Genomic DNA, 57,671 nt, shown 5'->3' with positions numbered 1-57,671 from the left:
TGACTACCTCCCACGTAGAAGCAGAATTCGAAAGCGTAGAAGTAGTCAACTTCCGCCCCGATTTTACGGGTTTTCGCCTTAGCAAGGTCAAGCATGGCTTCCTACTGGAATTATAATCCAATTCAATACCTAAATTCCTACCACCTACCACCTACCGCCTAATCTTCCTACCGCCTACCCTCCTAACCTTCCTACCCTCCTACCTAAGCAACTCCACCACCTCCGCCCGTTTCCGACTAGCCACCGGCACCTCGTCCCCATTCGACAGCCGCAAGTAACCACTATCGATCTTCTTAAACTCCACGACGTGGCGAAGATTAACCAGGTGCGACTGGTGAATCCGCACAAAGTGGTGCTCCGTCAGCATCCGCTCGAAGTGTTTGAGCGTCTTCGTCACGAAAACCGGCTTTTCCCCTTCGATAAAAAAGCGGGTGTTGTTACCGTCGGATTCACAACGGACGATGTTTTCGATCCGCGCCACCATGATGTTTTCGGAAGTGTGCAGGCTGATCCGGTCGGGTAGCTTATTCGGTTCGCGGATTGTCTTTTTCAGCAAGTCCAGGCTATCCGTATTGAGCTGCCCGGCGCGTTCTTTCGCCCGATCGACGGCGGCCTTGAGTTGTTCCCCATCCACCGGTTTAAGCAGATAATCGACGGCGGCGAAGCGAAAAGCCTTAATGGCGTATTCATCGGAAGCGGTGATGAACACCAGCTGAGCTTGCAAGTCGGGGACGATTTCCAGAATATCGAAACTTGTCCCGTCGCCCAGGTCGATATCGAGCAGTAGCAAATCCGGTTTTTCCGTACGCAACAGTTTGGCGGCGCTGACGACGCTGTCGGCGGTACCGATAATCTTCACTTCAGGGCAGTATGTCTTTAGGTCAACTTGGAGGGCGGCGAGGGCTTGAGGCATGTCTTCTACGAGAATGGCGGTCATATTGGTCTGTGGTCTGGTGGTCTGGTGGTCTTACTCTTTAAGATAATTAGTCATATCCAACAACGGCAACCGCAGCAGTAAACTATCGGCCGTCATATAAAGGTAGCCTTCGTCCGTATCGAGCGTGCAATTAGCCGTGCGCTGACCGGTGCGGATGATGCCTAATAAGGTCTCGTCCGGGTGAAAGACATAGACGCCGCCGGGGCCGGTTGCGAAAAGGTGGCCGGTGGAGTGCATGACCATCCCGTCGGGCGATCCTTTTTCGGTGGCGCGGCGGTCGGTGACGTCCATCAGGAGGCGGGCGGGGCCGATCGTTCCGTCGTCTAGTAGCGGGTATTTGTTCCAGAAGGAGGATTTGGCGTCGGAGTTGGAGACGATTAAGAACTTGTCATCCGGGGTTACTTCGATGCCGTTCGGGCGGGTGATGTCTTTGGTTAGTACGGTTATTTCGCCGTCGGTATCCAGGCGGTAGACGCCGTTGAAATCGAGTTCCTTCGCGGGGTCTTCGTCCTGTCCGTTCAGACCGTAGGGTGGGTCGGTGAAGTAGATGTTACCGGTGGCGTCCATGGCCAGGTCGTTGGGGCTGTTGAGGCGTTTTCCGTCGAGATCGGCGGCGAGGGTGGTGAAATTAGTATTGGGGCTACCGAGTGGGGTATTCAGTTTGGCTACGCGCCGGTCGCCGTGTTGGCAGAGGATCAGCTTACCGTCTTTGGGGTCGATCAGGAGGCCGTTGGAGCCGGGTTCGCGGGCTTTGGAGTATTCGCCGGTGAAGCCCGAAGGTCGGAGGTATTCGGTCGTCGTCGTGCCGCCCGCCCACTTGTAAATAACGTTTTCGGGGACGTCGGAGAAGAGCAGGTAGCCGCCGTCTTCGTGGACCCACACGGGGCCTTCGCTCCAGTTGAAGCCGCTCGCTAGCCAGTCCATTCGCTCGCCGGGGCGGATGATGGCGTCTAGCCGGTCATCGAATTTCTCGATGCTGCCGTAAGCTTCGTAGTCTTCAGCCTGGTTACGTTCAGCTTGGGCCGTAGTACTTTTCGCCGGTTCTTGGGCGCGGGCGTCCCGACTAAGTGCGGGACTAGCTGGCGCGTTGCAGGTGCAGAGTAAAAGGGCTAAGCAGAGAAAACTGAACAAAAAGCGTAATTGCATGAGACGGCGAGATTGTGAGATCCAAAGTACTGCAATTTCAGGAAGAGGGCGGCGGACTACAGTGAATAACTAGCTAAGAATAGCCTGGACGCTCGGGGGACCATTTCAAGCATTCCGCCGCGCTCCGTGCCTGAAATCGACGCCCCGAGATCCTGCACTTGTCGCAAGTATCCAAAATTAGAGCATCTCGGAATGGCCAGAGCAACCCAGGACGTAACCAATCGAAACAATAATGGTCAAATGGTTGCACCTTTAATAGTAATATAGCTATATTTGCATCAAATAAACGACCATGCTCCTTTCCCAACTAAAAACTTGGCTCTCCGACCGCGCCGAGTACAGTATCCAACTCCCCACCGGCGAAGCCGTCCCCACCCACTTTCACGTTACGGAAGTCGGCGAGACCAACAAATCCTTCATCGACTGCGGTGGCACGCCCCGCCGCGAGCGCAAGGCCAGCCTTCAACTCTGGAGCGCCAACGATTACGACCACCGCCTCCACCCGGATAAGCTGGTCAAGATCATAGACCTTGCCCAAACGCAACTAGGCATGGGTGACCTGGAGATCCAAGTAGAATACCAGGGTACGCACACCATCGAAATCTACGGCCTGAATACCGAAGGAAATACCCTCCACTTAATCGGCCAAGCCACCGACTGTCTCGCGCAAGATGCCTGCGGCGTCCCCGCCAAGAAAAAGCTCGTCTCCCTAAATAACCTCATCAGCGCACCTGCCTGCACCCCGGGCGGTGGCTGTTGCTAATACGTGACCGATGGGATTAACCAAAACAGAAGCTTACACCGCCGAGCAAAATCAGCTCGCCGACCTTCTCAAAGCCCTGGCTCATCCGGCCCGGATCGCCATCGTGCAGCAACTACTGCAAAAGCAATGCTGCGTCGGCAAGGAATTTAGCGCGGAGCTACCACTGTCGCAACCCACCATTTCCCGGCACCTACGGGAACTGAAAGATGCAGGCATTATCAGCGGCACCATCGAGGGGACGAGCGTCAGCTACTGCATCGCCGGTGAGCGGTGGCGGGAGGTGCAGGGGTTGGTGCATGAGTTATTTGAAGGGTATTGGAGAAGTACGGATTGTTGTCCCGGTGAATAGCAACGGTTTTCGTCGCTACGAGTATTCGGACAAAAAACCAGCTGGCTGCGCTGGCTGGTTTATTTATCCGACCACCTGCGCATGAATTTTGTCAATCCTCAAAGGAGACGATCGGGCCTCCAACAAGAGGCGTAGCTAAGAATAACTCGATCCGCGAGGCAGCGCACATTCAACTGGGCGATAATTTGAATTATACAATCACCAAATTTCCACTGGAACCACCACCTCTACCCGCGTCCCACCACCCTCCCGGTCTTCGATGGTTAACGTTCCGCCGCTAGCCCTTAATCTTTCCCCGGTTACCTCCACCGCGACGGATTTATGAGTGGCCGTCCGGTCATTTTTTCGCTCGGCGGCTACCCGGCGGCCGACGCCGTTGTCTTCCACCAAACACTGCATCCTGCGACCGCGCAAAACAAAACTTAGGTCGATCCGTCCACCACCTTCCTTGCCCGCCAAGCCGTGAAGGATCGCGTTTTCAACGAAGGGCTGTAAGAGCATCGGTGGTAAACTAACTTCTTCCGGATCAATGTTATCGGGAATATCGATGGTGTACTCGATGGGAAATTTCTGGCAGAAACGCTCCATCTCAATGTACTCCCGTAAGACCTGCACCTCTTCTTCCAGCGAGATCATCTCCTGCCGGCTATTGTTGAGAATACCCCGCATGAGGGTGGCAAATTTGGTGATCCGTTCGCGAGCCTCTACGTCGTGATTACCGTCGACGAGCCCACGAATGCTATTGAGGGCATTGAAGATAAAATGAGGATTCATCTGCAACTGCCGCGCTTTTTGCTCCAGTTCGAGTAGGCGGTTTTGTGTCTCCAATTCCTCACGTAAAGCGGCCTCTTTACGCTGAACCCGTCGGTACAGCACGTAAGAACCGCCAATGACCAGGCCACTAATCAACAAAGTAACCAGGCCTAAAAACCAAGCCGACCGGATTACCGGCGTCTCGATCTCAAAAGTGTACGTAGCCGGCTCGCCAAAAGTCTTTCCGTCGGTCGTAGCCGCCACCAGGAAAGTGTATCTGCCCGGCGACAGGCCCGCGTAGCGCACCGCCCGCTCGTCCGTTAGCGGCGACCAATCCATCTCTTCCCCCCGCAACCGAAAGCGGTAGCGTAGGCGATCGGGATAGGTCAGGTCGACGGCGGAAAACCGGAACTGAAAATGGTTTTTCGCGGCCGTGAAAGTTGGTACCTGGTTTTCCAGTTGGTAGTCTTCTGGCTGAACCGGATTATAGAATAGATTTATGCGCTCAAGAAACGTAGGCGGCGGCGCCAGGAAGCCATCCCCCCGGTCATCCTCGTAGCGTACCATTCCGTTCAGCGTGCCGAACCAGAGGCGGCCGAGGCTGTCCACCGTTACCGCATCGCGCGTTGTTTCGCCACCAAGGAAACCTTCGGCACGACCGTAGTTGCGGTAGTAATCCGGCCGGCCATCAGCATTGAGGAACACGCGGGTAAGGCCCCTTTCCGTGCCTAGCCAAATGGCGGAACCGTTGGGGTCATCGGCCAATTGAAAGATGTTAGTGCTGACTTTTCGGAAGCGGGCCGGGAGAGGGAAAAAGCGTATTTCTTTGAGTCGCAGATCGGTGTAGTACAGTCCGTAACCCTGCACGGCAACCCATAATTGCGTCCCGCGGCGCAGCAGCATGGTAGAAACTCGCCCCGGGGGCAAGCCGCTGGATTCTTCAAAAACACGGACTTCCTTCCCGGTCATCTTCCCTCCTCGGGCGGGTGACCACAGCTGGATCCGACCGTCCGTTCCGCCCAGGAGAAAACCATCTTGGCACGGAATAATCGAGGAGAGACTTTCGACTACGATGCCATCATCCATCCCGTAACTATTGACACTGAAGGAGTCTTGCTCGGGAAAGTATTCAACCTCGTTTAAGCCTTTTGAGTAGCTGGCTACCATGACTGAATTCATCCCGGTGGGAAGGACTTTCAGCACAAAGTCCGAGTTAAGCCCCGAGCGGCGGGTGAGGCTGCTGACGCGGTTGGAATCGAGCACCACTACGCCCCGTCCATCGGTAGCGAAGTAGAGCCGGCCCGCGCCGTCTTCGGTGATGCTGGGGATTTTCACGCCGCGCGTGGGGTCCTCGATCGGCGGTTGTTGAAACTGGCCAGCTTCCAAATATTGGATGCCTTTCGCCGAGGCACTAATCCAAAGTTTACCGTCGCGGGCAGCGTGGAGGGCGTAGACGCGGTTGCCGAGCAAGCCGTCGCCGGCATCGAAGTAACGTAGTCCGGTGGGGATCATACGGACGAGGCCGCCGCCGGAAGTACCGATCCATGCGCGGCCCTGTCGGTCTTTTAGGAGTGAAAGGACGTAGTTGTGGGGCAAATCGCCAGCTTCTTCGGTGTAGTTGGCGGTGGGTTCGCCTCTATTTAATAAGAGTAAGCCGCGGTCGCGGGTGCCTTTGATTGTTTGCCCGCCGTTTAGATCGAGTTCGGGACCGTCCTGTATGTATGGATTGGTTTCTTTTGTGACGATCCAACCCTGCTGGCCAAGTTGAAGGGTGAATACGTAGTTAGTCGTAGCGTAAGTTATTTGGGAGTGGTCGTCCGAAAATTGCAGCTCGCCCCACTGCACGGCACCCGCGTCCGCGTCAAAAAGACCATTCATGTTGCCAGTAAACTTCACGGCGGAGAACCCACTCGAATCCGCGTTCATCACCGCCAGCCCCCGCCGCGTCAGTGCATAGAGCTGGTTGTTATCTCCGACTAGCAAGCCGCGAACGAAATTGTCCGTTAACCCATCGGCCACGCCGTACGGCCGAAAATTCGCTCCGTCGAACCGGGCTACCCCGCCTCCGTTTGTCCCCACCCAGAGGTAGCCCCGCTCGTCTTCCGCCAGCGCGGTCACCTGTGATTGTGGCAAGCCGTCCTCCACCGACCAGGTTAGGAAACCGTAGGGCTGGGTGGCTGCGGTTAGGGGTAAGAGGAGAATTAGGAGGAGTAGGAATCGCACTTTGTAAAGGTAGTGTAGGCTGGTAGGCTGGTAGGCTGGTAGGCGGTAGGCGGTAGGCGGTAGGCGGTAGGCGAACGTAATATTATGGAGGATAAGCACTACCGCCTACCGCCTACATTCCTACTGCCTAATTTCCTACCGCCTAATTCCCTACAACTTCCTCCCCCCGACAACCCGGCCGTTCACTTTCTTCTCCCGCAATTCTTTTAACGGAATCATTAAACTAGCAAAGGCATTGGACGTACTTACGCGCCAGGTTTTTCCGGCGTAGGTGACGGAGCCCGAGCGGCGGTCCCAATCCTGGGCCAGCAGCACGTAGGTATTACCGGCATTCGGGTTAGGGCCGAAGACGAGGTAGTTGTCGTTGTTGCTTTCGAAGCTGACCGCTACGCGTTCCGTTTTGGGGCTGAAGACGAAGACGCCGGGGGTTTTTGCGGGGAAGACGACCTGTTCGACGTCCTTTCCGTTGATGACGCGGACTTGGCCGTTCGTGATCTGGGTATTTCCGTTGCGGAGTTCGCGGGTGAGAACGAGGTCTTCGGAGAGGTAGAATTGGATGCGCTCGAACTCGGCGCTCGTCCAGTTCTGCTCGCTGACGATGCGCTGGGTGAGGGGGCTCAGCTTTGGTCCGCAGCTGGTGAGGAAGAGTAAGCTGGCTAGAAAAGCTAAGTATTTCATCGGGGTTATTTTGGCTGAACGGTTGACGTAAGCGACTCGGGGTTGGTTTGTTTCGGGGAGCGCCGCTAACAATACTTTAATGACTTAACCGCGCCGGCCGGTGAAGAAGGAAGTCATTAGTGCGCCACATTCTTCGTGCAGCACGCCGAACTCCAGCTTGGTTTTTGGGTGCAGCAGCTCCCGGCCGAAGCGCATGAAGCCGCGTTTGTCGTCATTTGCCCCGTAGACGATCCGGCTTACCTGACCCCAGGCGAGCGCCCCGGCACACATCGGGCAGGGCTCGAGGGTGACGTAGAGGGTGCAATCGTGGAGGTATTTATCCCCCAGATAATTAGCGGCGGCGGTGAGGGCGATGATCTCGGCGTGGGCCGTGACGTCGTTGAGGCGCTCGGTCTGGTTGTGGCCCCGGGCGATGATGCGGTCGTTGGAGACAACCACGGCACCCACCGGAATCTCCCCGTCAGCGGCGGCGAGGTTCGCCTGGGCGATGGCCTGGCGCATGAAGAATTCGTCGTCGTAGAGCTTCAGCATGGTGTCGCTTATTGGTATTTTGGATAGTGATCGGTATTCCGAGCGTATCGCCCGGGGGCGAATGCCCCTCGACGGAAAAGGCTTGGATTCGTTCGGGTTAAGTACGAGCACTTGGTTTACATTTCGGTACTCATGCTGATCGGAATGGTTCAAAGGTAGTGATCAATCTAGTGAGGCGAAACGAGCTGATGAAGTCGGGATTACTGATTAGTGAGCGGCTCGGGTCACCGCTCGTTGTGCAGTTTGGGTGGAGTTTCTTAGCCATCAACTTTACCCCCGTCCCGGTAGCAATCGGGACGCCCGAATCAATGTTGAAGTAAGTGCCCCGATGAGCAATCCGTTCGTCAACTAAAGCGGCGTCAGGACGTTACATTTGTCCTCCAATTACGAAACTGAAATTTTCTCCCCCCATGGGCCAACGTCTAATTTACCTCGACAACAATTCTACAACCCCGACCGACCCCCGTGCGGTGGAAGCCATGCTTCCTTACTTCTACGAAAACCCGGGCAACGCCGCCAGCCGCAACCACCCAGCCGGCTGGGCCGCCGAGGGTGCCGTAGACCTGGCCCGTGAGCAAATTGCCGACCTCATCAACGCCGATACGCGGGAGATCATTTTCACTTCCGGTGCCACTGAAGGCGATAACCTCGCACTTAAGGGTGTTTTTGAGATGTACAAGCGAAAGGGCAACCACATCATTACGGCCAAGACAGAGCACAAAGCCGTCCTTGATGCTTGTAAAAAAATCGAGCAAATGGGCGGTGAGGTGACCTACCTCGACGTAAAAAACGATGGCTTGATCGACCTCGGTGAGCTCGAAGCGGCCATCACCGATAAGACCATCATGATCTCCATCATGTGGGCGAATAACGAAACCGGCGTCATCCAGCCGATGGAAGAGATCGGTCAGATTTGCGAGAAGCACGGTGTCTTGTTCATGTCCGACGCTACGCAGGCGGTCGGCAAGATTCCCGTCGACCCACGCAAAGTTGGTGTGCACCTGATGGCCTTTACGAGTCACAAGATGTACGGACCCAAAGGTGTCGGCGCGCTCTACGTGAGCCGTAAGAACCCACGGGTAAAAGTCACCAGCCAGATGGACGGTGGCGGCCACGAGCGCGGTATGCGCTCCGGTACGCTGAACGTACCCGGCATCGTCGGATTCGGTAAAGCCGCCGCGATCGCTAAGGACGAGATGCATCAGGATGCCGCACGCCTCAGCAAAATGCGTGACCGTCTGCAGAAAGGTCTCTGCGACATTCTCGAAGAATGTTACGTAAACGGCAACGAAGATCACCGGATGCCACACGTGACGAACATTAGCTTCAAGCACGTCGAAGGTGAAGGCCTGATGATGACTTTCAACCAGAACATCGCGCTTAGCTCCGGCTCCGCGTGTACCTCCGCTTCTCTGGAGCCCAGTTACGTTCTCGTAGCCCTCGGCCTCGGTGACGACCTCGCGCATTCAAGCCTTCGCTTTAGCCTCGGCCGTTTCACGACGGAAGAAGACATCGACGTGACCATCAAACAAGTATCAGAAGGTGTTACCCACATGCGTGAATTATCTCCGATCTGGGAGATGTACAAAGAAGGTGTCGATATCGACGCTATTGAGTGGAGTGCGCACTAAGGTGGTCTCGGGTCTGTAGTCTTTGGTCTATAGTACTGGGGACTACAGACTCCGAACTTTCTTAACTATTCCCGCAAAGCCGTTGTTATACATCAAGTTCTAAGAAGAACACTAAATTAAAATCTCCCTCCCATGGCATACTCAGAGAAGTTACTCGACCATTTTAAGAATCCCCGTAACGTCGGTACGATGGACAAGGCCGACAAGGGCGTCGGCACCGGACTCGTTGGCGCACCCGAGTGTGGTGACGTCATGCGTTTGCAGATTCACGTTGACCCCATTACGCAAAAGATCACGGACGCGAAGTTCAAGACTTTTGGTTGCGGCTCGGCGATTGCTTCTTCCAGCTTAGCCACCGAGTGGTTGAAGGGTAAGAGCGTTGACGAAGCTTTGGCGATCGACAACATGGCCATCGTGGAAGAACTTGCTTTGCCACCGGTAAAGATTCACTGTTCCGTCCTTGCTGAAGATGCAATTAAGGGTGCCATTAAGGATTACCAGACTAAGAATGGTATACCGGTAACTGTAGTAGAGCATACGCACTAGGCAAATTAGGCGGTAGTTTGTAGGCGGTAGGCTTGTATTATAGTGCTACCGCCTACCGCCTACCGCCTACCGCCTACCGAAAATTCAAAGGCAACCAAGTAGTTCAATCCCCCCAATAACCTTCCTCTAAACCTTCCCCATGCTATTCGTAGCCGACAGCGCCAAGCAGCGTTTGAAAAACATACGCGAAGTAAAAGGACTAACCGACGATTACTTTCTGCGCGCGACCATCCAGAGCGGTGGTTGTTCGGGATTGACTTATGAGTTGGACTTCGATAATGAACTCCAGCCCAGAGACCAGGTTTTTGAAGACAACGACGAGACGGTGGTTTGCGACCTGAAATCGTTTCTCTACCTGCACAACTCCACGCTAGAATTTGGCGGCGGGTTAGATGGAAAGGGATTTTCCTTTAATAATCCAAACGCCTCACGCGAGTGTGGTTGTGGAGAGAGCTTTGCGGTGTAATTGAAAAAAAATAAATTTTACCAACCCTTCTTCAGGCAACTGAGGGAGGGTTTTTTACGAGCGCATACCACGATAAACTGATTCATGTTTACTAAGGACATAATTCCTCATCCGATTGTAGGCAATACACTAAAGATCGATAACCAAAATGGATACCCCACAAATAAAATTCGAGCATTTCCTGGAGCAATTTCCCGAATTAGAATTACCCATTTCTTTCAATGAAGAGACGGTGCGGACGATCAGTAAAGAAACCTTACCACTTTCGCCCATGATGATCGAGCAGTTCATCGCACCCGTCGAACCGGGCAAGATCGACGAGTTGACGGAGTTCGTAGCCTGCATGCGGCTACCGGAAGCGGATGACTACGCCGGGGTTGTTTACTGGCGGGCGGACCTAGCGCAGTACCACTTTACGCTGGTCACCTTCAACCCTAAAACGGAAGAGATGATTGACCGGATGGTGATTGCCGGGACGAGCTATGACGGCGAGGAATTATTGCAGACGCACGCGATGATGAATGAGACGCTGTTGATCCATCAGGTGAGTGGACAGGGCGGTGGTGGTGATTTTGATTATCAGGCTTCTACTAGTACGGCGCGGCGGTTTCAGGTTGGGGGTGCTGGGAAGATTGTGGAGATGTAAATGCTAGTTCCAATATTCTCAAATTGCATTAGCAGCGACGAACGTTCACTTACAATTCTTTCTCCATGCAACACTTTCTTTACGGCCTGCTGTCTATTCTCCTTTTTGGAATTCCGGAACTAACTCCTATCCTGGGCGAATTAATTGATAAAAGTGCAGCGGGGGCGGCACAATTTGACAAGGAGATAGCGCCCTGCGTGGCAGTAATGAATAAACTTAGCGTGGAGAACTTCAAATACGAAGACCTTACGCTACCCGAAATGGCGACGTTAGATAAGTATGAGGACATGTTTTATAAGGGATACTGGTCTATCCTTCCTCCGGGGTGCAGCTGGTACTGTGGCGATGGGCCGAAATTCTTGTCTGCCAGTTCCCATCTAGTCGCATCCGGTAATATTGACTATCGAGCAACGAACGCCCACGACGATAGCTATGAGACCGCTTGGGTCGAAGGGGCGCCCGGCCCGGGCATCGGAGAAAAATTGAGCTATCATTTTACCGCCACCAGTCCGCGCGTCACCGAAGTAATCATCATCAACGGTTACGTAAAGTCAGCAGAGGCTTGGCAAGACAATTCTCGTGTCAAGCAACTCAAGCTCTACGTAGATAACCAGCCTTACGCCTTATTGAACTTGGAGGATTCTCGGCGGGAACAATCTTTCACGGTAGAGCCTATCGGCACCGGTGACCGCGAAGACTGGGCGGCTATGGAGAACCTACCTGACTGGACGCTGACTTTCGAAATCATGTCGGTCTACCCCGGAGAGAAGTACCCGGACGATACGGCGATTACGGAGCTGTACTTTGATGGGCTTGACGTTCACTAACGATGCCGTCATGTATCCTCTTGAACCCGGTTCGCCCTCCTCCGTAGCTCAAGATGAAGCACCCCTTTCCTGCCGTAACACTACCCTATTCCGCTCCACCCAACCATGATTGGGCTCAATCAACTCCATCCCCAAATACACCGCCGTGTGCCGAAAGGGGTCGTGAAAACCAGTAACGAGTTCAGTATTGAGCCCGACTGACACACTACCAAGAGACTTTCCCCGTAGCTGCCGCCCCAGATCTTTGTGCGTCATCAACAAATCACTGATTCGATCGAGGAACTGTTTGAGCTGGGCGGACATCGTGTACCAGTAAACCGGGGTAGCCAGTATAAGCTTGTCGTGGGTTAGAATTTTGCTACGGATGAGTTCGAGAAATTGATCGTCACCAGGATATTCCTGTGCGTAGCTAAAGGGATAGATTTTATAGTCTAGTAGGTCGATCCAATCGGCCTTTAGTTCTGCGGCGAGGTGGCGGACCACTTTGTTGGTGTCGCCGTCGGGCCGGGCGGAGGCTTGGATAATCAGCGTATTCATAGGTATTAGTTATCAAGGAGATGCCTGAATTTAGGGCTTCGCCTAGTAAAAGCTGCTTTTCCTTTTTTTACCCTGCACTCCCGATAGCTATCGGGACCGCGCCCTACCTTACCTTAACCGTACCAAAAGTAGAACCCATGCGTTTTTTCCCACTGTTTGTCCTTTACCTCTTTCTTACCGCTTGTGCAAATGAGGAGCCGGCAAGTACCCAGAATCTTCCGCCATTGGAGGATTTACTGAAAAATTATAACGAAGAGCGCCTCCAGCTTTACCCATTCGAAGCTACTTTTCAAGGCGACAACCGCTACAACGACCAGATGCCGAATGCGCTGTCGCAGGTGCACAGAAATACGTTGGACGCCTTCTACAACAAGACGGCCGACGCGCTGGCCAAGTACGATCGCGAGCAACTTTCCTCGACCGATAAAGTGAGTTATGACGTATTAAAATGGGAAACTGACATCAACTTGGAAGCCCTGACTTTCCGCGAAGAACTCCTCCCCCTCGACCAGTTTAGCGGCTTCCACCTCATGGCCGGCCAACTGGCCAGCGGGCAGAGCGCTCAGCCCTTCGTCACGGTAGAAGACTACGACAACTGGCTGAAGCGCACAGACGCCCTTCTCGAAATGCTGGATACTGCCATCGTCAACATGAAAATGGGCGTGGAAGAAGGTTACGTCCTCCCCGCTTCGCTTATCGCCAAGCTTCAACCACAGCTCGACGCGATGACGGCCGAACCGCTCCAGAACCACCTCTTTTACGGCCCCGCCCGCAATCTCCCCGACGACATCACCGGCACGGACCGCGACCGCATTCTTTCCGACTACGAAACCATGGTGGAAAAAGTGATGCGCAAATTCCAGGAAGTAGCGACTTACGTAGAAAACGAATACGCCGGAAGCGGCCGCACCAGTAGCGGTATTGACGCTATTCCGGACGGCGCTGCGTACTACGCGCACCTCATCAAGCTTTACACAACAACCGACATGGGCGCCGACGAGATCCACCAACTCGGCCTCAGCGAAGTAGCCCGCCTAAGCAGCGAAATGGAAAAAGTCAAAGCAGACGTCGGTTTCACCGGCGGTTTACAGGAGTTCTTCGACCACGTTCGCGCCCGCAAAGAACTCATGCCCTTCAACCAGCCAGAAGAAGTGATCGTCAACTTCGAAGCCATCCACGAACGGATGAAACCTCAACTGGAGTTGCTTTTTGATCAGACACCGAAGACCCCCTTCGAAGTCCGCCGCACCGAAGCCTTCCGCGAGGCCAGCGCGAGCGCGGAGTACAATCCCGGCAGTCAGGACGGTACCCGTCCCGGTGTCTTCTACGTCCCCATTCCGGACGTACGGACTTACAATATTTTCAGCGACGAAGATCTATTTCTGCACGAGGCCATCCCCGGCCACCATTATCAAATTAGCCTGACGCAGGAGAACGAAGATTTGCCGGATTTCCGCCGTAGCCTTTGGTATTCCGCTTACGGCGAGGGCTGGGCGTTGTACAGCGAGAGCCTCGGTAAGGAGCTCGGTTTGTACGAAGATCCCTACCAGTATTTCGGTATGCTGAGCGCGGAGATGCACCGGGCAATTCGGCTGGTCGTGGATACGGGCATTCACAGTAAAGGTTGGAGCCGGGAGGAGGCGATTCAATACAGCCTGGAAAATGAGGCGGAATCGGAGGCCAGCATCACGGCGGAGATCGAGCGGTATATGGCCATTCCGGCGCAGGCCTTGAGTTACAAGATTGGACAGTTGAAGATTTTGGAACTGCGGGCGATGGCGGAAAACAAACTAGGGGAGGAATTTGACATCAAGGCTTTCCACAATTTGGTGTTGAGCCCGGGGTGCGTGCCTTTGGCGGTTTTGGAGACTATGGTTGGGGATTGGGTGACGAGCGAAGCCAACTAATTGAGCGCGGTCGCGGGTGCCGACCGAAAGTTGCCAGGGGCCAACACTGTTAGCGCTATCCATTTATGCAGTTCAAAACGGCAATTCTCGCCTGAGCTGCACACGTCCAAAATCTACCCAGCCGTGGTGCTCATTCTCGTGATGCATTCCGAGGTCGTCGGCGGGGGTATTCCTGGTCGTAATTGAAGGAGTGAATGATGTAGCCCAACAAGTCCAACCAAAGCAAGACAGCAGCCACCCTTCCACTGGCACTACGGACAAATTAAGTGCAGCTACGGTCGCTCTAATTCCTACGACCCCTACGGTTTAGGTAGTTTTATTGGCCATCGGTGGTATACTGAAGAGTTACCTGCTCCTTCGAGTCAAGCAGCAAAACATTATCAAAGTCCTCCTTCGCTTTGGCAAACAGCAAGCCTTCGACGATCGCTTCGTGAGTTAATTCCGAGAAGTCATGGATAATCGCTTCGATTGACATGCCAGTACTAAGATAACCCAGTGGATCACCCACGGTAAATCGCGTATCGCCGATACGCGCTTTACCGAACCTGACATCTTCGTCAATTCGAATATGCTTGAACTCAATGGGCGCGCGGGTACGTCGAGATGTAGCTAGAGTTTGCCGCAATTTATCATTCATAACCCTAAAGTTATACCTTGGCAACCACCAACGTAACCGTCTCCTCCCCCGGCAACTCCAGCACCTCCCCTGCCACATCGCCGTCCAACACCAACGAATCAGCCAGCACTTCATCCGAGATGTATTCCCGGTAAGCCGTGGCCGCTTCCTCCACGCCGGCGGAGCCCTGTAACCGCACCCGGATCCGGTCCGTCACCTCGTAACCCTGCTCTTTACGCAAGTTCTGAATCCGATTAACCAGCTCCCGCGCCAAGCCTTCTTTCGCCAGCTCCGGCGTGATCGTCACGTCCAGCGCAACGGTCAACTCGCCATCGGTGGCGACTTTCCAGCCGGGGATGTCTTCGGTGGCGATCGTCACGTCTTCGAGGGTAATACCGATCTCCTCGGCACCGACCGTGAGCACGTAACCACCGGCCCGCTCCAACATCGCAATCTCGTCCGTTCCCATCTGATTGATGCGGGCGGCAACGTCTTTCATTTTCTTACCTACTTTCTTGCCGAGAACGCGGAAATTGGGCTTGATGCTTTTGCGCAGGAAATCCCCGTCGGTGAGCAGTTCGACTTCCTTGACGTTCGTCTCGTTCTTGATGATTTCGGCGACGGAGGTAATGCGACGTTGCACTTCTTCGTCCGTTGCCGGGACGAGGATCTTTTGCAGCGGCTGACGTACGCGAAGGTTATCCGCCTTCCGAAGGGATAAGGTTAGAGAACTCAGGCGCTGGGCGTAGTCCATCCGGACTTCCAGATCGGTATCGATCAATTTCTCATCGGCTTCCGGCAAAAGGCTCAGGTGGACGCTCTTCCCTTGCTCTTTTTTAATTTCCCCTGCACCCACGACCGCGCCCGCGCCCGTCAAATCACGATAAAGCTGCTCGGCGTAGAACGGGGCGACCGGCGACATCAACTGCGTAACCCGCACGAGACACTGGTGTAGCGTTTGGTAAGCCGCCCGCTTATCGGAGGACATCTCCCCCTTCCAGAACCGGCGGCGGCACTGACGGACGTACCAGTTAGATAATTCCGCATTCACGAATTGCTCGATCGCGCGGCAAGCCGGCGTGGCGTCGTAGGTGGCGTAGAAGTTAGTTACCTGCTTAGTCAGTGAGTTGAGACGACTGATGATCCAGCGGTCGATCTCGGCGAGGTCCTTTTTGGCGACGGACTTATCCGTGTTCGGATCGTAATTATCGACGTTCGCGTAGAGGGCAAAGAAGCCGTAGGTATTGTAGAGCGTGCCAAAGAAGGTCCGGCGGACTTCCTGAATCCCGTCCTCATTGAATTTCAGGTTGTCCCACGGGTTGGCGTTGCTAATCATGTACCAACGCGTCGCGTCCGCTCCGTACGTATCGATCGTGTCGAAGGGGTCGGCCGCGTTACCGAGCCGTTTGGACATCTTTTTGCCATCCTTATCCAGCACGAGTCCGTTGGAAACGACATTTTTGTAGGCCACCGAATCGAAGACCATCGTCCCGATTGCGTGTAGCGTATAAAACCAACCGCGCGTCTGGTCAACGCCTTCAGCGATGAAGTCGGCGGGGAAGGCGCGGTCGAACTTGTCCTCGTTTTCGAAGGGGTAATGCCACTGCGCGTAAGGCATGGCGCCGGAGTCGAACCAAACGTCAATCAGGTCCAGTTCACGAACTAGTTTTTTGCCATTTTGGAACAGCACCACTTCGTCGATGTAGGGGCGGTGCAGATCCTGCGGTACTTCCTGGCTCAGGCCTAGTTCCTTATTCGCCAAATCGATCCCGGCCTGAAGTTCGGCGATGGAGCCGATGCAAACTTCTTCCGTCCCGCATTCACTCCGCCAGATCGGCAGCGGCGTGCCCCAGTAGCGCGAGCGGCTCAAGTTCCAATCGTTCAGATTTTCCAGCCACTTGCCGAAGCGACCGCTACCGGTGCTTTCCGGCTGCCAGTTGATCGTTTCGTTGAGTTCCGACATCCGTTCCTTCACGGCGCTGGCCTTGATGAACCAACTGTCAAGTGGGTAGTAGAGTACGGGCTTGTCCGTCCGCCAGCAGTGGGGGTAGCTGTGGTTGTACTTATTGACGTTGAAGGCAAGACCGACCGTTTTTAGGTGGATGGCGATGTCGACGTTGACGTCCTTGTACTCCGGGTCGTTCTTGTAATCCTTCACGTAGCGGCCGGCGAACTGGCCGGCGTCGTCGGTAAATTTCCCTTGCTTATCCACGAGGGTTAGGGAGCCGATGCCGTTGGCTTTTCCGACGGCCATGTCGTCCTGGCCGAAGCTGGGGGCGGTGTGGACGATGCCGGTGCCGGCGTCGGTGGTGACGAAGTTGCCGGGGATGATGCGGAAGGCGTCGCCGTCCTCCGGTGTGGGGCCTTTTAAAACTTGCTCGTAGCGGATTCCAACCAGTTTTTCCCCGGAGAAAGGCTCGGAAATGGCTTCAATCGTCGGTTGGTTGTGGCCGCCGAACCAGTTGCCGACGAGTTCTTTGGCGAGGACTACGTCGTTCGGTTCGTTGGTGTACTGGTTTTTCGTGCGGACTTTTACGTATTCGATGTTTGGCCCGACGGTGAGGGCGGTGTTGCTGGGGAGCGTCCAGGGGGTGGTCGTCCAAGCGATGATGTGGACGGCGCTGCTGTCTTCACTTCCCATAGTCATTGCACCCGCGACCGCGCTCACTTCCGCTTCCTTTTTTTGCGAGGTCGCAGGTGCAACGGGGAGGGAGAAGAGCCAAGATGAGTTGGCATCCTTAACGCTATTAAACATCGCCACAACCGTGGTATCGCTCACTTCCTGATACGCACCCGGCATGTTCAATTCGTGAGAACTCAAGCCCGTGCCCGCCGCCGGGGAATAAGGCTGCACGGTGTAGCCTTTGTACATCAGGCCCTTATCGTAGATCTGCTTGAGCAGCCACCAGACGGTCTCCATGTACTCTTTTTCGTAAGTGACGTACGGGTTTTCGAGGTCGACCCAGTAGCCCATCTTTTGGGTGATGTCGTCCCAAATGCCCTTATAGCGCATCACGGTTTCCTTACACGCCTTGTTGTAATCATCGACGGAGATCTTGGTGCCAATGTCCTCTTTCGTAATCCCGAGTTCCGATTCCACCTTCAGCTCGATCGGCAGACCGTGCGTATCCCATCCCCCTTTCCGCTCGACGCGTTTGCCCTGCAGCGTCTGGAAGCGGCAAAAAATATCCTTGATCGTCCGCGCCATCACGTGGTGGATGCCGGGCATGCCATTGGCGGAAGGTGGTCCTTCGTAGAAAACAAAAGAGTCGTCCGCGCTCCGTTCGCTGATGCTGCGCTGGAAAACGTCGTTGGCCTTCCAGAACTCTAGGATTTCTTTGTCGACTTCGGGAAGGTTGAGGGACTTATACTCTTTGAACATGGATCTTGATTTTGGGGTCCTTTACGCAAGGACGTGCAAAAGTAGGCAAACAAAAAGCCCCGGCGGCGGGTCCGTCGGAGCTTTTGGCAGTTGAAAACATGCGGCAAACCTTACGGACGCGGGGCGTTCGAAATAGTTATGTCGCTAATAATACGTTGCGCGGTAGTTCGTACTTGCTGGTTGGTCATGTAGAAAAGCTAACGCATTCTGTCAAAAAGGGTTGGCCAGATCGTTACGCACGTAGTTTTCAGAGAAAAATTGCCTTAAACCACCACATTACGTGAAATAATTCAATCGATTGTTTGTTTGCCAATCAATTTATCCTATCTTAGGAACATAATACAGCCGGAGTAAATTCCGCTACGTGCAACTAAGAATAGTTTTCATTTGGTTTTTTTGGGGTTATTGGGAGGCAACGGTGTTGCCTCTTTTTTTGTGCCTTACCCAGCGATAATTTCTCCTTCGTGGGCAACTTCTACCTTGATGGAATTAGCGATAAAGCATTTCTTCCCCGCCTCGGCGTGGAGCGTTCTGGCACGATCGAGTTTGTCCACCTGCGCAATCGTGATGCGCGGACGTAACGTGACCGAGGTGAACTGCCCGCCTCCTTCGATACTATCCTTCATCGTTCCCTTGGCATCGTCCTCGTAATCTAGTACGGTAATACCGTTAACGGACGCCAAGTGGAGGTACCACAACATGTGGCAGGAACTTATCGAAGCGAGAAAGAGTTCCTCCGGGTTGATTCGGGAGTCATCTCCCAAAAACTTTGGGTCGGAGCTAGCGTCGATCTCTTCTTTTCCTTCCACACCAATGACGTGGTCACGCGAGTAGGCGCGGTAATCAAGGGTGCCGGAGCCAAGGTTACCCGTCCAGGCGACGTTGACTTTGTACTTGTGTGTTCCTGCCATTTGTTGAATCGGTTTAAATCGGTGATGCTCAAATACTCAGCGAAACTTTCGCAGCCGCCTGCGTTGTTGAAAGTAGTACGCAAACTTCCACCCCTAATATATGCAAAAAGGCACCGTCTCAAAATCTACCGGCAGTTGGTACAAGGTTCGCCTCGACGAACCTACGCCCGACGGCCTCACCGAATTACGGTGCCGCATGGCCGGCCGCTTCCGCCTGGAAGACAAGCAACTCACTAACCCCATCGCGGTCGGTGACCGTGTTTCCGTCGAAGTCGAAACGAACAGCGACACCGAAACCGGTGCCATCCGCGAGATTGAAGACCGCACGAATTATGTCGTCCGCCAGAGCCCCCGCAAGAAGCATGAGTTACATTTACTAGCTTCCAATATCGACCAAGCCGTCCTCATCGTCACCGTCATTTGGCCCGACGTGAAGCTGGGTTTCATCGATCGTTTCTTACTGATGACCGAGCCTTTCGGTATCCCCACTACAATTGTCTTCAACAAGGCGGATCTGTACGATGAGGATACTTTGGAGACTTATGAAGTAATCCGCCAGATTTATACGGACATTGGCTATCAGGTGATGCTTGTTTCGGCGCAGGAAGGAACTGGTTTGCAGGAATTTCAAGATCTTCTAAAGGACAAGCGCAGCCTGCTATCAGGTCAAAGTGGTGTCGGAAAATCCACCCTCGTCAACGCCATCGCCCCGGACCTAGACCTCACCACCGGCGAGCTTTCCGACTATACGGGTAAGGGCCAGCACACGACAACCTTCGCTGAGCTTTACCAGTTACCCTTCGGTGGTGAGCTGATTGACCCGCCAGGCATCAAAAACCTGTCTTTTAACTACCTCAAACCCATTGAGGTGGCCTACTACTTCCGGGAGATTTTTGCGCTCAGTCCTGAATGCCGCTTCGGCGGGACTTGCCTGCACCGTAGCGAGCCAGGTTGCGCCGTTATTGAATCTGTTCAAAGCGGTGATGACCGCGTCACCGACCTTCGCTACAACTCGTATTTGACATTACTGGAAGAGACGGAAGCTCAGAATTACTGGGAGCGCAAAAAGGTCTAAGCATCACTCTAACCTGGTCTAACCTTTACAATTCTTACCTCTTTAGCGCTTAAGCCAGCTGTCTCAATTTTTTGTCGCAGGACTTCCGCAGCAGCTTTTGCACTTGGCCGATCAGGATAAAAGGTACCCGTCCACACCGCCAGATTTCCGGTTTCCGGCCAGCTATTCAAGCATTCCGTCGGGACGGTACTCAGGTTAATAAATCCCTTCGCGACCAGCTCCCCTACCCTTTCAGCCGCCCGCCCACGATTGAGCAAACCATCCACAACGATGAAAGAGCGTTGCTCAACGGTAAAAGAAGCACAGTCCAGCGGCGTGCGCCCAATTGTCACTAATTCATCCTCTACCGGACTTTCGGGTAAACCATCGAACGCCCCTTCCATAAAGGGATCAGAAACGATTGGCGCCACGTTTTCATCGTAAACAGTGAGCGAAAGCACCCCCACAAAACCCAGCATTAGAAAGATGTTGAATAGCTGCCGTCGCTGCTTTTTTCGCTCCGGCGGCGTTGGTCCGTAGTCACTGCTTTTGTCGATTGCCTTCAAAATATCCTTCTCTTTGCCGTAGCGATCAAGGTAGTTATTAAAGGTGTGTTTCGGGGCGGGTTCCGCTTTAAGGCGAAGTCGGCCACTTCTCGTGACGACAATCAGGCCGATTCTGCTTTTCTTGCACTGCCGTAATAGCGCACGGTATTCCTCAGGCTTGACGAAGGTGTCTTCCCCAATGGCGATCCACTGTTCGTTCGCTGGGTAGCGCCCTAATTGATCGATGACGCTGATGGACTTTAGTCGGCTCAGTTCCAGCCACTTGATAACGGCCGTGATGATCGCTGACCCCAGCAGAAACAGCGTAATAAGTAATAGCGTATTTACGGCATTAAAATACCATTGATAACCCAGTGTTCCGGAAAGTAATGCCAGCGGTATTAAAGTCAGAATACGCCCGGTCCAGCGTAGTTTACCGGGGTCGTCCTTCAGTTTCAACTGGTGAATCGTCGTGCGGCTTTTCGCCTCCACCACCACTACGTAGGGTCGTTTACGCGCGCGCATAAAGGCCAGAAATACGTCCGCCCGCTTCAGCTTCGTATAGGCCTCCGTAGCCACGTAAGCGGGCGCGCGTTTGTAATACTGTTTATTCAACCGGGCGGCCACCGTGTCTTGCACGAACCGCTCGGTCATGGGTTTTTCTGGCATCGGCGCAAAACTAACAAATAATGTTTACTACTGGTTTTCGTATCGGCGTGTTCCTGGCCCCATACGTGTTCAACCAATAGCATTTTAATGCATATTCATAACAGTAATGCGCGGTCGCGGGCTGGCTATCAGCTAGTCCCGTACTCTGTCGGGATGCAATGAAACGGGTAGGAGAGCAAAATATGTTTGGCAACATTTTGTTTATTATCCCTTATTGAACTACATTTACCAGCGAAAGAACGTGCTGCCAACCAAGCAGCCCATGTTATGTACAACTTACGCTAGCGCCGTCGAAGGCGTTGATGCCCGAATGATCACCGTTGAAGTGAACGCGGGCGGACAAGTCCAGGAAAACAAACCCTGGTACCACGTCGTCGGTCTCCCCGATTCCGCTATCCGAGAGGGTTCCTTCCGGATTGACGCGGCCGTTAGAAACTCCGGCTTCACCAGCCTCCGAGTCAAAACAGTCATCAACCTTGCCCCGGCGGACATCCGTAAAGAAGGCGCGGCCTACGACCTCCCCATCGCAATTGCGTTACTGACGGCCACCAAGCAGATCGCCGTACCGAACATGGACGAATACATGATCATGGGCGAGCTCTCCCTCAGCGGCGATCTCCGCCCGATCAAAGGTGCGCTACCCATCGCCATCGAAGCCCGCGCCCGCGGTTACAAGGGCTTCATTCTCCCCGAGGAGAACGCCCGCGAAGCCGCCATCGTTAGCGATCTGCCCGTCTACGGCGTCCGTAACCTCAGCGAAGCCATTGGCTTCCTCACCGGCGAGAAAGCCATCGAACCAACGGAAGTCAATACCCGCGAAGAATTTTTTCGCGACCGGACGAGCCACGACGTTGACTTCAGTGACGTCAAAGGCCAGGAAAACATCAAACGGGCGATGACAATTGCTGCGGCAGGTGGCCACAACGTTATTCTGATTGGCCCGCCGGGTGCGGGTAAAACTATGCTTGCCCGCCGGTTGCCAACTATTCTTCCACCACTTGACTTGCGGGAAGCACTGGAAACCACTAAGATTCACTCCGTCGCCGGCATTCTACCTACGGGCAAGGCTTTGATAACGCAACGCCCCTTCCGCGCGCCACACCACACGATCAGCGACGTAGCCCTGGTTGGTGGCGGAAGCTATCCCTCCCCCGGTGAAATTTCTCTGAGCCACAACGGCGTTCTTTTCCTCGACGAATTACCAGAATTCAAGCGCAGCGCCCTCGAAGTTATGCGCCAACCAATGGAGGAGCGGCGCATCATCATCAGCCGCGCCAAGATTACCGTTGACTTTCCCGCCGGCTTCATGCTCATCGCCAGCATGAATCCCTGCCCGTGCGGTTATTTTAACCACCCGACGCGCGAGTGTACTTGCCCGCCCGGCACCGTAAAGCGCTACCTCAGCAAAATCAGCGGCCCGCTCCTGGACCGTATCGATCTACAAGTGGAAGTAACCCCCGTCCCCCTCGAAAAACTAGCCAGTCGCGAGCGAGACTCGGAAGACAGCGCCACCATCGCCGCACGCGTCCTCAGCGCCCGAAAAGTCCAGGCGGAACGGTACGGCGATCACGCAAATATTTATTGCAATGCTCAAATGCCAAGCCGGATGGTCCGTACGATTTGTACCATCGACGAAGCCGGGCAAAACCTGCTGAAGAACGCTATGGAACGGCTCCAATTAAGTGCCCGAGCGTACGACCGCATCCTGAAGGTATCCCGCACCATCGCCGATCTAGAGGGAGAAGACAACATCACGCCGCACCACTTGGCGGAAGCCATCAACTTCCGTGGCCTGGACCGGGAGAACTGGGGGGAGATGCGGTAAGTAATGACTTGGGTGATGGGCAGGCAGGTAGCGATCATTCAAATTATGGGTTCTGACTTAATATTTGAACACTCGCTACTCGCCAACACTAAAGCTTAAACCCTTCGATCCGGGAAGACAACACTTCTCGGTAACTCTTGCCAACGGGCAGGGAGGTAATCTTACCTTTTTCTTTGACTTCGATGGAATTACCATCCACCGCCTCGATCCGTTTCAGGTTAACTATGTAACTCCGGTGGACGCGCTGGAAACTGCTTTCCGGCAATCTGACTTCGAGCGACTTCATCGTCTGTAAAGTGATGACCCGATCATTTGGAAGGCGGATGATCACGTAGTCTTTAAGCCCTTCGATGTAGACAATGTCGTCCAGATTAACGCGGACGAGTTTTTTATCGGCCTTTACGAAGAAGAAACCCGGTCCGCCGTCTTCTACCTCGCCCGCATTAGCTTTCTGCGTCAGCTCTACTTGCTCGATGGCGCGATTACAGGCTTGCAAAAAGCGTTCGGTACTGATGGGCTTCACTAGGTAGTCGAGGGCGTTGAGTTCAAACCCGTCCAGCGCATAGTTTGGGTAGGCCGTGGTGAAAATGGTTACTGGTGGATCTTTCAACCCGCGCAGAAAGTCAGTGCCGGTCAGCTGGGGCATGTTGATGTCCAGAAACATTAAGTCTACGTCCTGAGCTTTCAGTACGTCGTTGGCTTCGAACGCATTATCGCACTTGGCGATCAGGTCAATCTGGGGGATTTTCTCCAGGTAAGTTTCGAGGATATCCTGGGCTAGTGGTTCGTCGTCGACGATGATGGCGTTGATCATGGGTGGAATGCTTTGAGTCCGGCGTGGGGCTGGAAGTTTAGGGGGTTCTTTGGGGGAAGCATCACGAGGGGTGACTGCAACGCCAAGTTGAGGGTAACGGTGTAAGTTGAAGGTGTTTCTGCCACGGATAGCTCGTAGGCACCGGGGTAAAGTAACTCCAGGCGTCTGCGAACATTGACTAGGCCAATGCCTCCGCTCGGTCTGTTTCCGTGGAGTTGGGACGGCATCACGCTACCCCTGCTGTTTTCCAGAACGAAGGTGACATCTTGGTCACGCACTTTAAGTAAAGCGTGTACAAAGCCACCCTTGATCACCGTATTCAAGCCGTGCTTAAAGCTATTTTCCAGGAACGGAATAAAGATCAGCGGGGCCAGCATCTGGTCACTCACGTTTCCCTCTACCGTGAGCTTAATATCGATGCCTTTCCGTTGGCGTAGCCGCTCTAGATCGAGGTAGTTTTGTAAATAGTTAACTTCTTTGCTCAAGGGTACTTTAGGCTCGTTACATTCGTACAGCATGTAGCGCATCATCTCGGAAAGCTTAATGACAATGTCTGGTGCTTTATCGTCCTTTTTTAGCGTGAGCGCGTAGAGGCTATTGAGTGTATTGAAAAGGAAGTGGGGATTAATCTGGCTTTTCAGAAAGCGAAGCTCCGACTGCATGGTCTCTTTCTGCTCCATATCTTTCTTCCGGTTCTGAACGATCCAGTCCACCATGATTTTACCGACGGTGCTGATGGCCGCCACCAAAAACATACTCAGAAAATAGGTATCTAGGTTCTCGAGGATATCTCTACGCATCCCGCCCGTTTTTGAGAACAGTACGTACTTTAGAATCAGCTTGAGCGGCGTCAGCAACATTGCCGCACTCGACAGTAACAGCAGGTAGGTCCAGAATTGCCCTTTCTTCAGGTACTTAGGAAAGAAGTACAGCAGGTTCACGTAAACGATCATCGCGTAAAACACCAGGTTGATCAACTGACTGCTCACGGATACTTGCAGCGGATACTCTCCCGTTCGCATTTCGGTAGCGACCGAATACAACAGAAAAGCTAACCAGCCTCCGGCGTGGTAGAAAGGACGCTGGGTGAGGGTTTGACCCAGGTTATCCAAAAACGTTCCGGCTTCCTCCGGTAAGTGTTTGTTCGACGATACGGACATTAGCCCAAAGTACGCACAGCGCGCTATATTGAAGGATGCTCTTTCGACGGATGAGGAATTTTCATGGACTAACCGGGTAAAATACGAGCTTCAGTAAATCGATACGGGTCTTTAGACAGTAACAATCAAACTAAATTTAGCAGTCGCAGACGAGATATCCATCGTAGAATGAACGGCAGTGGAGCAAGTTAGCTTAATCTAAGTATCATACCAATTCATCAGTAACTACCCATACAAACAACATTTAGGTATGTGGTGACTATGTGAATGATCCACCGACACAGTCCAATTCCTAGGAACTTATGATCGTACCGATCACAGTCAGCATCAATAACCGTCGTTCATTAAGCGGACTACTTCGGAGATAACGTGGTACGGGTTACCAGTCAGTGCCAAAGGATAATCCGGCTGCACACCGATACCGTCAATTGGGACTATATCCGCACGCGAAGTGACGGTGGACGTGTATATCAAACTATAGTTACCGCAAGGCCCCTCCAGCGACTGTAAGTTAGAGGCGTCAATCCCACCAGCGGTGGGTTCCCCAAATAGTTTGACTCTCCAACTCTCGCGCGCATCGAGGGCAAACTGTTCACCGGAGCTACCACAATTACGGTCGATCAACACGGCCACTCGTTCGGGATACCGTCTGGCGTGATCACTCGGAGTTACCCCACTGGTAGTGGGGTTCAGGACAACAAACCCATCGGGACTTTCCGCTAATTGTCCAATTACATTTTTAACGTAGTCGATAACATCCCGTGGGTACCGCTCGGGGTCGACATACTGCTCCAACACCGCTCGGTTGTCCTCGGTGTTTAAGAAGGAGACGTCATAATCGGTAGTGGCGGGTCGGGTCTTAATAATGTTCATCACACTTTCGTAAGTCCGATCGCTCCCACCCTGGTTACCGCGTAAATCAATCACTAAATTGTTGGTAGTCAAAAGTTTGTTGTTGGCCGCGACCAAACTATCGGTATGGTCCGACCACTCAGCAGCGAAGCTAGGAAACCGAATTACCACCGTTTTATCGTCGTATCGGTAAAGGATGGGGCGCTCACTCTCAGCAGCCATAATCTGTTGGTCGAGGGCAGGGTCGGACTTTTTATTGATGCTCGTGCTCTTCCAAATTACACCGCCCGCCAACAACCGAGTATCATCAAGGCGATGTGCGCGGCGGTCTTCACTAAGTTCGTGATTGCGTAGGCGAAAACTTGAATCGAAACCACCATCATCCGTAGCGGTCAGCTCAAATTTCACCTGGCCCTTTTGCCAGTAGACGCCATCAGCATGAAGAATATAGGCCACGTACCGGCCGGGGCTGTTACCGGTAGGCACCACGCGGACTAAGTAGTTAGCGAAGGCATAATCGCCGGCTATCCGCTGACCATCCGAATAGCTCTGCTCGGCCTCCGGTTGGTAAATTGGCGCCCCCGCATAGCTAGCGATAATTTCTTCGTTGGTCAGCGTTTTCTTTTTGCCACCGGGCTCTTCAAGATAGACCAAACGCGAGAACCCGATATGCTGCCGCCTGAAGAGGGTTAGGTAACCGAACACAAGCGGACCGCATTCCGCAAGATTATCCGTGGTGGCAGCGGTCGCGAGTAACTCGACGCGGGCGGCTGCGTGCGGATTCGCACCCGCTCTCGCCAATAAGCTCCGATACCCCGCATCGTTGGTTTCGAATGCATTCAGAGCCCATTCTACGGTTTGTGAACACGTACAGTCCTGGGCGGAAAGGATACTAAAAGAGAGTGTGGATACTGAAATAAAAAAGAGTAACCGATACCACATGAGAAAGCAAATTTTTTAGAGAATAACCCATCCCCACTGGATGACACCTAAATTTAATAGTTTAGTTACAGTTGGTGGCTCCAATCATTAACCTTCCTCATTATTAGCGACCTAACGATAGCCAATATATTTTTCAACCTCACGAAGGTGTAAGTGACTGCCGCTCCAACTTATTTCGGGTAACGACGCGCAATACCCTGCTACTCCACCGAAATCATGGCACCCGCGGAATTCGCCCCAAACTCCGGCGCGTACATGCACTGCACCCGCCCCAAACCGTTACTAAAGGTCCCGGAAAAAGTGGCGAATAGGTCGTACTCGATCGTGTATGTTCCTTTCGGAAGATTGTCGATGAAAAAGTTCGTCGCCAAATCACCGGGGGCGGCGTAGTAGCCGAGTCCATTGGTGAACCGGTAGCCCGAAAGTTGGTCAACGGGCTCGAAGGTGGCCGCACGCCGATCTTTCAAGTGTACGTAGTCCAGATCCCGGTCAGAACGCACAATGAGGCGGACGGTCACCCGGTCACCCGGGGCAAGTGGTTGGTCAGTCGTGATTGGGTCGAGTCGTATTCCGTCTTCCGTAGCGATACGGTGAAAGAGCTGCCTTTCGAGCGTTAACGGCCCGTCGTTGCTCGCTGCTACTTTTGAAGCCAGTTCCGTGTACTGCCAGTAAGTCCCACCCCAGACGATATTATTAGCGCTGTTCTTCACCTCCACGGTGGCCAAGCTCTGGTCGACCCGGTCGCCTGTAATACTAATACTGAAAGCGCCCGTAGCCGCTTCGGCCGAATTTTGCGCCTCGGCCAACCGATCATCCAGTCGCAGCGCCCGGTCGGCTCGTGGCCACGCTACGTTGATGGAGCGGCCATCGTTGGCGACCCAGTCGGTCCCGGTATTAAGCAGCGCATAAGCCGCCGCGGCCGTGCTTTTTGTCGTAGGCCACCGATTAGTCCGCTTGTTGGTTAGCAGCCAGAGCCGCATATCGTCGAGTTCCGCAGTCGTTCCACCGCCGAGTTGGAAAGCTTCCAGGATTCGGCAGTGCGTTTCGATGGGTAAGTTGTTCCACCGGAAACCCCGGCCGTACTTCCAGTACATCCCGAACTCGTCTTTCCGAATCGCTCGTTCCCGAAGCGATTCGATGATCGTCTTCGTGGTGGCCTTCCCCACAACGGCGTCACCGGCGGCACCCAGCGCGGCGATCAGTGCCTGCTCGTACAGACCGTATTCTGTCCAGGTTTTGAAGGTTTGGCTAAGGTAGAATTTACTAGCACGTTGCTCATCGGCTCCGACCACGGGGGCGGCACCGGCCAGGGCACGGGCGTAGAGGTAGTGAACGACGTGACCGGGAGGCTGATGTTTCCCCAACTCGTCCTCGTCACTAATTCGCTTCAGCAGCTTTTCGTAGTCCTCAACCAATTGCTGATCGAGGTACGCGGTGGCGGCGGAAATAATCTGCTCGACCTGGTCCGTTTGATCGGGGGTAACGGCTTTGAGTTGCTGCAGACGAGCCAGCGTTTCTACCACGTACTGGGTAACGTAGCGGTCTTCCGGGCCACCGGGGAACCAGCTGTAGTATCCTGCGTTGTTTTGCTGCTTAACCAACTTATTTAAAGAGGTGGTTTGCTCCGCTGCAAGCTTTTTCAGGTCGAAGAGACTAGCAATTCGGGCGCGTTGCTCCGCCTCAGACTGGGCGGCGCGGACCCAGGGTGTTTCGGTAAGCAGGGCATTTTTCAGGCTAGCGTTCCGTTCCAGTTCGCTATTCAGGGCGTTGCTATCCGCTTGCCACTTGCGAAAGACCGTCTCTAAAATGGGCTTCTGGCTTACCGTAGTAAAGGCAAGTTGGTTAGCAAAATAACGGTTAGCCACCTGCTCGGTGCAGTCAAACGGAGACTCCATCAAGTAGGGCAGTGACTTCAGGGCCAACCAGGCGGGGTTCGTCGTGGCTTCAAACGTGTAACCGACGTGTTGCAAGGTTTCACTATCGTAATTCGCCAGGAGTGGGATGGTAACTTTTTTATCGTCCTTCTTTTTTAGGTAAAACGCTTGACTCACCGTGATGAGGGTACGGTCCGATAGTACGGGAAACACATTTTCTTCCCCGTCGGAAAAGCTCCCCCCACGGGCGATGACGCGGTAGCCGAGTGGACCCCGGCTAGCAAAACCATCCGGAATGCTCAGTGGAAAACAGAAAGGTTTGCCGCTGTTCGCGCCAACGATTTGCTCTTCCGTACAAGCCCCCGCACCCGCGACCGCGCTCATATTTATCATCTCGTTAGTGATTGGGTCAAAGTACTCGATGCTTACCCTAACTTTCATGTCTTCCTCCGACAGATTATTCACGCGGGCGGTCAGTTCCAGTGCGTCGCCTTCCCGCAAAAACCGGGGGACGTTGGGCAAAACCATGAGTTCCTTTTGGGTCAGCACCTCCCGCTCGGCGTAGCCAAAATTAAGGTGCTTATCGTGCGTCAGTACCCGTAAACGCCACTTGGTGAGGGCTTCGGGGCTCGTGAAAGTGACGGTTAGATCTCCACCATCCGTAGTGGTAAGTTCCGGCAACCAGATAGCGGTTTCCCGGAGGTTTTTGCGGATGGAAACGGGTGCATCCTTTACGTCGTCCTGTGGAATACCGGGTGGAGGTGGCGGGGTGGCGGTCCGGGGCGGTTCCATTTCGATGGATTCTTCGGTGGCAACTCCACTGTCGTAATCTACCACTGCATCCGCGGACATCATGCTCCGCTTTTCCAGATTACCGGAGACCGACCGGAATATCCGGGACCGCCCGTCATCCCAGCTGAACGGACTAAGGTCGAGCTGCGGCAGGGTCTCCTCCTTAAGCAAGGCCAACTTTGGTTCCGGTGAATTCCCACCTCCCGACCGTACGTTATCCAGGTAAAGAGAAGCGAACTTACGGTAGGTAGTCACCTCCGGGTAAGGATTCAAATTCCAGGGGCGGGCGGGGGCGATTTGGTCGAGGCTGGCGTCGTACATCGAAGCCAGCGCGGCGGCCATGACGGGTGAGCCATCGGCGTTACGGATCGTCAGCGTCCATTTTTCCGGCTCACCGGGGCGCAGTTTATCCCGGAAAGTGGCGTAGTCGATGGCCAGTTCTTTGTTGTCCCAGCCAAAATCAAGGGTGTACCGCTCTTCGTGCAAGCGACCGTCGTGGACGAAAGCAAGGTCGAAAATAATGCCGCCACGATCTTCTTCCGTCGGGGTATAGGTGATTGTCGCGGTACGATCCGCCGTAGTCGTTGCGGTGACTACCCCCTTACGGCTCATAAAACTGTAAGTAATTCGCGGCAACGGAACGCTCGCGTAGAGCTGGATGGTAACGGGCTCACCCAGCCGCACCTCTTTAGTTTCCTGGGTGAGAGTATAAAGCGTACCCTCGGCAAGTTGCTCGTTTTGCAGGTCACTCACCTGAAAAACGACCGGCTCGCCCGGCGTGCCGTCGGCGTAGACCCAGTCGATTCGGTAGTAGCCCGCGGCGTATCCGGCGAGCGATAATTGAGTCTCCCCCTTGCCTTCGGCTAAGTTTAGTACCTGATTACTAACTACCTCGCGCTGTACGTCCCAGTCTTTCTTCTCACCGGATTCCCGTGCGGGCAAGTCCGGAAATAACTCGCCGTACGCCTGTGGGTCCAAAATCGGTCGGTCGGGAAAATCCCACAGTCGGTTACGCAAAGTAGCACCCGGATTAGTCACTTTCGAGATACCGTACTGAATGACGAGCGACTCATCGCTTCCGGCGGCTTTGATGGTTAGCGTATCACCTGCTTGGTAAGCTTCCTCGACGCTCAGGGAGACGGTTGGCTTTTCGCTCCGAAGTTGGGTCGTTGCTTTAGTAGTTTGCGTCTCGCCCGTGGCGTCCGCTACGTCGACTTCAATGGTATAGTTATAACTTTTGCGCTGGCCCGCTAGATTCGCGTCCGGTGTGAAGGCGACGGTAAATTCACCCCGCTCGTCCGTCATTACGGAACCCGAGCCGACCAATTCTTTGTCACTGCTTGCACCACCGCGGTACCACCAGAACCACCGCTGTTCTTCCACAAAAATCCGGTAATTCACGGCAGCATCGTTCACGGCGGGGCCGGCGAATAAGGTTGCCTTACCGGCGATTTCGGTTTCTTCACCACCAACCGCGAAATCAGGACCGGTTAGCTCGACTTCGAACTTGGGGCGTTTGTATTCTTCTACGCGGATGACCGCGCTACCGCCCTCCGTTTCGAGCCGGAACGTGCCCGTGAGCCCGCCTTCCGGTAAGGTAAATGAGAGGTGAAAGCGACCGAACTCGTCACTCTGCGCGGTTTGGCTTGCGACCTCCTGGTAGTTCGCGTCGCGCAGCGTCACGGATCGCTCCTGACCAGTCAGCAGCTTGGGCATCCGCCGACGGTCTTTAAGCATAGTGATACCGTAAAGACGCACGGTCTGGCCGGGGCGGTAGATGGCGCGGTCGGTGAATATTGGCGTAAAGGTCTCTTCCCGGCTACGGTCGCGGCGATCGTTCTGGTAGACGTATTCGCTGCGGGTGACGAGGATGTCATTTCCGTCCCGCAGCACTAGGTAGATTCGTTGTCGGTTTACGTCGGGCAAATCGAAGCGCCCCTGATCGTCCGTTACTACCGTGCGCGACAGGGCCCAAGGATTTCCCTTGCGGTTACCGCGTAGGTGGATGGACACTTCCACGCCCGGGCGCACGGCACCGGTGGTCAGGTCCTGCACTTCGTAGTAATCCCGTTCGCCGTCGTCAAATTTCACGAGTGCCATGCCACTGACCATTACCGGCGTCAGTGACATATTTTCTTGCTTGGAAAAATCCGCGTCCGAGCTGGTGATGAGCATGTACGCACCGGCGGGTTGGCGCGGCAGCCACGTTTCGGTGCGGTGTGGGGCGTAGTCGTCGTTCTCCGGCAACCAAAAAGATTTCTCCGCTACGACGTTGCCCGCCAGCAGAGCTTGGGTATCCCGCACTTCGTAATCACTCGTTGTGAGCATCGTTAGCTGGTCCTCCGCCAGTCGCACCAACTTGTAGTGAAGGCGGTCAATGTTTCGGTACTGGCTGGAGATCAGCAAGTTGTGATCGGCGCGGTTGGATTCTTCGACGGTGGTTACTTGCGATTGCCGGAGGATTTGAGCACGCAGGCGCGCTACGGCGTTGCGTATTTCCGGTGTGGTCTCCTTGGCGCTATCGAGGATTTTCAACGCCACTACCCTTGGCCGTTCGGTCGTTGTCGGTGGTTGGTTGAGGTAAACTCCGGCTTGCCTGACGAGCAGTACGTCACGGCCCCTGATGTCCGCGTAAGTCCGGTACATTCGTTCCAGTGCGGCTAGGTAGTCCTCCGTTTTTGCCCCGAGTTGTCGCACGTAATCTACCCGACGCACGTCCGCGCGCAGTAGCCCTTCCCCACCGTTTTTCAGGTGATAGCGCAGTTCTTGTTGGTGTAGTTTGAGGCGACGGACGGGGCCGGTTTCGCCCGCCAGATCAGCAAAATCCAGGCTAACGAAAGACGTAGCCGGGACGAGGTATTTTTGCGCGGTCGCGGGTGCGGCGTTGTTGACGATGAGCAGGGGATTGACGAGTAACTCACCAATCTCCTGGGTTAATAGGTCAAAAAGCGTGAGCCCCCGCGCGTCCTTTTCGGCGTCCGTGATGATTGCCGGGATGGCGGCGAGCTCGGTCCGTTGCTGCCCGGCCTTTTCGGCGGCGGCGTACAAGTAGTTATCGGCGGCGGTGGCCAGTTGGCGGAGGTTCCAGTCTTCCAGGGGAAGGTCCGGCGCCGGCGTCGTATCCGTCGTAACGGCCGTGGCGTTGCGCAGGCGGTAAGCGTTCTGCTGGGCGTAGGTATAGTACCCTTTACCGATCAGGTAATTTAGTACGGAACTCACTACCGGGCGGTTGCGATTCTGGTCCAGCTCCGCGATCAGTAATATTAACGTGGCTTCCGTTCCTTCCTCTTCCAGCGCGGACGTGTACGTAGCGCGGTAAGCCAGGGCTTTCAGCATATCATCTTGGTCACCTTCTTTCTCCGCCGTTGCGTAGAGTTCCGTGGCTTTCGTAAGCGCGCTTTGGTACTTGCCTTCCTTTGCGAACGCTTCAATTGCTTGGTAATCGGTCGAATAATTCTGGGCCATAAGCTGGATCGAAAGCAAGAGTGAGGTGAGAAGCAGGAGAAAAATACGCATAAAGCAGGGTTGTATCGGTAAGATAGGGGTGCCCGGGTGAGTAGCGAAGGGCTGGTTTCGAATCTTAGATGCGGATCGGTGAGAAAATGCACGCACCGAATACGTTAAGCTAACGTTAGCCTTTCCGCATACCCCAAAAAGAGCAAAGGTTCGGACCAGCCCGTTCGAGCTAATCCAAACCTTTGTTCTCTCGCTAAAAATCATTGCACCCGCGACCACGCCCACCGCAGGAAGGGATTTAACGCTTACCAAATTCTTCTTCCGCCACCCGGCGCACCTCGTCCGCTACCCGCCAGGCAACTTGCTCGTCCAGTGTCGGCGGAATAACGCCGTCGAGAGTAGGGTTACGGATGTGGTCGGCGATAGCGTGCGCGGCGGCGAGTTTCATGTTCGGCGTGATCCGCGGCGCGCGAGCGTCGAGGGCTCCCCGGAAGATGCCCGGAAAACCGAGTACGTTGTTGATTTGGTTGGGCAGGTCGCTACGCCCCGTGCCGACGATGGCCGCGCCACCCAGCTTGGCTTCGGCGGGCATGATTTCCGGAATGGGGTTGGCCATGGCGAAGATGATGCTGTCCCGCGCCATCGTGGCGATGTCATTTCGGTCAAGCAAATTCGATACGGAAACCCCGATGAAGACGTCAGCGTCCACGAGCGCGTCCTTGAGACTGCCCGCCAGGTCGTGAGGGTTCGTGAATTCAAGCACCTCCGTCTTCGCGTAGTTCAAATCTTTTCGCCCCCGTCCGATGATGCCCTTACTATCGCAAATGATGATCTGTTTGACTGGCGTAGCGTACGCCGAATCAGGGTTGTCAACCGCCTTGAGCAAACGCGCGATCGCAATGCCCGCCGCGCCCGCACCGTTGATGACGACCTTGAGATCCTCCATCTTTTTCCCAACCAACTTACAACTGTTCAGTAGCCCCGCGAGCGTGACGATGGCCGTCCCGTGTTGGTCGTCGTGAAAAACGGGGATGCCCAGATCCTGTAAACGTCGCTCAATCTCAAAGCTGCGGGGCGCGGAAATATCTTCTAGGTTCACCCCACCAAATACGGGCGCGATTAGGCGCACCGTCTCGACAATCTTGTCCGTATCCTGGGTGTCGAGACAGATCGGGAAGGCGTCGATGTTAGCGAAGCGCTTGAACAGCATCGCCTTACCCTCCATGACCGGAATGGACGCGGCGGCCCCGATGTCGCCCAGACCCAGCACGGCGGAGCCGTCGGTTACGATCGCTACCGTGTTGCTTTTGATGGTGTACTTGTATACGTCGTCCGGGTTCGCCGCAATCGCCAGGCAGGGTGCCGCAACGCCGGGGCTGTAGACGAGCGATAGGTCCTCTTTGCTCCGCACGTCCATTTTAGCGGAGACGCGGATTTTTCCCTTCAGGGTGCGGTGCAGGTTTAGGCTCTCTTCGAAATAGTCCATGGGGCAAAAGATTATTGGAGGTAAGTACCGGCTGTGCTTAAACTTAGTCGAAAGATCAGCCAGGTTGGTTGTGGCGCAATAATCTTCGCTGGTCCGCCGGAAGCGGCTAGCCGTGAGTGCAAGACTAACAAAAAATTAGGCGGGAATCGTCACCGTTCCTAACTCAGTGCGTTAAAAACTGGCGCTCACTCGCAAATAGCCACAAATGTTTGTCATTAAATACTATCATACATTTTGTTGTTATTTATTTTATCCCTACATTTGAATCGGACAATACTGATAAGCGAATTACCGAGTCCGCCCACGAAGCATGACCCATGCAGATGCGCGAAGACTTTATTCATTTTTTGTGGCGGCAAGCTCGCTTTGACCTGAGACAATTAAAGACGACCACCGGTGCACCCATTAGTGTTCAGCACTTTGGCGAGCACAATCACGATGCGGGGCCGGATTTTAGTAGTGGCCAGATCCGCATCGACGGCATGCAGTGGGCCGGCAACGTCGAGATGCACGTCAACGCCAGCGAGTGGTACGAGCACGGCCATGATACGGATTTGGCTTACGACAACGTCATCCTACACGTAGTTTACGAAGAAGACCGGCCGGTCTACCGGACCAACGGTCAACGCATTCCCTGCCTCGAACTACACGGCCGCATCCCCCCCGGCATTTACCAATCTTACTGGCGCCTTCTGCACAACGAGTACTGGATCCCCTGCGAGCACCAACTCCACCTGGTGGACGAGCCTACGAAGCGACAGTGGATCGACAACATTTTACACGAACGGCTGCGCGCTAAGAGTGAACGCATTCTTGAACGGTTGGCAGCTAACGGCCGCGACTGGGAAGAGACTTTCTATCAGTTTCTGGCCCGGGCACTCGGTGGCCGCGTCAATGCGGATGCGATGGAAATGTTAGCCCGTTCGTTACCCTTCCGGGTGCTGCTGAAACACAAGCACAGCCTCGTTCAGTTGGAAGCCTTGTTCTTTGGCCAGTCCGGTCTACTTCCGGAAAAATGCACTGGGGAAGAAGCTTACGTGACCTTGCTCCGCCGGGAATATGCGCTCCTGAAAGCCAAGCACGGTCTTCGCCCGATCCCCACAACGGCGTGGCGCTACCTACGGCTCAGACCCAATAATTTCCCGACGATCCGCATTGCGCAATTATCGACGATGGTCTACCGCACGGGTCAACTCTTCGGGAAATCACTGGCTGCGGCGGACGCCAAAGAACTGGCAAATATGTTCGAGATCGAACTGAGCAATTACTGGCGGACGCACTATCGCTTTGGCAAAGAGGGTCAGGCGGGTCGACGTAGGTTGGGTACGGACATGATCAATTCCATCCTGATCAATACCGTAGCGCCGGCCCTGGTTGCTTACAGTCGCCATCGCTCCGACGCGCGCTACTACGACCGGGCGACGGACCTTCTCCGTACGCTACCCGCCGAGAACAATAAAGTGATGCGTAAGTGGTCGCAACTGGGGCTGGCTCCAAATAATGCGGGTAACAGCCAGGCGCTTTTGGAGTTGAAAACTTCGTACTGTGCGAAAACCCGTTGTACGGACTGCGCCATCGGCTGTCAGTTACTTGCGGCGAGTTACGACAATCGGGGTACGGAGCCTTTGCTCAGCTTGAACGAGCAGGCGCAGGTTTATGAGGTTGTGGGGGTTTGACGGTCCTTAGGTAGCTTCTACGTAATGGCGGTTGGCGCCCCGACTTAGCCGAGGTGGGTGCAAAGAGAACTTGGTACGGGAGGAGAACTACACCGTGTTGCCTGACGGTGGAAGCGAACTTTCGTAGTCACTAATCAACTCATTAGCTCTTCCGTTCCCAACGGCTAAACCGGTAAGCAATTTCATTCTTACCGTGAGGCCGGTGCCCTTCGCTCCACACTTCTTCCCACTGAGCGGGGTCTAGCTTGGGAAAAAACGCGTCACCATCCGCTATCTCCGCATCCACGACGGTCAGGTAAACGGTAGAGACAGCGTCGAGACTTTGCCGGTACAGCTCCCCCCCACCGATGATGAAACTCTTAGTTGATTCCAGGACGGAGGAATGGTCAAGGGCCTCCCGCAGCCCGTGCGTGATGACCACTCCCGTTGCCGTAAAAAAGGCGTCACGGGTCAGCACGATATTGGTCCGCTTCGGTAGGGGGCGGCCGATGCTCTGGAAGGTTTTGCGCCCCATGATTACCGGGTGGCCGAGGGTAACGGACTTGAAGAACTTCAGGTCGGCGGGTAAGTACCAAGGGATGTCGCCATCTTTTCCAATCGTTCCTTTACGATCCGTCGCTACGATGGCAATGAGTTGGCGGGCTTGGTGTGGTTGGCTCATGGGTGCGAAGGTAAGCGTGTGATGCTTTTCGGACGGTTTTCGAAGATCATTTGTCAAGTTTTCAGTACGATTCATTTCTACTTCCTACCACTCGATAGAGTCGCTGAATTGCCCGCCCGGTAGCAACCTTCGGGAATGGCAACGCGTATATTTACCACAAATTATTTTACCGTTTGCCCGCCGCCTCAACTAATTCCTCCACCTTCGATCTCACCTCCGCCGGCACCGTTTACGCGGACGTGATCGTGCCCCTGGCGGTCAGCCAAACTTATACTTTTTCGGTACCGGAAGAAATGGTTGGCGGCCTCCAACGTGGCTTACGGGTGGAGGTCCAGTTCGGCAAGAATAAGCACTACACCGGCATCATCGACCGGCTACACGGCACCCGCCCCGACTACGGTACAAAAGCCATCCTGAGCGTCATCGACACGGAGCCCTCCGTTACGGACAAACAAATCGATCTCTGGAAGTGGATGGCGGACTACTACGTCTGCAACGTTGGCGAGGTAATGACGGCCGGCTTACCCGCCCATTTAAAACTGACGAGCGAAACACTGGTCACGCTCGGCCCGCTCTTCAGCGCGGACTCTACGCAGCTAGATGATGAAGAGTACATGATCGTAGAAGCCTTGACCATCCAGCGAGAGTTAACGCTGAAAGACATTCAGGGTATTCTCCAGAAAAAGACCGTGCTGCCCATCATCCGGCGCTTGATTGATCGGAGGATTGTCTATCTGCAGGAAGAGCTCGTGGAGAAATACAAACCGAAGGCGGTAAAATGCGTCCGCTTCACCGCTGCGTTTACGGAGGAAGATAGCTGGAACGATGCGTTCGAAAAAGTAGCTAGATCGGAAAAACAAACTACCGTACTACTGGAGTTTATCCAGGTCTTTCGCACGCTTCCTTTCGTGAGAACAAGTGACCTGACGAAACGCACGGAAGCTACGGGAGCTAACGTACGGGCCATCGAGAAAAAGGGGATTTTTGAAATCTACGAACGCGAGATCAGTAGAATTTCCGAAGCGGAAGAACTGACGGACGAAGACCGGCAGCTTAGTACGCAGCAGGTGACCGCACTGGAAGAGATCGACGCTGCTTTCCGGGACAAAAAGCCCGTTTTACTACACGGCGTGACGGGAAGCGGTAAGACCAGGGTTTACCTGGAATTGATGGAGGCGACCTTGGCCAAGCAAGAACAGGTTCTGTACTTGCTCCCGGAAATCGCCCTGACGAGCCAGATCGTCAAACGGCTCCAGCAAAAGCTCGGCGACCAGGTAGTCGTCTACCACAGTCGCCTGGACAGTATGGAACGGGTGGAGATTTGGAAAGCCGTCCTGCGGGGCGAGAAATCCGTCATTGGTGCGCGGTCCGCCATTTTTCTTCCCTTTAAGAAACTGGGTCTGGTGATCGTTGACGAGGAGCACGACCCCAGTTACAAGCAGCAAGCCCCCAACCCACGCTACAACGGGCGCGACGTGGCCGTTTATCTCGCGCATACCTACGGTGCCCCCGCTATTCTCGGAACAGCGACGCCCAGTTTGGAGAGCTGGGAAAATACCGTGCGCAACAAATACCGCCTCGTACGGATGCCGGAACGCTTCGGTGGCATCCACCTTCCCCAGATCGGCGTGACCAACGCGCGGGAGGCCAACGAGAAAGGCCACATCCACCCGTTTTTCACTCCGACCCTCATTAACGAAATCAAAGCAACCCTGGGACGTAAAGAGCAGGTGATTCTGTTCCAGAACCGTCGTGGTTTCGCACCTACCTACTTTTGCGCAACCTGCGATCTGACCGTACAGTGCGTTAACTGCGATGTCAGCCTTACTTACCACAAATTTAGAGAACAGCTACGCTGCCACTGTTGCGGCTACTCCAGAACGCCACCGGAAACTTGCCCCGCCTGCGGTAGTCTGGAAATGAAACTCAGTGGAACGGGGACGGAAAAGATCGAGGACGAACTCAAGATTATCTTGCCGGAGGCTAAAGTTGCCCGAATGGACCTCGATACCACCCGGGGTAAAAACGCACTAACCAAACTCATCAGTCAGTTTGAGGCCGGTGATATTGATATCCTGGTCGGTACGCAAATGGTGACGAAGGGGTTGGATTTCGAGCGCGTCGGTCTCGTTGGGGTAATTAACGCAGACCAAATACTTCACTACCCTGATTTTCGGTCCGACGAAAGGGCCTACCACCTCATGACGCAAGTATCCGGCCGGGCTGGCCGGCGGCATCGGCAGGGTAAGGTGATCATCCAGGCAACGGACCAGCAGCACGTTATTCTGCGCAACGTAGTGGATCAGAACTGGAACCAGTTTATTGAGCGGGAACAGACGAACCGCCGAGAGACATCTTTTCCACCTTACGTTAAAATGATTCACCTCCAGCTACGCCACCCCCGGCGGTCGACGGCTTTGGAGGCCGCTAAGCTCCTTCACCTCTGGTTAGCCCCCGTACTTGGTGAGACCATCACTGCTCCCTTCGAACCCAGCGTGGCCCGCTTGCGGAATTACTACCTACAAGATATGGTCGTCCGAATCAACCCAAGCCCGCGCGAAGTAAAGCGCGTGAAGGGAATATTACGGAAGGCGGTGGCGCAGTTGAACGTGACGCCGAAGCTGACTGGGGTGCGGGTGGTGCTGGATGTGGACCCTTATTGATGGATTAAGTTTCCCATCTTGACCCACCAATATCTTCTCCACGAGCGGTGGTCAACTGAATATCTAGTGCGCTATACAGGCGCTTGCCGATAAATTGCGTGAGTGCTAGGTAGTCGCCGTCGTCCGCAGCCATTAATGAACGGTAATACTCATCTCTATTACTTACGGGTATGACGGCCAATGGGTAACCGGCACGCATCAAGATAAAGTTCATCAAAATTCTACCGATGCGACCATTGCCATCGTCAAATGGATGAATGGCCACAAACTCATGATGGAATATGGTCGCAAGGATTAGTGGGTGAACCTTACCCTCGTCAGCAGCTAAATGGTACCAATCCAATAGCTCTGCCATTAACCCGGGCACGGCGGAAGGTTCGGCGTAATAGTGCTTATCACCGTCAGCGGTAACGACATGGTTCGGCTCACGTTTGTAAACGCCTACGTGGATAGTCCGAAATACCCGCTGCCCGTCCGGCCTACGGGCGTTCTGTTGGTAATTTTCCTTAAGCATTATTTTATGCAACTCACGGATATCAGCCTGGGTAATCCGGCGGTCTCCTTTTATCATTGCAAGCATCAATTCTACGGCATCGCGGTGACCTAGTATGTCAAGGTGATCTTTTAGAGGTTTCCCCTTCGCGGTAATTCCATGAAGTAGTAATGCTTCCGTTTCTCCGTACGTCAAATGGTTTCCCTCAATGGCATTGGAATTGTAATTCCAAATACGGAGGTACTGTTGAAGGACGTGTGCTTCCATCCGCTTGTCAAAGGGACGCAAAGCATCTACTTCGGCTTTCATTGATGTGTACTGTTGCAACTCCCGTAAACTAGTTACAGCTTGCCAGTTCACCTTATCCAGAATTGAATTTTTACCGTACCCCTTGCCGGGGTCATTGACAACTAATACTTCTTCGACTTCATCAATACTGTATGGCTGAAGTGGACGGTCTGAAAAGATTAAGTGAGGGACTTTACCAACTTGATAGGCTAAGTTGACGAGGGTAGAAAGTTTGAGATCAGACTTTCCATTGAGCATCTGCGATACGTAGCTTTTACTTACCCCGATTTGTCTCGCAAACTGTGACTGAGAAACACCTTCGTATTCGAGATAGCAACGAATTTCATCCATTAGAGCTTTATGCAAACTCAATGAATACTCATTACGGGAATGATCTTGGAAAGTTGGGCTCAACTGATTCATAGTTAAGTCAAAACTGTACAACACCTCCAGAAGTTGCAGGATCCACAATAGTTGCACAAATTGGTCACCCTAATAACGCCAACTGTTGACTTGCAACTTAACATTATTCTTTTCCTCTGCTTTCCTTGTACCCACCCGATAGCTATCGGAACGCCCTACCCTTTCTTAACCGTCCCACCGGAACTGGCATCCGCATTAACCGAACTGGGGTTGCCCTGGTAGCGAATCCGTCCACCGGAACTGGCTTCTGCGTCGAGTCGCTCGGAAGCATTAATTCTAATCCCCGCTCCGGAGCTCACGTCCGCCGACGCCTCTTTAACTTCTAAGCCCTCCGCGTGAACGTTAGAACCAGAACTCGCTTCGGCGTCTATCGTTCCGGCTTTACCACTAACGGTAATCTTCCCGCTACTACTTGCGTCCACGTCAACCCGGTTACCGGTGTACGTGACTTTGATGCTCGACGCGCTGCTGGATTCCAGGCGTAAGCGATCGCCCTCAAAAGCACCTATGGTAACGATGTCCGCACTACTGGACGCATCGATCTTCTCAAGAACGGGCATCGTAACGAATACGGTGATTTTTTGCTTGTTGTTGATGCTTACACGGTTCCGAAACCCGATTTCGAGCGTACTACCGGAGACTTCCGTTTCGATGTATTCCTGCAAATTACTCTCCGCTTCTACTTCTACTGAGAAATTAGCTCCGGGCGTAATCTCGACATTAAAACTACAACAAGCTTTAACTCCGTCGAAATCTTTTAGACTCCGTGTTTGCGTGACGACATCGCCATTGCCCCGAACGGACTTGTTATTCCAACCCCAGTTCTGCGCTTGAAGCGTTGTAGTGGATAGGAAAGCAAGTAAAAAGAGGGTGAATATCAGTTTCATTTGTAACGTGGTTTGTGAGAAGGGACGAAGCTTCGGCTTGTGGGTTGCATCTCCCTTGTAATTAACAACGTATCGAACCATTCCCAGAAATTTAGTTGACGTGCTAACTATACCATTTGGTACATAAGTATTACCATGGCCATCATGAATCCCAACGTGGTTAACGCGTAAAACTTCTTTACCAACACTTCAAAAAAAAACGCCGCCCCAACAATTAAGTCGAAGCGGCGTCCTCAAATTTATCGAATCAAATCCTAGTCACGGCGGGGGCGATCGCGACGCTCACCGCGTCCACCGCGGTCGTTGCGGTCACCGCGCTCGCGGCGGGGGCGGTCCTTGGCGGCCTGGCGCTCGGCTTCGAGCTCCTCGTCCGTTGCAATCGTGCCGTCGGCGCGGGGCATGATGGCTTTGCGGCTGAGGCGCAGCTTACCCGTGCGCTCGTCGATATCGACGATCTTGAATTTCACTTCGTCACCTTCGCTGAAAGCATCCTCGACGCTTTCGATCCGGCTGTGGCTCATTTCGGAAACGTGGAGGAGTCCGTCCTTACCACCTTCGAAACCGACGAATACACCGTAGGGCATGATCGTCTTGACCGTACCGGTGTACACACCACCGACTTCGGGCGTGAACGTGATCTTCTTGATCCGTGCAACGGCATCGTCGATGCTGTCCTTATCGCTACTGGCGATGGAAACGTGGCCCTTACCATCGATCTCTTCGATGTTGATGTTCGTACCGGTCATTTCCTGAAGCTCCTGAATGATCTTACCGCCGGGTCCGATTACGGCACCGATGTAAGACTTCTCAATGATGAGCTTGACGATCCGGGGGGCGTGCGACTTGAGGTCATCTGCCGGCTTAGAGATCGTCTTGGCCATTTCGCTGAGGATGTGGAGGCGGCCTTCGCGGGCTTGGTCCAAAGCTTGCTGGAGTTGCTCGTAGGGAAGTCCGTCGATCTTGATGTCCATCTGGCAAGCCGTGATCCCTTTTTCGGTACCGGTCAGCTTGAAGTCCATGTCACCGAGTGCGTCTTCGTCGCCGAGAATGTCGGAAAGGATGGCAATCTTGCCACCTTCGGCGACCATACCCATTGCGATACCGGCAACGGCACGCTTGAGCTTGACACCACCGTCCATCAGGGCCATGGAACCGGCGCAAACCGTTGCCATGGAGGAAGAACCGTTAGATTCCATGATGTCGGAAACGATGCGGATCGTGTGCGTCATCTCGTCGGGCAGTACCTGGCGGATGGAGCGATTAGCGAGGTTGGCGTGGCCAACTTCACGACGGCCGGGGCCGCGCATTGGCTTCGTCTCGCCTACGGAGTAAGCGGGGAAGTTGTAGTGGAGAATGAAGTCCGCGTAGCTGTTTTCGTAAGCAACGTCGACCATCTGCTGGTCGGTCTTGGTACCGAGGGTGACGCTGGTCAGTGCCTGCGTTTCGCCACGGTTAAAGATCGCCGAACCGTGCGTTGAAGGAAGGTAATCGATCTCCGTCCAAATGTCGCGAACCTGGTCGAATTTCCGGCCGTCGAGGCGGACGCTCTCGCTGAGCATCAGGTCGCGAATGGTTTTCTTCTGAATCGTGTAGTAAGCGGCGCTGAGGTCGGATTTATGTTCCTTGTACCAATCTTCACCTTTGTCTTCGGTGGCGGCGGCTTTGAAGTCATCCTTGACTTTCTTGAAAGCGTCTTTGCGCTGCTGCTTGTTGAGGGCTCCGCGGGCGACATCCTGAACGGCGGATTTTACTTTCCCTTCTACGTATGCAACGAGTTCTTCGTCAACCTGGTGAATCTCAACGGTACGGGTGGTGGCTTTGTCGCCAACCATTTCACGTAGTTCGAGCTGTGCTTTACACTGAACCTTGATGGCTTCGTGACCGGCCTTGAGGGCTTCGATGATGGCGGATTCGTCGACTTCTTTGCATTCGCCTTCGACCATCATGATGTTGTCCGCGTCGGCGGCAACGATGAGGTCGAGGTCGGCATCCTTGAGGGCGGAGCGTTCGGGGTTAACGACGTATTCGCCGTCGATCCGGGCAACGCGGCACTCGGAGATGGGGCCGGAGAAGGGGATGTCGGACACCATCAGGGCGGCGGAGGCGGCGAGGCCGGCCAGCGCGTCGGGCATCACCTCGGGGTCGAGGCTGATGAGGTTGATGATGACTTGCGTGTCGAACATGTAGCCCTTCGGGAAGAGGGGGCGGATGGCACGGTCGACGATCCGGGAGATGAGGATCTCGTAGTCGTTCAGGCGCGTCTCGCGGCGGAAGAAGTTGCCGGGAATGCGACCGGCGGCGGCGAATTTCTCCTGGTAGTCTACGCTAAGCGGAAAGAAGGACTGGCCTTCGCGGACGCTCGTGCCGGAGACTACGGAACAGAAAAGCATTGTTTTGCCGCACTTTACGACGACTGAACCGTCGGCCTGCGTGGCCAGTTTTCCGGTTTCGATGGTGACTTCGCGGCCACTTGGCAGGGCGAAATTCACCGTCATTGGGGTCTTGTTACCCATGGTTGATATGATGACTTTGGTTAATTATGCAAATTTATGGGCCGGGAATATTCGCACCAACCCTGCGCTTCTTTTTGCGCTGTCGCGGGTGCAAAGCGTTTAAGTTAAGGAGCAGTGTTTCGGTGGCAAAAACCCGACGATCTGACCATCACCCTGCACCCCCGATAGCTATCGGGGGACCGCGCCTTAATGGCACGACGGAAATCGTAATAACAACCGAAGTTGCTACCGGACGGGAACCTCAAACAGCCTAGTATTGTGAGGCATAAGCGAACGGATCGAAATCCATTCAATACGCCAGAAATCCGCAACGGGCCGCCGCACGTTTGCGGGCAAAGTGTTTCAATCCTGTGATAATCGGCGGCGAAGATACGAACTTTTATTCTACGCCCGGCGATACTATGGAACTACCCAACACGCTATTTTTTGTTCTTCCACACTACCCAATAAACCGTTGAAAACCAGCGAACCACACCAACGCCAGCAGAAGATCCTGCGCGCCCTAATCGCTGGGGCGCTGGTGCTGCTCGTGATGTTCGCGGTTGCCTTTTTTAACCAACTGAGAATTGGAACCATTCGGGATACCGCGGGCGACACCCTTGGCCTGGAAAGAAATTTGGCCGCTATTCTTACGGCCGTCAAGGAAGGTGAAAGCAGCGAACGGGCTTTCTTACTGACGACCGACGACGCCTACCTGGCCGCCTACAAAAACGGGAAGCAACAAGCTTTCAATAACCTGACCGAAGCGCGCCAACAACTTACAGTGCTTCAGCGACCTAGCCTCAGCATTGATACGTTGCAAGTAGCCATCACGGAGAAGTTTGCTACCCTCGACCAAAGAGTCGCCAGCGTCAGGGCCAGCGCAGCGAACGGGCCATTAGTCGCCGAAGCCGATCGGAAGTTAACTGCCCAAATAACGCACACCATCAACCGACTGAGTGAGGGGGAGCGGCGACAAATCGCGGAATTGCGTACGCGCATCGACCGCATGCACAAATTAACCGCGGGGTTGCTACTGTTCAGCCTTTTTGCTCTGTTTGGCCTCATTTACTACCTCTACACACGTTACTACCCGCTTGTCCTACAAGTTGCCCAATCCATTGAGCGGCGCGACGATGAGATCGACCAGCGAAGAATCGCCGAAGCTCGCGCCCTGACTTTGATCGACGCACTAAAAAGTAAAAACAAAGAACTCGATCATTTCGCCTACATCGCCAGTCACGATCTGCAGGAGCCACTGCGTACGGTAAGTAATTTTATCGAGCTCCTGGAAGAAGAGCAGGGACATAATTTTAACGAGGATGCCAACACCTACGTCAATTTTATCAACCAGGCGACCGACCGGATGCGGGAGCTCATCACCCAACTATTACGGTACAGCCAGATCGGGCGTGACGATGAGTCGCAGCGCGTTGACCTCAACGAGAGCGTGGCGATGGCACTAATCAACTTGCGGCCGGTCATTCAGGAGTCTTCCGCAAGGATCACCGTGCAACTACTTCCCAACATCGAAGGCCACCCGGTCGAGCTGACGGAGCTCTTTCAAAACTTACTCGGAAACGCGATCAAGTTTACGCCACCGGGGCGGGTACCGATCATTACCGTGACTAACTCCGTTAAGAATAATGAAGTTACCATCGACATTACCGACAATGGCATTGGCATCACGAAAGTCGCCCGGGGAAAGATTTTTAATATGTTTTCTAAAGTTCACCCCAGCGGGGCCTACCAGGGCCACGGCATCGGCCTCACTTTCTGCCGCCGCATTATTGAATTGCACAGCGGGCGCCTCACCCTGCTCCCCGCCGCCGAGATTGGTAGCACGTTTCGATTTACCCTAGACACATACGTATATGAAAAAGAAATTAAAGCAGATATTACTGATTGACGATTCCGTTTCCGACAATTTCATCCACGCCCGGCGCATCCGTAACGTAAACGTCACGGAAAGCATCATTACCAAAAAAAATGGCCGCGAGGCGCTGGATTACTTGACGGAAGAGCTCCCAAATAACCAATACCAACAACCCGAACTGATCTTCCTCGACATCAATATGCCCGTCATGAACGGCTGGGAATTCCTGGACGAATACGACAAATTGATGGACAAGCAAAAGGCCCTGGTCGTACTGGCAATGTTAACTACGTCCACCGCCGAAAGTGACAAAGAGAAAGCCAAAAACTACGGCCACCTGTCCACCTTTCTAGAAAAGCCCCTCAAGGAGGAAGACCTACTGAGCATCATTCAAAAGCACTTCCCCCGGCTAATGGAGGAAGAATAGTCATTACACAAATTTCTTGAGTGCAATAATCGCACCGACGTGCATGGCCTCATGCATATTATTAAAGGTCAGCGCATCTTCTACGCTCCGGAGGGTCACGCCGTAGCTCGTTGGGTATTCCTTGTAGTTACTAAAATCCAGGACGCCCAGATCAGCTTCCAGCTTCTTTACGGACGTCTTGAGTAAAGTGAAAATTTCCTGTATTTCCGCCTCGCTGGCGGGCACCTCCGGCTTAGAACCTTTGCGGTAACGGTTAATGAAGTCTTTGCCCGAAGGTGGTTGTTGCCTGCCCAATCCATACACCAGCGACTCCATCGTGGCGATGACGTGGCCGGCATTCCAGATCAGGTTGTTATTGAAGCCTACCGGAATCTGGTTCAGTTGCTCGTCCGTCAGTCCCCCGCAGAGCTTGAGGATATTAGTTCGCGTTGCGGTAAGAAGGTCGATAGTATTCACGGTTAATTTATTTTTCCGAACGGCAGCACCCAGCGCCGCCTCCGGTTGAGCGAAGATAAGCGCAGGAGGGCACGTTGCAAGGCCACGCTGTTTCCGGTACAGATAAAATCGTGGGCGAGATTGCCCCGACTAAGTACGGGGGTAATTGGCGCATCGCGGGTGCCGGGATTTTGGGGTGAGTCCGGAGAATCCACGCCCCCCCGCATAGCCGAAAGAACGTGGGCAACTTGCTTGGCTGCCGCCGGGGAGGGGTCAATGATTCGCACGTCCGGTCCAGCGATGAATTGAATGTCTTCCTTGATCATCGGGTAATGCGTACACCCAAGTACGAGCGTATCTAAACCCAGTGATATCATGGGGGTAATGATGACGCGGAGTTTATCCCGTAAGGCGTTACTACCCGGTTGTTCCGCTTCTATGATTGAGACCAAGCCCCGACAGGGATTTTCCAGCACCACTTTTTTGCTCAAGTGTTTATCGCGTAAAGCTAGATAGCGCTCGCTGTTTAGTGTCGCTTCCGTGGCCAACACCCCCACCACATTTCCGTTAGCCGCGGGTTTAACCGCTGGCTCCAAACCGACAAACGGTACCTCCGGAAATTCTTCTCGCAATCGATCAATGGCAACGCTGGTGGCGGTATTACAGGCAACCACGATCATCTTCGCACCGCACTTCAGTAAAAACCGGGTGATTTCCTCGCTATAAGCCAAAATCTCCGCTGCCTCCCGGGGGCCGTAGGGTGCCCGCTGATTATCGGACACGTACAGGATATCTTCTCGCGGCAACAGTTCCGCGACGGCCGCCGCGACGGAAAGCCCCCCGATACCAGAGTCAAAAACCCCGATGGGGGCGTGTGCATCCATTTTTTTCACTGGCCGAAGATAGTTAGCGCACGTTGGGACTTTAGTCGTTGCTTAAACAAAAACGGGCCGCGCCACCAATTGAGGTGATGCGGCCCGCGTGCTCGTTACGAAAGTTGGTAGCCTAGAGACCGAGCTTCGTCTTTACTTGGCTCGTCAAGTCAGCTGATTCGTCACCGTAGAGGAGCGTTTGCTGGCTGAAGACAAACTGGTAGTCGTTCTCCTTGGCGATGGCTTCGATGGCCTCGTTCACGGAAGTGTAGATGGGCTCGAGAAGCTCCACGCGCTTGGCCTGGAGGTCGGCGATCATCGTACGTTCGAATTCCGCGATCTCTTTCTGGCGAACTTCCAGCTTGGTCGCTTCTTCCTGCTGCTGCTTGGGGGTTAAGTCACCCGCCTGAGCTTTGGCTTCGAGTGCTTGGTAATCGGTCTGGAATTTTTGCACCATGGCTTCTCCCTTCTTCTGGAGTTGCTTCTGGAGACTTTCGAGGTTAGATTCGGCGACCTTCATCTCCGGGTGAGCGGCGATGATTTCGTCGGCGTTTACGTAGCCGTACTTCTGTGCGGTAGCCGTTGCCGTGGCGGCAAGAATCATGACGGCCACGAGGGCGAGTTGAAAGAATTTCTTCATTGTTGCGGTAATTGAGTTGTTTTGAGAAAATGCCAGCACGAAATAGAATAGTTGAGGGCTGGCAAGTGAGGTTTATGTTGGGGATATCGAGAGACACGTATCCGGAATGTAAGCCCGGGCGTCTGTTAACTAATTAATTTTGGAGGGCACGTAGAATGTCATCCGTTTTGTCGTAAGTCTCACTACTGAAGAGAATGCCAGCGGCGCTGGACCGATCAAGGATGTAGTCGTAACCCCGCGTGCGGGCGTAAGCTTCGACGGCTTCGTAAATAGCATCCTGGATTGGCTTCACCAATTCCTGGCGGCGATCGAAGAGCAGACCATCCGCGCCGAACCGTTGGCGTTGCAGTTCCCGGACGGATTTTTCTTTTGCGACAATCTCTTCCTCGCGGCCGGAACGCTGATCCTCCGTTAGCAGGACTTGCTCGGCCTGGTACTTGTTGTACATGCCTTTGATATCGTCGTACTGTTGGTTGATCTCCTGTTGCCACTTGGCGGCTAGTTGATCGAGCTGCGTCTGAGCGTCCTGGTATTCCGTAATGCTACCCAGGACACGCTCCATGTCGATGTGGGCGATCTTCTGAGCGCTGAGCGTAGAGCCGAGGCTAAGACAAGCAAACAGGATAATGAGAAACGTAGAGCGGACGCGCATAAGCAGATGTGTTATTGAAAGGACCCCAAAAGTAGCTACGGTAGCTCGGAACCTTCGGGGGTATAGACGTTCACAAAGTTACGAAGTTACGCCATTGGGAAAGATTTAACGTTGACAACTGCCTGGTAAACCATTAATTACCAACCCGTTACAAAAATACTGCAACTGATTTTCGGTCGTCTGTTTAACGTAATCTTAACGATGATAGCTTGTCTGGGCGGAAGCGGAGGCGGTATTCGGTTCTTTTCTGTGCATCATTCGGACTCATTTGTCGTCCGGGCCCTATAAATACTAGCTTGAGCACCTACGCCAGTTTAATCCACTAAGTACCGCCAAATGCTCCGCCGGCACTCAAACCAGTGAGTTGCAGCCTTACCACATTTATTCGTATGGACAGTGCCTCAGACTCAGTTAAAGCACAAACCGTACAAAATTTATTTGCGCTTACCGCGTCCACCCCGCGCACCACCCTTCCGGGCACCCGCGACCGCGGCAACCTCCTGCTTATCTTGCGTTTTGGCTCGTGCGGGCCGGCCCGACCGGACTTTCCCCGCCTTACCTTCCGCCGCATTCTGATTATCCTCCCCGTGAACGTTGATAACCTTCACCAACGACATATCTATTCTCCGACGATCCAGGTCGACGTCCTCAATCCGGACGCGAAGACCATCACCCATCTTAAGCTTTTTTCCGGACTTTTTACCCTTAATGAACAGTTTACCGCCACCGAGCTCGTACGGCTCGTCCATGTTATCGTAGCTGATCATCCCTTCCACGAAGTTGGCACTCAGCTCCACAAATACCCCAAAATCGGCCAGGCCGTTGATGATGCCGTCGAACTCTTCGCCGACGTTGTCCAGCATGAACTCCGTTTGTTTGTACTTAATGGACTCCCGTTCGGCGGTCGTTGCCTTGCGCTCCTGGGCGGAGATGTGCTTACAAGTCTCCTCCAGCTTGGTGGCGTTGGCCTTGTACAGGCTGCCCTTTTCCAGGTTCTTTTCTAAAATCCGGTGAACGAGTACGTCCGCGTACCGGCGGATGGGGCTGGTGAAGTGAGAATAATTTTCAAAGCCCAGGCCGTAATGACCGATATTCTCGGTCGTATAGATCGCCTTTGCCATGGTCCGGATCGCAATGGGCGAAAGCATTTTTACCATCGGGTCTTCAGCAGCTTTGGACAGCAACGCCGTGTAGGACTTGGCGATGCTCCGTGGCGTGCTCAGGTCCATTTTGTAACCCAGTGCCTCGGCAAAGCTAGCCAGCTCAGTCACCTTGTCGAGGTTCGGCTCGTCGTGGACGCGGTAGACGAAGGGAATATTCTCCTTCAACTTCTCTTCCTTCTTAATGATGTAGCCAGCTACTTCCTTATTCGCCAGCAGCATAAAGTCCTCAATCAACATGTTAGTGTCGATCCGGTCTTTGATGTACACCTCCAATGGAGTGCCGTCGTCGGCTAATTTGAAGCGTACTTCGTTCGTCGCGAAATCAATCGCGCCTTCCTTAAAGCGTTTCTTCCGGAGCTTCTTGGAGATTTTATCCATCAGCTGTAACTCCTCGACAAAATCACCCTTACCCGAATCAAGAACTTCCTGCGCGTCTTCGTACGTGAAGCGGCGATCGGAGTGCGTAACCGTCCGGCCAAACCAGCGCTTCCGAATCTGGTAAGTCTTTGCGTCGAACGAGAAAACAGCCGAGAACGTCAACTTGTCTTCGTGGGGGCGCAGCGAGCAGAGCTCATTAGAAATTCGCTCGGGGAGCATCGGACAGACTCGGTCTACCAAATAGACGCTGGTCGTACGCTCAGCGGCCTCTTTGTCCAGCGCGCTACCGGGCAGCACGTAGTGACTCACGTCGGCGATGTGGATGCCAATCTCAATTTGTCCGTTCTCTAAGTGCTGGATGGAGAGTGCGTCGTCAAAGTCTTTCGCCGTCAACGGGTCGATCGTGAAGGTTGTCACGTCGCGCATGTCGCGCCGAATGTTGATTTCTTGGGGGCTGATTTTACTGGGTAGCGCTTCACTCTCGGCGATCACTTCGTCGGAGAAAGTGATCTGAAAGCCATTATTGATCAAAATGGACTGCATTTCGATCTCGCTCGTTCCTTCTTCCCCGAGAACGGCCGTTATCGTGCCGGAAAGTTGACCGAACCGATTCGGCTCCCAGTCGTCAATGCGGACGACCGCTTTCTCTTTATTTTGCGCGCCGAGGTTTTCACCGCGGTGCACGGCTACCAGCATTTTGTTGCCGCCGGGTTGTTCTACTTCGATTTCGGCGTACTTATCGTATTCCTTGTAGGTACCGACAAAGTGCGTCACGCTCCGTTCGAGCACTTCGGCCACTTCGCCTTCCGGTTTGCGGCGGCGGGCGGGCGTCCAGTAGCGGACCTTCACGAGGTCGCCACTCTGGGCGTTAGCGAGCCGGCGGGCGGGGACGAAGATGTCCTGGTCGTCACCATCCGTTACGATGTACGCATCACCGGAGCGGGTTGTGTCGACGCGGCCCTCGGTGTACTCGGAGGAAGTTTGTTGTTGGATGTTCTTAGCGACCTGGAATTTAAAATCGTCATTCTTTCTGACGAGCTTCTTCTCCGCTAGTGCTTCCAGGGCCGCTAGCACGCTATCCTGAGAGTTCTTCACTTTCAGTTTGCGGATTAGTTGCTTGGGGTTGTATTGTTTGCGATCGTTCTGCTTCAATTCCTTTAGAATCGCGCGTTCCAAATCTCGCGCTTTGAGCTTGCTGCCCTTCGTTTTATTATTAGCCATTAGGTTAGTATGCTGGGTATTGCCGCGTACAAAATCATTCGCGGGCCGCGGAAGTGCGGACTTTTGGGGGGTGTCGTTAAAGTAGGTTTTATTCGCAACTAAACCACTAGAGATAGCATAAAGTTGCGAGGCCGCGGGTGCAGGGGATATGGGTGAGAAGTCCGCAGCCTGTGGTACAACTCTACGCACTGCAGAACATGGACCATAAACCCCAGACCAAAAAAGAACCCCCGTACCCTAATTCAGGGCCGAGAGCTCGTTTTACACTCACTAGTATATAAACTTAATCAACTGACCCCATAACTGGGTGAACACCCGATTTGTTACCGCCGAGTGGGCAAAAACCCGTTTATTCGGCTTTATTTAACGGATGAGGGATTGACGGCCGGCATTTTACCGGACTTAGCTCGGAACAGCTTCCACCAGAACGTAGGCTTAACCAGCTGTTTGCGCAACTCGAAATCCGTGTACATCCGACAGAGCAACTCGATGATCTTGGGGTTGGCCGCGACGATGCCCGTGAGTAAATTCGTCAACCACTTGTGCTGCATAATCTGCTGCATCCGGTAGCTGAGCCTCAACTCCGTACGGAGGACCCGCTCGATCCGAACGTCGTAAGCCTTCAGGTACTCCGCATCGAAACGGTTCTCTTTCAGGCAGTTCTCGGCTAATTCAGCGGCGATGAAGCCGGAATAGACGGCGTTGCCGATGCCCTCCCCCGTAAGTGGGTCGATCAGGTGACCGGCGTCCCCCGTCAGTAGATAATTGTCGCCGGACAGGACCCGGTCCTTAGAGCCCAGGGGAAGGCCGTAACCTTTGGTGGGGTCCACCTGCTCCGCGTCGGCAAAGCGCTCGCAGAATTCAGGTGAAGCGATGATTTCATCCAGCGCTTCCCGCAAGTTGACTTGCTTACGTTTGACGATGTCGGAGCGCATCCCCAGCCCCACGTTGGCCTGCCCATTCGGGAGGGGAAAGATCCAGAAGTAGCCGGGGTTGTACTTATCCAGAAAATGCAACTCGATGAAGTTGTCCTTGTGAAATCCGGTGACGCCCTTGTAGTAGGCCCGCACGGCCGCGGCGTGGTGATCGTGGTCGACTTCCTGCTTCGCTTCTTTCCGGCTGAACCGGGAGTGGGCTCCCGCGGCGTCGACTAATAAGCGGCAGTCCCAGGATTTCTTCCCATCCTTCGTCTCGATCGTATAACCACCGTCCGTCTTCTGCCACTTGGTGACGTTCGTATTTAGGTGTAGCTCGATGTTCTCCCGGCGGCGCACTTCCTCAATCAGGAACATATCAAAATCCTCCCGTTTGGAAACGTAGCCGGGCGCAGCGTCCGGTACGCGCTCATACCCCACTTTAAAGGGCAGCTCGATCAGCTTCTTGGACGGTGGAAAAAAACGGATCCCCCACACGTCAATGGGGCTGAAACGCTTCCGAAAGCGGTCCATTATGGCAGGGTCCAGCCGGTTCAGGAGCGTCGGCACCTTCCCGCTGATGGCGTCACCGCAAATCTTATCCCGGGGGAAGTCCGACTTGTCGATCAGGACACTAGGAATATTGAGGTAGCTTAAACGTAAGGCGGTGGCGGCTCCGGCGGGGCCGGCACCAATGATGACGATGGGTGTTACTGTGGACATAACGTAAAGATAATGGATGGTACTTATTGGAACATCTTACCGGAGAGATGAGACCCGGGCCGTGAGCGTAATTCAGAATGCTATTACTACTCGCGCACGGGTAGCTGGTCTTCCGGTACCGCCCCGTTCACCCCCGCTCCGAAAAGAGCAAAATCAAACCGGCAGGGATCAACCGGGTCGAACGCCCGGAGATTGGCCGTTAGCTCCAATACCGCCGCCCAGTCAGTCTGCTTGCGCTTCAACAAGCCCATTTCCCGCGCTTGTCGCTCAACGTGTACGTCCACCGGTAAACACAACTGGCTCGGTTTGATCCGGGTCCAGTACCCAAAGTCTACTCCGTTTTCGTCCTGCCGGACCATCCAACGGAGGAACATACACAGGCGCTTGCACCGGCTCTTGCGGGCGGGCGTAGCTACGTGCTTGCGCGTCCGGTGCGGGGCGTCGGGAAGGCTGAAGAACAGGTCGTGGAAGCCCCGGAGCGCCGGCTCGATGGTGTCGTCCTCCGGGGTGAGGTGGCGGGCGAAAGCGTCTTCCAGGCTGTCGTGTGCGCGGTAGTACTGCTGAAGCCAGCGGAGGAAGTACTGGGTATCTTCGAAGTTGAACGTCCGGTGCTTCCAGTCGGCAAAGCGGGCGCGGTCGGCTTCGGTGTGGTTAAGGATAAACTCGTACGGGCGACCGTCCATCAGTTCGATGAGTTGGGTCCCCTTGTCGATGATGGTCTGGCGCCGGCCCCAGGCGAGGATAGCTACCCAGAAGCCGATAATTTCCCGGTCGCGCCGGTCATCGAAGGCGTGGACGAGGCAGATCGGGTCGTGCGGGATGAAGTCCGGGCGGTTGTAAAGATCGTGGTAGTGGTTGAGGGTTTTGGCTACGGTCATGGGCTTCCCGGGGAACCACTGGGGGCGGGCCTTGGTTGCTCCGCTCCCTTCCGTAATTACCCGGCACCCGCGTCCGCGCCCCAGAACTTACTTACCGGGCCGAGCCGGGTTGGGACATGGCTTCGGCGTCCAGCACTACGGCACTGGCGGGCACGGGCCGCTTACCCTTCATGTAAAAGTAGAGCCCCCCGAACAGTACGATCAGAATAATCGGCAGCCAAACCATGGCCCCGAGCGTCTCCTGCCCGGCAAGCGCCTCGGCTTCGAGACCGGTCAGACCGGAAGCTTCCGCCGTTGCTTTGGCTTCGTCCAGCCAGCCGCCGATGACGGGGTTCCAGATGGTCATGGAAAACATGCCGGCACCACCGACGAGGCTCATACCCAGCGCACCAGTTTGCGGAATATACTCGCCCACGAAACCGATCATCGTCGGCCAGAAGTAGCAAACACCCAGCGCAAAAACGACCGCCGCCCCGTAAACCGCGCCCCCGGAAAGCGTACTGAGTAGGTAGATGCCCAGCGCGGAAAGCACCGCCGATACCCATAACACCCCCGTGGGATTAAACCGATGAATAATGGGCCCGGCGAAAAACCGCCCCGTGGCCATAATGCCACTGACCAGCGCCAACACGATCAACGGCTGCGCGCCGGAAGCACTCAGAATTTTCTCCACCCACTGCGTCGTGCTGAATTCCGTAGCCGCCGTCAGGGTCATGCACAGCGCAATAAACAGAAACAGCGGGTTGAATAAGCCGGCAATGTTGGCCCCGGTATTGCTTTCGATGTTCTCGGACCGGGGAAACTCCTGCCCGAAAATGAGTACAGCGTACAGGATCGTCGGGACGAACATCGTGGCGATCAGCCCCTGCCAACCGAGCGTAGCGGAAAAAAAGTAGCCGATCAGGGAGCCGATCACGATGCCGCCGGGGAACCAGACGTGAAATTTGTTGAGCATCTGCGTCTGCTTGTCCGGAAACATGTCGGAGATCATCGGATTACAACCCGCCTCGACGGAGCCGTTCGCCAGCCCAATGAAGAGCGTCGAAATAAGCAAGTCGGCGTAGGGGCCGAAAACTTCGCCGGCAAAAATGGTGAGCACCAAACCGAGCATGTGAAAGACGAAGGCCGAGTACATCATCAGCTTCGGGCCGATGCTGTTGTAGAGCAGCCCCCCGACGATCATGGCGATCGGAAAGCCCAGAAAAGCCATCGAATTAACGTAACCGAGTTGCGTGTTGTCGAGGCCAAACTCAACCGTCAGGTCCTTGAGGATACCCGCCCGGATAGCAAAGGTCATCGACGTCACGATAAGCGCTACGCAGGCGGCGAGAAACAGGCGGTCGCGGTTGGCCGGGACGCCGGCGGGCACGCGGCCCGGGGCGCCGTTGTCAATAATGGTGGACATGATCTTGAATTAACGGTAGAGATAAGAGGGCTAGGCGAGCAAAGTAGCTCGGCTTATTTACTGAGTTGACGCAGGCGGATGTTCCGGAACCAGACGGGGTTGCCGTGGTCCTGCAAACTAATTTTTCCGCCGGTAAACATGCCCCAATCGGGCATGTCCTTGAATTTAGAATCGGCGATCATCGCTTTCCAATCGTCGCCCGTGTTTGCGTAAGAAACTTGCATTTCGCCGTTGAGCCAGTGCTCGACCTTGCCGTCGGTGACGACCAGTTTGGCGGTGTTCCACTCACCGGCGGGTTTCACGTTCTCTTCCCTGACGGAGACCATGTCGTACAGGTCGCCGGCACGGTGGGTGGTGATTTCGGCGTCGGGGTGGCAGGTGTTGTCGAGCACCTGCATTTCGGGGCCGGTTTTCCAGGGGTATTCGTAGTCGGCCGTTTCCTGGACGTTGTAAATAATGCCGCTGTTGCCACACTCGCCGATCTTCCAGTCGAGTTCCAGTTCGTAATTTTCGTACGCTTCGTCGGTGACGATGTCGCCGCCGTTGTTGGTTTGCCAGCCGTCCTTATCGGATACGTCGAGATAGATTGCGCCGTCGGCTACCTTCCAGGCGGAGCCGATGCCTTCGGCGCCGTACTTGTGCCAGCCGGTGAGGTCTTCGCCGTTGAAGAGGGTGGTCCATCCGTCGTTCGTTTCTTGCTCGACGGAAGTAGCGTCCGTCGTCACGTCCGTTTTGGCGGTTGCGGATTCCGTAGGTCCGCAGGCCACGAGTAGAAGCGAGAAGAAGGCGGTAACGAGGAATGTATGCTGCACAGTAGAGTCTTTGACGGAGCAATATAGGCAACTACCCATACTTAGCCAGGAAATCGACGGTGACGAGCCATTAGCTAACGTTTCTCTTCCGGCATTTTTTCTCGCTGCTTCCTTCCGTCTTGGGAAAGAAAATAACTAAGAATTGAGCGTAATACAATCAGTGCTGGACGCCCAGCCACCGGCGCCGGAGCATACGACAACTGCGCTCGCTCCCCCCGGCCTCGATGGCGTATTCCATTTGGTCGATCGCTACGATCATCAGTTCTTCCGTCCACTCGGAACCCGCGCAGGCGCAGACGCTAGTTAAATTTTCGTACGCTGAATAGCGGGTCACGCGCGTACACGCATTTGCTTGATTATTCGTGGAACAATGCAGTGGGCGCGGACGCAGGTGCAGAGTTGAGAAGGTAGAGCAAGGGTAGTGGAGGTGGTACGCCGGTAATTGTTCGTGGCTGATGCTGCCGCTTCCGTTACCGTAGATTCGTAAAATCCACCCCGTCGCATTCGCAATTTCGGTGTAATCCAACTCCGCCGCCACGGGCGTGACCCGCGCCGAACCGCTACAGCCCACGAGTAAGCAGCAGAAGATTCCTCCAAGCAAACAATGTTGGGAGAAACCCAAACGCATAGTGAGTTATTGAATTGATTCTACTCGTTCGGGGGCCACCGTCAGCTAAATTTAAACCGGACCGAACGAGCGACCCGGAGGGCTGCCAACCAAAGAGATGCAAAAGGGTTACCTTTTGGCGCACGCTACCCCAGCCATAACTTACCAGCGACTTGATCGACTACGAAACTTATACCCTCCCCAACGGCCTGACCGTCGTCCTGCACCACGACCCGCAGCGTACCGTGGTCTCCGTCAACGTCCTTTACAAAGTAGGTAGCCGCAACGACCCGCCCGGCCGCACCGGCTTTGCCCACCTCTTCGAGCATCTGATGTTTGAAGGCAGCGAGAACGTGGATAATTTCGACGACGTCCTCCAGATGGCCGGGGGCGAAAACAACGCCGTCACTGGTGCGGACACGACGATGTATTACGACGTCCTCCCCGCCGCCAACGTCGAAACGGCCCTTTATCTGGAGAGCGACCGGATGCGGCAACTTCGCTTCAGTAAGAAGTCCTTGCGTACCCAGCAGAAGGTAGTCGTCGAGGAATTCAAAGAAACCTGCCTCGAAGAACCTTACGGAGATGTTTTTCACCACCTGAGCGAGCTCGTCTACCGGGTTCATCCCTACCGTTGGCCCGTCATCGGTCAGAATTTTCAGCACATCGAGGAAGCGACGCTGGAGGACGTTAAGGATTTCTACTATCGGTATTACCGGCCCGACAATGCGGTGCTCGTCGTCGCCGGCGGTTACGACCGCGAAGCC

45 protein-coding genes (2 of these 45 cut by a window edge) are annotated in these 57,671 nt (G+C 54.3%); 16 read left to right on the top strand and 29 right to left on the bottom strand.

The genetic code is table 11. From position 1 onward, the window contains the following. A protein-coding gene (locus GGR27_RS13870; protein WP_168038300.1) for an HAD family hydrolase crosses the window boundary here: on the top strand, positions 1-116 show its 3' end. Its footprint begins 565 nt before the window's first position; 116 of the gene's 681 nt are visible here — the last part of the coding sequence; its start codon lies off the left edge, out of view; the stop codon is at positions 114-116. 83 nt (positions 117-199) lie between these two features. Here the strand turns inward: GGR27_RS13870 and GGR27_RS13865 are convergent, their stop codons facing one another. Together GGR27_RS13865 and GGR27_RS13860 are read right to left on the bottom strand one after the other, a co-directional pair. Beyond that, complete coding sequence (locus GGR27_RS13865) at positions 200-937, bottom strand: LytR/AlgR family response regulator transcription factor (protein ID WP_168038298.1); 738 nt, start codon at positions 935-937, stop codon at positions 200-202. Between the two features lie 30 nt (positions 938-967). Continuing rightward, positions 968-2,083 (bottom strand): SMP-30/gluconolactonase/LRE family protein, encoded by a 1,116-nt coding sequence (locus tag GGR27_RS13860; RefSeq protein WP_168038296.1) that lies wholly within the window; start codon positions 2,081-2,083, stop codon positions 968-970. Between the two features lie 292 nt (positions 2,084-2,375). On the opposite strand from GGR27_RS13860, the gene GGR27_RS13855 reads away from it, so the two are divergent. Beyond that, on the top strand, positions 2,376-2,846 hold the full coding sequence (locus tag GGR27_RS13855; RefSeq protein WP_168038294.1) for a DUF6428 family protein: 471 nt from the start codon (positions 2,376-2,378) through the stop codon (positions 2,844-2,846). A gap of 10 nt (positions 2,847-2,856) precedes the next feature. After that, positions 2,857-3,195 (top strand): ArsR/SmtB family transcription factor, encoded by a 339-nt coding sequence (locus tag GGR27_RS13850; RefSeq protein ID WP_168038292.1) that lies wholly within the window; start codon positions 2,857-2,859, stop codon positions 3,193-3,195. A 198-nt stretch (positions 3,196-3,393) separates the two neighbouring features. Here GGR27_RS13850 and GGR27_RS13845 read toward each other — a convergent pair whose 3' ends face one another. From GGR27_RS13845 to GGR27_RS13835, 3 genes are all read right to left on the bottom strand, one after another. Beyond that, positions 3,394-6,171 (bottom strand): sensor histidine kinase, encoded by a 2,778-nt coding sequence (locus GGR27_RS13845; protein WP_168038290.1) that lies wholly within the window; start codon positions 6,169-6,171, stop codon positions 3,394-3,396. Between the two features lie 150 nt (positions 6,172-6,321). Beyond that, positions 6,322-6,849 (bottom strand): hypothetical protein, encoded by a 528-nt coding sequence (locus GGR27_RS13840; protein ID WP_168038288.1) that lies wholly within the window; start codon positions 6,847-6,849, stop codon positions 6,322-6,324. Positions 6,850-6,933: 84 nt separating this feature from the next. Then, positions 6,934-7,380 (bottom strand): nucleoside deaminase, encoded by a 447-nt coding sequence (locus GGR27_RS13835; RefSeq protein ID WP_168038286.1) that lies wholly within the window; start codon positions 7,378-7,380, stop codon positions 6,934-6,936. Between the two features lie 410 nt (positions 7,381-7,790). On the opposite strand from GGR27_RS13835, the gene GGR27_RS13830 reads away from it, so the two are divergent. The 5 genes from GGR27_RS13830 to GGR27_RS13810 all read left to right on the top strand — a co-directional run bounded on the left by GGR27_RS13830 (position 7,791) and on the right by GGR27_RS13810 (position 11,496). Continuing rightward, on the top strand, positions 7,791-9,011 hold the full coding sequence (locus GGR27_RS13830) for an IscS subfamily cysteine desulfurase (protein WP_168038284.1): 1,221 nt from the start codon (positions 7,791-7,793) through the stop codon (positions 9,009-9,011). Between the two features lie 132 nt (positions 9,012-9,143). Beyond that, on the top strand, positions 9,144-9,557 hold the full coding sequence (gene iscU / locus GGR27_RS13825) for a Fe-S cluster assembly scaffold IscU (RefSeq protein ID WP_168038282.1): 414 nt from the start codon (positions 9,144-9,146) through the stop codon (positions 9,555-9,557). A gap of 139 nt (positions 9,558-9,696) precedes the next feature. Then, on the top strand, positions 9,697-10,023 hold the full coding sequence (locus GGR27_RS13820; protein ID WP_168038280.1) for a HesB/IscA family protein: 327 nt from the start codon (positions 9,697-9,699) through the stop codon (positions 10,021-10,023). Between the two features lie 148 nt (positions 10,024-10,171). After that, positions 10,172-10,669: a hypothetical protein gene (locus tag GGR27_RS13815; protein WP_168038278.1), complete on the top strand. Its 498-nt coding sequence runs from the start codon at positions 10,172-10,174 to the stop codon at positions 10,667-10,669. Positions 10,670-10,734: 65 nt separating this feature from the next. Further along, positions 10,735-11,496, top strand: coding sequence for an NADase-type glycan-binding domain-containing protein (locus GGR27_RS13810; RefSeq protein WP_168038276.1), 762 nt, complete (start codon positions 10,735-10,737; stop codon positions 11,494-11,496). A gap of 48 nt (positions 11,497-11,544) precedes the next feature. On the opposite strand, the gene GGR27_RS13805 is transcribed toward GGR27_RS13810, so the two are convergent. After that, a complete protein-coding gene (locus GGR27_RS13805) occupies positions 11,545-12,033 on the bottom strand; it encodes a flavodoxin family protein (RefSeq protein WP_168038274.1) in 489 nt (162 codons plus the stop codon). 137 nt (positions 12,034-12,170) lie between these two features. Between GGR27_RS13805 and GGR27_RS13800 the strand changes: the two genes are divergently transcribed. Continuing rightward, complete coding sequence (locus GGR27_RS13800) at positions 12,171-13,940, top strand: DUF885 domain-containing protein (RefSeq protein WP_168038272.1); 1,770 nt, start codon at positions 12,171-12,173, stop codon at positions 13,938-13,940. Positions 13,941-14,256: 316 nt separating this feature from the next. On the opposite strand, the gene GGR27_RS13795 is transcribed toward GGR27_RS13800, so the two are convergent. The 3 genes from GGR27_RS13795 to GGR27_RS13785 form a co-directional block, all read right to left on the bottom strand. After that, positions 14,257-14,577, bottom strand: coding sequence for a DUF433 domain-containing protein (locus GGR27_RS13795; protein ID WP_168038270.1), 321 nt, complete (start codon positions 14,575-14,577; stop codon positions 14,257-14,259). A 10-nt stretch (positions 14,578-14,587) separates the two neighbouring features. Then, entirely contained in the window at positions 14,588-17,938 is a 3,351-nt protein-coding gene (gene ileS / locus GGR27_RS13790; RefSeq protein WP_168038268.1) for an isoleucine--tRNA ligase, read from the bottom strand. 440 nt (positions 17,939-18,378) lie between these two features. Then, a complete protein-coding gene (locus GGR27_RS13785) occupies positions 18,379-18,849 on the bottom strand; it encodes an OsmC family protein (RefSeq protein ID WP_168038266.1) in 471 nt (156 codons plus the stop codon). Positions 18,850-18,949: 100 nt separating this feature from the next. Between GGR27_RS13785 and rsgA the strand changes: the two genes are divergently transcribed. Then, on the top strand, positions 18,950-19,924 hold the full coding sequence (gene rsgA / locus GGR27_RS13780; protein ID WP_168038264.1) for a ribosome small subunit-dependent GTPase A: 975 nt from the start codon (positions 18,950-18,952) through the stop codon (positions 19,922-19,924). A gap of 8 nt (positions 19,925-19,932) precedes the next feature. Here the strand turns inward: rsgA and GGR27_RS13775 are convergent, their stop codons facing one another. Beyond that, on the bottom strand, positions 19,933-21,117 hold the full coding sequence (locus GGR27_RS13775; protein WP_168038262.1) for a hypothetical protein: 1,185 nt from the start codon (positions 21,115-21,117) through the stop codon (positions 19,933-19,935). Positions 21,118-21,379: 262 nt separating this feature from the next. Between GGR27_RS13775 and GGR27_RS13770 the strand changes: the two genes are divergently transcribed. Then, a complete protein-coding gene (locus GGR27_RS13770) occupies positions 21,380-22,942 on the top strand; it encodes a YifB family Mg chelatase-like AAA ATPase (RefSeq protein ID WP_168038260.1) in 1,563 nt (520 codons plus the stop codon). An 88-nt stretch (positions 22,943-23,030) separates the two neighbouring features. Here the strand turns inward: GGR27_RS13770 and GGR27_RS13765 are convergent, their stop codons facing one another. From GGR27_RS13765 to GGR27_RS13745, 5 genes are all read right to left on the bottom strand, one after another. Next, positions 23,031-23,756, bottom strand: coding sequence for a LytR/AlgR family response regulator transcription factor (locus tag GGR27_RS13765; protein WP_209037947.1), 726 nt, complete (start codon positions 23,754-23,756; stop codon positions 23,031-23,033). Then, positions 23,753-24,916 carry a sensor histidine kinase gene (locus GGR27_RS13760; RefSeq protein ID WP_168038258.1) on the bottom strand — a complete coding sequence of 388 codons (1,164 nt, stop codon included), beginning with the start codon at positions 24,914-24,916 and terminating at the stop codon, positions 23,753-23,755. Before GGR27_RS13760 ends, GGR27_RS13765 begins: the two co-directional genes overlap by 4 nt. Positions 24,917-25,243: 327 nt before the next feature. After that, positions 25,244-26,422, bottom strand: a complete 1,179-nt coding sequence (locus GGR27_RS13755) for a S41 family peptidase (protein ID WP_168038256.1) — start codon at positions 26,420-26,422, stop codon at positions 25,244-25,246. Positions 26,423-26,910: 488 nt separating this feature from the next. Then, on the bottom strand, positions 26,911-32,892 hold the full coding sequence (locus GGR27_RS13750) for an alpha-2-macroglobulin family protein (protein WP_168038254.1): 5,982 nt from the start codon (positions 32,890-32,892) through the stop codon (positions 26,911-26,913). A 238-nt stretch (positions 32,893-33,130) separates the two neighbouring features. After that, complete coding sequence (locus tag GGR27_RS13745) at positions 33,131-34,318, bottom strand: NAD(P)-dependent malic enzyme (protein WP_168038252.1); 1,188 nt, start codon at positions 34,316-34,318, stop codon at positions 33,131-33,133. Positions 34,319-34,635: 317 nt separating this feature from the next. On the opposite strand from GGR27_RS13745, the gene GGR27_RS13740 reads away from it, so the two are divergent. After that, positions 34,636-35,994 carry a DUF2851 family protein gene (locus GGR27_RS13740; protein WP_245184661.1) on the top strand — a complete coding sequence of 453 codons (1,359 nt, stop codon included), beginning with the start codon at positions 34,636-34,638 and terminating at the stop codon, positions 35,992-35,994. A 142-nt stretch (positions 35,995-36,136) separates the two neighbouring features. Here GGR27_RS13740 and GGR27_RS13735 read toward each other — a convergent pair whose 3' ends face one another. Beyond that, positions 36,137-36,655: a dihydrofolate reductase gene (locus tag GGR27_RS13735; RefSeq protein ID WP_168038249.1), complete on the bottom strand. Its 519-nt coding sequence runs from the start codon at positions 36,653-36,655 to the stop codon at positions 36,137-36,139. 173 nt (positions 36,656-36,828) lie between these two features. Between GGR27_RS13735 and priA the strand changes: the two genes are divergently transcribed. Further along, positions 36,829-39,318, top strand: a complete 2,490-nt coding sequence (gene priA / locus GGR27_RS13730; protein WP_245184660.1) for a replication restart helicase PriA — start codon at positions 36,829-36,831, stop codon at positions 39,316-39,318. Between the two features lie 4 nt (positions 39,319-39,322). Here the strand turns inward: priA and GGR27_RS13725 are convergent, their stop codons facing one another. The 3 genes from GGR27_RS13725 to pnp form a co-directional block, all read right to left on the bottom strand. Then, positions 39,323-40,513, bottom strand: coding sequence for a Fic family protein (locus GGR27_RS13725; RefSeq protein WP_168038245.1), 1,191 nt, complete (start codon positions 40,511-40,513; stop codon positions 39,323-39,325). 164 nt (positions 40,514-40,677) lie between these two features. Beyond that, positions 40,678-41,409 (bottom strand): head GIN domain-containing protein, encoded by a 732-nt coding sequence (locus GGR27_RS13720; protein WP_168038243.1) that lies wholly within the window; start codon positions 41,407-41,409, stop codon positions 40,678-40,680. Between the two features lie 254 nt (positions 41,410-41,663). Continuing rightward, entirely contained in the window at positions 41,664-43,922 is a 2,259-nt protein-coding gene (gene pnp / locus GGR27_RS13715; protein WP_168038241.1) for a polyribonucleotide nucleotidyltransferase, read from the bottom strand. A gap of 454 nt (positions 43,923-44,376) precedes the next feature. Here pnp and GGR27_RS13710 point away from each other — a divergent pair, with 454 nt between their 5' ends. Then, complete coding sequence (locus GGR27_RS13710; protein ID WP_168038239.1) at positions 44,377-45,810, top strand: sensor histidine kinase; 1,434 nt, start codon at positions 44,377-44,379, stop codon at positions 45,808-45,810. Next, on the top strand, positions 45,776-46,204 hold the full coding sequence (locus GGR27_RS13705) for a response regulator (protein ID WP_168038237.1): 429 nt from the start codon (positions 45,776-45,778) through the stop codon (positions 46,202-46,204). The genes GGR27_RS13710 and GGR27_RS13705 overlap by 35 nt, the downstream gene beginning before the upstream one ends. Positions 46,205-46,207: 3 nt before the next feature. Here the strand turns inward: GGR27_RS13705 and GGR27_RS13700 are convergent, their stop codons facing one another. The 10 genes from GGR27_RS13700 to GGR27_RS13655 all read right to left on the bottom strand — a co-directional run bounded on the left by GGR27_RS13700 (position 46,208) and on the right by GGR27_RS13655 (position 56,925). Then, the gene (locus tag GGR27_RS13700; protein WP_168038235.1) at positions 46,208-46,660 is read right to left on the bottom strand and encodes a DinB family protein; all 453 of its coding nucleotides are present in this window, start codon (positions 46,658-46,660) and stop codon (positions 46,208-46,210) included. A 2-nt stretch (positions 46,661-46,662) separates the two neighbouring features. After that, positions 46,663-47,523 carry a glutamate racemase gene (murI, locus tag GGR27_RS13695; RefSeq protein WP_168038233.1) on the bottom strand — a complete coding sequence of 287 codons (861 nt, stop codon included), beginning with the start codon at positions 47,521-47,523 and terminating at the stop codon, positions 46,663-46,665. A 121-nt stretch (positions 47,524-47,644) separates the two neighbouring features. Beyond that, positions 47,645-48,151, bottom strand: coding sequence for an OmpH family outer membrane protein (locus GGR27_RS13690; protein WP_168038231.1), 507 nt, complete (start codon positions 48,149-48,151; stop codon positions 47,645-47,647). 133 nt (positions 48,152-48,284) lie between these two features. Next, positions 48,285-48,803: an OmpH family outer membrane protein gene (locus tag GGR27_RS13685; protein WP_168038229.1), complete on the bottom strand. Its 519-nt coding sequence runs from the start codon at positions 48,801-48,803 to the stop codon at positions 48,285-48,287. 434 nt (positions 48,804-49,237) lie between these two features. Further along, entirely contained in the window at positions 49,238-51,565 is a 2,328-nt protein-coding gene (rnr, locus tag GGR27_RS13680) for a ribonuclease R (protein WP_168038227.1), read from the bottom strand. A gap of 359 nt (positions 51,566-51,924) precedes the next feature. After that, positions 51,925-53,202, bottom strand: coding sequence for an NAD(P)/FAD-dependent oxidoreductase (locus tag GGR27_RS13675; protein ID WP_168038225.1), 1,278 nt, complete (start codon positions 53,200-53,202; stop codon positions 51,925-51,927). A gap of 86 nt (positions 53,203-53,288) precedes the next feature. Then, positions 53,289-54,080, bottom strand: a complete 792-nt coding sequence (locus tag GGR27_RS13670; RefSeq protein WP_168038223.1) for a TIGR02757 family protein — start codon at positions 54,078-54,080, stop codon at positions 53,289-53,291. A 91-nt stretch (positions 54,081-54,171) separates the two neighbouring features. Then, positions 54,172-55,485 (bottom strand): MFS transporter, encoded by a 1,314-nt coding sequence (locus GGR27_RS13665; protein ID WP_168038221.1) that lies wholly within the window; start codon positions 55,483-55,485, stop codon positions 54,172-54,174. A 53-nt stretch (positions 55,486-55,538) separates the two neighbouring features. Beyond that, positions 55,539-56,297, bottom strand: a complete 759-nt coding sequence (locus tag GGR27_RS13660) for a 3-keto-disaccharide hydrolase (protein WP_320060357.1) — start codon at positions 56,295-56,297, stop codon at positions 55,539-55,541. Positions 56,298-56,454: 157 nt separating this feature from the next. Continuing rightward, positions 56,455-56,925 carry a hypothetical protein gene (locus tag GGR27_RS13655; RefSeq protein WP_168038217.1) on the bottom strand — a complete coding sequence of 157 codons (471 nt, stop codon included), beginning with the start codon at positions 56,923-56,925 and terminating at the stop codon, positions 56,455-56,457. 152 nt (positions 56,926-57,077) lie between these two features. Here GGR27_RS13655 and GGR27_RS13650 point away from each other — a divergent pair, with 152 nt between their 5' ends. After that, positions 57,078-57,671, top strand: partial view of a M16 family metallopeptidase gene (locus GGR27_RS13650; RefSeq protein WP_168038215.1) — the beginning only. Its footprint extends 651 nt past the window's final position; the window shows 594 of its 1,245 coding nt (coding positions 1-594); the start codon lies at positions 57,078-57,080; the stop codon falls past the right edge of the window.

This window comes from Neolewinella antarctica (genome assembly GCF_011927835.1).
Classification (GTDB): domain Bacteria; phylum Bacteroidota; class Bacteroidia; order Chitinophagales; family Saprospiraceae; genus Neolewinella; species Neolewinella antarctica.
This window is presented reverse-complemented; position numbering and strand designations above follow the sequence as displayed.

Coding starts and splice junctions, on each gene's coding strand:
- GGR27_RS13815 (WP_168038278.1), top strand. CDS start 10,172: ATGGATACCCCACAAATAAAATTCGAGCATTTCCTGGAGCAATTTCCC.
- GGR27_RS13830 (WP_168038284.1), top strand. CDS start 7,791: ATGGGCCAACGTCTAATTTACCTCGACAACAATTCTACAACCCCGACC.
- GGR27_RS13655 (WP_168038217.1), bottom strand. CDS start 56,925: ATGCGTTTGGGTTTCTCCCAACATTGTTTGCTTGGAGGAATCTTCTGC.
- ileS (WP_168038268.1), bottom strand. CDS start 17,938: ATGTTCAAAGAGTATAAGTCCCTCAACCTTCCCGAAGTCGACAAAGAA.
- GGR27_RS13840 (WP_168038288.1), bottom strand. CDS start 6,849: ATGAAATACTTAGCTTTTCTAGCCAGCTTACTCTTCCTCACCAGCTGC.
- GGR27_RS13800 (WP_168038272.1), top strand. CDS start 12,171: ATGCGTTTTTTCCCACTGTTTGTCCTTTACCTCTTTCTTACCGCTTGT.
- GGR27_RS13665 (WP_168038221.1), bottom strand. CDS start 55,485: ATGTCCACCATTATTGACAACGGCGCCCCGGGCCGCGTGCCCGCCGGC.
- GGR27_RS13685 (WP_168038229.1), bottom strand. CDS start 48,803: ATGCGCGTCCGCTCTACGTTTCTCATTATCCTGTTTGCTTGTCTTAGC.
- GGR27_RS13765 (WP_209037947.1), bottom strand. CDS start 23,756: ATGATCAACGCCATCATCGTCGACGACGAACCACTAGCCCAGGATATC.
- pnp (WP_168038241.1), bottom strand. CDS start 43,922: ATGGGTAACAAGACCCCAATGACGGTGAATTTCGCCCTGCCAAGTGGC.
- GGR27_RS13760 (WP_168038258.1), bottom strand. CDS start 24,916: ATGTCCGTATCGTCGAACAAACACTTACCGGAGGAAGCCGGAACGTTT.
- GGR27_RS13865 (WP_168038298.1), bottom strand. CDS start 937: ATGACCGCCATTCTCGTAGAAGACATGCCTCAAGCCCTCGCCGCCCTC.
- murI (WP_168038233.1), bottom strand. CDS start 47,523: ATGGATGCACACGCCCCCATCGGGGTTTTTGACTCTGGTATCGGGGGG.
- GGR27_RS13820 (WP_168038280.1), top strand. CDS start 9,697: ATGCTATTCGTAGCCGACAGCGCCAAGCAGCGTTTGAAAAACATACGC.
- GGR27_RS13670 (WP_168038223.1), bottom strand. CDS start 54,080: ATGACCGTAGCCAAAACCCTCAACCACTACCACGATCTTTACAACCGC.
- GGR27_RS13675 (WP_168038225.1), bottom strand. CDS start 53,202: ATGTCCACAGTAACACCCATCGTCATCATTGGTGCCGGCCCCGCCGGA.
- rsgA (WP_168038264.1), top strand. CDS start 18,950: ATGCAAAAAGGCACCGTCTCAAAATCTACCGGCAGTTGGTACAAGGTT.
- GGR27_RS13735 (WP_168038249.1), bottom strand. CDS start 36,655: ATGAGCCAACCACACCAAGCCCGCCAACTCATTGCCATCGTAGCGACG.
- GGR27_RS13835 (WP_168038286.1), bottom strand. CDS start 7,380: ATGCTGAAGCTCTACGACGACGAATTCTTCATGCGCCAGGCCATCGCC.
- GGR27_RS13810 (WP_168038276.1), top strand. CDS start 10,735: ATGCAACACTTTCTTTACGGCCTGCTGTCTATTCTCCTTTTTGGAATT.
- GGR27_RS13775 (WP_168038262.1), bottom strand. CDS start 21,117: ATGCCAGAAAAACCCATGACCGAGCGGTTCGTGCAAGACACGGTGGCC.
- GGR27_RS13705 (WP_168038237.1), top strand. CDS start 45,776: ATGAAAAAGAAATTAAAGCAGATATTACTGATTGACGATTCCGTTTCC.
- GGR27_RS13745 (WP_168038252.1), bottom strand. CDS start 34,318: ATGGACTATTTCGAAGAGAGCCTAAACCTGCACCGCACCCTGAAGGGA.
- GGR27_RS13690 (WP_168038231.1), bottom strand. CDS start 48,151: ATGAAGAAATTCTTTCAACTCGCCCTCGTGGCCGTCATGATTCTTGCC.
- GGR27_RS13850 (WP_168038292.1), top strand. CDS start 2,857: ATGGGATTAACCAAAACAGAAGCTTACACCGCCGAGCAAAATCAGCTC.
- GGR27_RS13740 (WP_245184661.1), top strand. CDS start 34,636: ATGCAGATGCGCGAAGACTTTATTCATTTTTTGTGGCGGCAAGCTCGC.
- GGR27_RS13860 (WP_168038296.1), bottom strand. CDS start 2,083: ATGCAATTACGCTTTTTGTTCAGTTTTCTCTGCTTAGCCCTTTTACTC.
- iscU (WP_168038282.1), top strand. CDS start 9,144: ATGGCATACTCAGAGAAGTTACTCGACCATTTTAAGAATCCCCGTAAC.
- rnr (WP_168038227.1), bottom strand. CDS start 51,565: ATGGCTAATAATAAAACGAAGGGCAGCAAGCTCAAAGCGCGAGATTTG.
- GGR27_RS13750 (WP_168038254.1), bottom strand. CDS start 32,892: ATGCGTATTTTTCTCCTGCTTCTCACCTCACTCTTGCTTTCGATCCAG.
- GGR27_RS13785 (WP_168038266.1), bottom strand. CDS start 18,849: ATGGCAGGAACACACAAGTACAAAGTCAACGTCGCCTGGACGGGTAAC.
- GGR27_RS13770 (WP_168038260.1), top strand. CDS start 21,380: ATGTTATGTACAACTTACGCTAGCGCCGTCGAAGGCGTTGATGCCCGA.
- GGR27_RS13720 (WP_168038243.1), bottom strand. CDS start 41,409: ATGAAACTGATATTCACCCTCTTTTTACTTGCTTTCCTATCCACTACA.
- GGR27_RS13805 (WP_168038274.1), bottom strand. CDS start 12,033: ATGAATACGCTGATTATCCAAGCCTCCGCCCGGCCCGACGGCGACACC.
- GGR27_RS13795 (WP_168038270.1), bottom strand. CDS start 14,577: ATGAATGATAAATTGCGGCAAACTCTAGCTACATCTCGACGTACCCGC.
- GGR27_RS13855 (WP_168038294.1), top strand. CDS start 2,376: ATGCTCCTTTCCCAACTAAAAACTTGGCTCTCCGACCGCGCCGAGTAC.